The organism is Limisphaera ngatamarikiensis (genome assembly GCF_011044775.1).
Lineage (GTDB): Bacteria > Verrucomicrobiota > Verrucomicrobiia > Limisphaerales > Limisphaeraceae > Limisphaera > Limisphaera ngatamarikiensis.
This window is the reverse complement of the sequence record NZ_JAAKYA010000051.1, coordinates 1-44,226: the sequence shown is the minus strand read 5'-3', so window position 1 is coordinate 44,226 and position 44,226 is coordinate 1. Positions and strand designations below refer to the sequence as shown.

40 protein-coding genes are annotated in these 44,226 nt (G+C 64.0%); 17 read left to right on the top strand and 23 right to left on the bottom strand.

The genetic code is table 11. The annotated features are described in order from the left end of the window. The 7 genes from G4L39_RS07405 to G4L39_RS07375 all read left to right on the top strand — a co-directional run. On the top strand, positions 1–1,028 hold a 1,028-nt coding region (locus tag G4L39_RS07405), incomplete at its 5' end, for an RHS repeat domain-containing protein (RefSeq protein WP_165107109.1). Between the two features lie 29 nt (positions 1,029–1,057). Continuing rightward, positions 1,058–1,576: a hypothetical protein gene (locus G4L39_RS07400; protein ID WP_165107107.1), complete on the top strand. Its 519-nt coding sequence runs from the start codon at positions 1,058–1,060 to the stop codon at positions 1,574–1,576. Positions 1,577–1,876: 300 nt separating this feature from the next. Then, positions 1,877–2,275, top strand: a complete 399-nt coding sequence (locus tag G4L39_RS07395; RefSeq protein ID WP_165107106.1) for a hypothetical protein — start codon at positions 1,877–1,879, stop codon at positions 2,273–2,275. Between the two features lie 793 nt (positions 2,276–3,068). Next, complete coding sequence (locus tag G4L39_RS07390; RefSeq protein WP_205880853.1) at positions 3,069–3,476, top strand: RHS repeat-associated core domain-containing protein; 408 nt, start codon at positions 3,069–3,071, stop codon at positions 3,474–3,476. Between the two features lie 27 nt (positions 3,477–3,503). Further along, the gene (locus G4L39_RS14635) at positions 3,504–3,803 is read left to right on the top strand and encodes a hypothetical protein (protein ID WP_205880852.1); all 300 of its coding nucleotides are present in this window, start codon (positions 3,504–3,506) and stop codon (positions 3,801–3,803) included. Between the two features lie 471 nt (positions 3,804–4,274). Further along, entirely contained in the window at positions 4,275–4,994 is a 720-nt protein-coding gene (locus G4L39_RS15910; RefSeq protein ID WP_165107105.1) for an RHS repeat-associated core domain-containing protein, read from the top strand. A 1,601-nt stretch (positions 4,995–6,595) separates the two neighbouring features. Then, complete coding sequence (locus G4L39_RS07375) at positions 6,596–8,116, top strand: sialate O-acetylesterase (protein WP_165107102.1); 1,521 nt, start codon at positions 6,596–6,598, stop codon at positions 8,114–8,116. Between the two features lie 124 nt (positions 8,117–8,240). Here G4L39_RS07375 and G4L39_RS07370 read toward each other — a convergent pair whose 3' ends face one another. The 10 genes from G4L39_RS07370 to G4L39_RS07325 form a co-directional block, all read right to left on the bottom strand. Beyond that, positions 8,241–8,765 carry an acyloxyacyl hydrolase gene (locus G4L39_RS07370; RefSeq protein WP_165107100.1) on the bottom strand — a complete coding sequence of 175 codons (525 nt, stop codon included), beginning with the start codon at positions 8,763–8,765 and terminating at the stop codon, positions 8,241–8,243. Between the two features lie 211 nt (positions 8,766–8,976). After that, positions 8,977–9,969, bottom strand: a complete 993-nt coding sequence (locus tag G4L39_RS07365) for a helix-turn-helix transcriptional regulator (RefSeq protein WP_165107099.1) — start codon at positions 9,967–9,969, stop codon at positions 8,977–8,979. Next, positions 9,966–10,466: a hypothetical protein gene (locus tag G4L39_RS07360; protein ID WP_165107097.1), complete on the bottom strand. Its 501-nt coding sequence runs from the start codon at positions 10,464–10,466 to the stop codon at positions 9,966–9,968. The genes G4L39_RS07365 and G4L39_RS07360 overlap by 4 nt, the downstream gene beginning before the upstream one ends. A gap of 81 nt (positions 10,467–10,547) precedes the next feature. Beyond that, on the bottom strand, positions 10,548–13,244 hold the full coding sequence (locus tag G4L39_RS07355; protein WP_165107096.1) for an MMPL family transporter: 2,697 nt from the start codon (positions 13,242–13,244) through the stop codon (positions 10,548–10,550). Positions 13,245–13,359: 115 nt separating this feature from the next. After that, on the bottom strand, positions 13,360–14,088 hold the full coding sequence (locus G4L39_RS07350; RefSeq protein WP_165107095.1) for a YebC/PmpR family DNA-binding transcriptional regulator: 729 nt from the start codon (positions 14,086–14,088) through the stop codon (positions 13,360–13,362). Positions 14,089–14,172: 84 nt separating this feature from the next. Beyond that, the gene (locus G4L39_RS07345) at positions 14,173–14,514 is read right to left on the bottom strand and encodes a YbjQ family protein (RefSeq protein ID WP_165107093.1); all 342 of its coding nucleotides are present in this window, start codon (positions 14,512–14,514) and stop codon (positions 14,173–14,175) included. A 164-nt stretch (positions 14,515–14,678) separates the two neighbouring features. Then, entirely contained in the window at positions 14,679–15,827 is a 1,149-nt protein-coding gene (locus G4L39_RS07340; protein WP_165107092.1) for a 1-deoxy-D-xylulose-5-phosphate reductoisomerase, read from the bottom strand. Further along, positions 15,824–16,684, bottom strand: a complete 861-nt coding sequence (locus G4L39_RS07335) for a phosphatidate cytidylyltransferase (protein WP_165107090.1) — start codon at positions 16,682–16,684, stop codon at positions 15,824–15,826. Before G4L39_RS07335 ends, G4L39_RS07340 begins: the two co-directional genes overlap by 4 nt. A 179-nt stretch (positions 16,685–16,863) precedes the next feature. Then, on the bottom strand, positions 16,864–20,271 hold the full coding sequence (locus G4L39_RS07330; protein ID WP_165107089.1) for a S41 family peptidase: 3,408 nt from the start codon (positions 20,269–20,271) through the stop codon (positions 16,864–16,866). Between the two features lie 150 nt (positions 20,272–20,421). Continuing rightward, on the bottom strand, positions 20,422–21,759 hold the full coding sequence (locus tag G4L39_RS07325) for a hypothetical protein (RefSeq protein ID WP_165107088.1): 1,338 nt from the start codon (positions 21,757–21,759) through the stop codon (positions 20,422–20,424). Positions 21,760–21,992: 233 nt separating this feature from the next. Between G4L39_RS07325 and G4L39_RS07320 the strand changes: the two genes are divergently transcribed. Further along, a complete protein-coding gene (locus G4L39_RS07320) occupies positions 21,993–22,307 on the top strand; it encodes a hypothetical protein (RefSeq protein ID WP_165107086.1) in 315 nt (104 codons plus the stop codon). Next, complete coding sequence (locus G4L39_RS07315) at positions 22,304–22,927, top strand: YceI family protein (protein ID WP_165107084.1); 624 nt, start codon at positions 22,304–22,306, stop codon at positions 22,925–22,927. Before G4L39_RS07320 ends, G4L39_RS07315 begins: the two co-directional genes overlap by 4 nt. Positions 22,928–23,062: 135 nt before the next feature. Here the strand turns inward: G4L39_RS07315 and G4L39_RS07310 are convergent, their stop codons facing one another. The 5 genes from G4L39_RS07310 to G4L39_RS07290 all read right to left on the bottom strand — a co-directional run bounded on the left by G4L39_RS07310 (position 23,063) and on the right by G4L39_RS07290 (position 26,811). Next, complete coding sequence (locus G4L39_RS07310; protein WP_205880851.1) at positions 23,063–24,349, bottom strand: aminopeptidase P family protein; 1,287 nt, start codon at positions 24,347–24,349, stop codon at positions 23,063–23,065. Between the two features lie 489 nt (positions 24,350–24,838). Continuing rightward, on the bottom strand, positions 24,839–25,249 hold the full coding sequence (locus G4L39_RS07305) for a phage holin family protein (protein ID WP_165107082.1): 411 nt from the start codon (positions 25,247–25,249) through the stop codon (positions 24,839–24,841). A gap of 6 nt (positions 25,250–25,255) precedes the next feature. Beyond that, a complete protein-coding gene (locus G4L39_RS07300; RefSeq protein ID WP_165107081.1) occupies positions 25,256–25,591 on the bottom strand; it encodes an ElaB/YgaM/YqjD family protein in 336 nt (111 codons plus the stop codon). A gap of 226 nt (positions 25,592–25,817) precedes the next feature. Beyond that, complete coding sequence (locus G4L39_RS07295; protein WP_165107079.1) at positions 25,818–26,321, bottom strand: acyl-CoA thioesterase; 504 nt, start codon at positions 26,319–26,321, stop codon at positions 25,818–25,820. A 151-nt stretch (positions 26,322–26,472) separates the two neighbouring features. Beyond that, on the bottom strand, positions 26,473–26,811 hold the full coding sequence (locus tag G4L39_RS07290) for a P-II family nitrogen regulator (protein ID WP_165107077.1): 339 nt from the start codon (positions 26,809–26,811) through the stop codon (positions 26,473–26,475). A gap of 286 nt (positions 26,812–27,097) precedes the next feature. On the opposite strand from G4L39_RS07290, the gene G4L39_RS07285 reads away from it, so the two are divergent. The 6 genes from G4L39_RS07285 (at position 27,098) to G4L39_RS07260 (ending at position 32,082) form a co-directional block, all read left to right on the top strand. Next, entirely contained in the window at positions 27,098–27,499 is a 402-nt protein-coding gene (locus G4L39_RS07285; RefSeq protein WP_165107075.1) for a VOC family protein, read from the top strand. Positions 27,500–27,594: 95 nt separating this feature from the next. Next, positions 27,595–28,428 carry a dihydropteroate synthase gene (folP, locus tag G4L39_RS07280; RefSeq protein ID WP_165107113.1) on the top strand — a complete coding sequence of 278 codons (834 nt, stop codon included), beginning with the start codon at positions 27,595–27,597 and terminating at the stop codon, positions 28,426–28,428. After that, on the top strand, positions 28,425–29,297 hold the full coding sequence (gene cdaA / locus G4L39_RS07275) for a diadenylate cyclase CdaA (protein ID WP_165107074.1): 873 nt from the start codon (positions 28,425–28,427) through the stop codon (positions 29,295–29,297). Before folP ends, cdaA begins: the two co-directional genes overlap by 4 nt. After that, positions 29,297–29,707 (top strand): YbbR-like domain-containing protein, encoded by a 411-nt coding sequence (locus tag G4L39_RS07270; RefSeq protein ID WP_165107072.1) that lies wholly within the window; start codon positions 29,297–29,299, stop codon positions 29,705–29,707. Before cdaA ends, G4L39_RS07270 begins: the two co-directional genes overlap by 1 nt. Positions 29,708–29,718: 11 nt before the next feature. Continuing rightward, positions 29,719–31,101, top strand: a complete 1,383-nt coding sequence (gene glmM, locus G4L39_RS07265; RefSeq protein ID WP_165107071.1) for a phosphoglucosamine mutase — start codon at positions 29,719–29,721, stop codon at positions 31,099–31,101. Between the two features lie 48 nt (positions 31,102–31,149). After that, positions 31,150–32,082, top strand: coding sequence for an L-lactate dehydrogenase (locus G4L39_RS07260; protein ID WP_165107069.1), 933 nt, complete (start codon positions 31,150–31,152; stop codon positions 32,080–32,082). A 46-nt stretch (positions 32,083–32,128) separates the two neighbouring features. On the opposite strand, the gene tgt is transcribed toward G4L39_RS07260, so the two are convergent. After that, on the bottom strand, positions 32,129–33,274 hold the full coding sequence (gene tgt, locus G4L39_RS07255; protein ID WP_165107067.1) for a tRNA guanosine(34) transglycosylase Tgt: 1,146 nt from the start codon (positions 33,272–33,274) through the stop codon (positions 32,129–32,131). 401 nt (positions 33,275–33,675) lie between these two features. On the opposite strand from tgt, the gene G4L39_RS07250 reads away from it, so the two are divergent. After that, positions 33,676–34,899 (top strand): glycosyltransferase family protein, encoded by a 1,224-nt coding sequence (locus tag G4L39_RS07250; RefSeq protein WP_165107066.1) that lies wholly within the window; start codon positions 33,676–33,678, stop codon positions 34,897–34,899. A gap of 214 nt (positions 34,900–35,113) precedes the next feature. Further along, a complete protein-coding gene (locus G4L39_RS07245) occupies positions 35,114–36,562 on the top strand; it encodes a mechanosensitive ion channel family protein (protein WP_165107064.1) in 1,449 nt (482 codons plus the stop codon). Here G4L39_RS07245 and G4L39_RS07240 read toward each other — a convergent pair. From G4L39_RS07240 to G4L39_RS07210, 7 genes are all read right to left on the bottom strand, one after another. Further along, positions 36,525–36,890 carry a sulfite exporter TauE/SafE family protein gene (locus G4L39_RS07240; protein WP_165107063.1) on the bottom strand — a complete coding sequence of 122 codons (366 nt, stop codon included), beginning with the start codon at positions 36,888–36,890 and terminating at the stop codon, positions 36,525–36,527. The genes G4L39_RS07245 and G4L39_RS07240 overlap by 38 nt on opposite strands. Positions 36,891–37,090: 200 nt before the next feature. Next, positions 37,091–37,657 carry an orotate phosphoribosyltransferase gene (gene pyrE / locus G4L39_RS07235; protein WP_165107061.1) on the bottom strand — a complete coding sequence of 189 codons (567 nt, stop codon included), beginning with the start codon at positions 37,655–37,657 and terminating at the stop codon, positions 37,091–37,093. An 844-nt stretch (positions 37,658–38,501) separates the two neighbouring features. Further along, a complete protein-coding gene (locus G4L39_RS07230) occupies positions 38,502–39,248 on the bottom strand; it encodes a type II secretion system protein (RefSeq protein ID WP_165107060.1) in 747 nt (248 codons plus the stop codon). 206 nt (positions 39,249–39,454) lie between these two features. Next, positions 39,455–40,648, bottom strand: coding sequence for a PA0069 family radical SAM protein (locus G4L39_RS07225; protein WP_343203317.1), 1,194 nt, complete (start codon positions 40,646–40,648; stop codon positions 39,455–39,457). Beyond that, positions 40,645–41,985: an ABC transporter permease gene (locus tag G4L39_RS07220; RefSeq protein WP_343203316.1), complete on the bottom strand. Its 1,341-nt coding sequence runs from the start codon at positions 41,983–41,985 to the stop codon at positions 40,645–40,647. Before G4L39_RS07220 ends, G4L39_RS07225 begins: the two co-directional genes overlap by 4 nt. A gap of 130 nt (positions 41,986–42,115) precedes the next feature. Continuing rightward, positions 42,116–42,841: an ABC transporter ATP-binding protein gene (locus G4L39_RS07215; protein WP_165107058.1), complete on the bottom strand. Its 726-nt coding sequence runs from the start codon at positions 42,839–42,841 to the stop codon at positions 42,116–42,118. An 11-nt stretch (positions 42,842–42,852) separates the two neighbouring features. After that, positions 42,853–44,106, bottom strand: coding sequence for an efflux RND transporter periplasmic adaptor subunit (locus G4L39_RS07210; protein WP_205880850.1), 1,254 nt, complete (start codon positions 44,104–44,106; stop codon positions 42,853–42,855). Between the last annotated feature and the right edge of the window lie 120 nt (positions 44,107–44,226).

The following is a 44,226-nucleotide window of genomic DNA, read 5'->3' as shown; positions in this document are numbered from 1 at the left end:
GGCAGGTGCGGTACGTCTGGACCAACAGCACGTGGCAGGTGGTGGAGGATCTGAAGCTGGTGAGTGATCCGGGGCTGTTTGGTCGTCACATTGTGGAGCTGAACGGGACGAACGGTGCGGTGGTGCGGTCGTACGTGTGGGGATTGGATCTTTCGGAAAGCCTGGACGGAGCGGGTGGAGTGGGCGGGTTGTTGTGGGTGCGGTTGAGCGGTGGACCTGGTGCGGGGGTGCACTTTGTGACCTACGACGGCAACGGGAACGTGTGGACCCTGGTCTCGGCGAGCACCGGTACCGAAACTGCCCGGTACGAGTATGGCCCGTTTGGGGAGCCTTTGCGGCTGACGGGCGCTGTGGCGGGGTTGAATCCGTTTCGGTTCAGAACGAAGCGTACGGAGGACGGCACGGGCCTGGTGCTGTACGAATACCGTGCCTACAGTCCCGCCCTCGGAAGGTGGTTGAGCCGGGATCCAATCAATGAACCGGGACACCGTATCCTTACACACAAGGGGCACTTCCGGCTGAAGCTTAGCGAGGAGCACAACTTGTATTGCGCGCTCAAGAATAGCGTGATGAATCTTTACGACGCTGACGGGCGCTCAATTGTCCCAGTGCTCGTGGTCGGCGGGGTGTCGATAGCTGCGGCGTTGTGTATCAGAAGCCAATACGAGGTAGCCCACGCTCGCTTTGGAGATGGATCTGCTGATCCTGCAGGGGATTCCTTCTTACATTGCTGGACATCCTGTCGGATTTCTAAGGTGTGTGGAGGTATACTGGCACAACTTGCAGGATTAGGAAAGGAAGGGCTGGATGCCTTCAGGAGGGCATGGCAGGAAATATTTGGAGGTGAAGATGAGACCGGGCACGGTTTGTGGCTCGATAGCCTCGATGATTGGATTGCGAACCAACAGTGCATCGGGTGGGAATCCTACCTGGGCCCGCTGCCCGGTTGGATTGGAGCGCTGTGCCGGAGAAGCTGCGAGCCCTGCTGTCGCGAGAAGGTCGGGTACCATGCCAACGGGCACGACTGAGATGGTAATTCCGGAGTATGATTGCCCGTATGACAGTGCGAATCCTGCTTGGGATCTGTGGCCTACTTGCACTTCTTGTTCTATGGGGAGCGCTGTCGGCGCGCGAGGCGAGCAAGCTCAGGCCGCCAGCAAGTGTCCGGACCTTTAACGACTTTCTCCGGGAAATGCCACCGCCCGTAAAGGTGCGGACATTTCTCTTTGAAGGCACAAACTACTTTGAGGTGTGGGGCCAGATGGGAGGGTTCATCATGCTTCCCTCCGGCTCATCATCCTACATCTTTGATCCCGGCGGTCGTCTTGTTGACTGGGTGGCCGACCGCGGGGATGCCGGAAACTACCATCGAAAATGGGGCTACTTCAAGGATGCGCGATTCATTTCCGTCGAGGAAATGCTGCAGATCTTGGCCTGCACCAATTCCCCCGCACCGCGAACGAACCGCTCCGTGGGGCGCCCACCACAGCGTGAGAACTGGTCGGAGTGTTCTTGGAGGTGGCCAAGAGATTCAGGTCTGGCGCTCGAAGAAGGGTTATGGCGGATCGGCGGCTAAGAAGAGCCGCGTCCTTTGTGGACATGGAGAAGAATCGTAGCCATAAAGCCTTGCGCTACATTCAGGTCGAGGAGTACGAGCCCACGATTAATGAAGGATACAAGGTCAACAAGAACAACTGCGCCACACTGGCGTGGAGCGAGTGGGAACGGGTTTAGAGTGAAAGCCTAAGGAAGGCGAGTCTTTCCGGATCGGGCAGGTGTGGTCACCCGAGCGTTTTTGAAGACAGCATCAACAAGGCAAACGCCGGTAAGAAGAGCGAACATTGTTGTGGTGAGGCAACCAACTGAGGAAGGAACAATGAAGGTCACGATAGCCCTTTTAGTGGGTGCGCTAGCATTGCTTGTCGTGGTGTCGGTCGTAATCTTGTGGTTGGCAGCACCTCAACCTTGGCCAGTCCCTCCGGGAACGCTCACGGTGAAAAAGGTAGCCTTCGACGGCCAGAGTTACGTCAAGATTGAAGGCGAGCCAATGAACGCACTTGGACAGGTTCAATCCATCAATGTAGAAGTCGATGACGACGCTCAAAGGATTGTCGTGAGTCGCTGCATCGTGCGCTGGAGTCCCTTCTCTAGAGTGACCGTCAACAATCAATGGCCCGTGTTCTATCCACTAGATTCTCTAAAGCCGGGAAGATATTCTGTAGTATACTTGACGAAGGACGGCGAAGGCACCGCTGGATACGTTGATGTACCATGAGGCCTATCAGCTAATCAGGATAAACAGTAAGGTGACGGCTTTACCGTTGCGTCTCGTACCGACCGCAGACAGCCAGGTCCGGGCAGGTCGGCTGGGAAGAAAGACACACATCCTGGATCGTGGTGGGTCGAACGCTGAAGAGGACGAAAAGCCCGTTGGCGCTTGGGATAGGGCGATGATAGTGTTTTACGCTCTGTCCGGTGGGAGCGCGCAGGTGGGGCATGGCCCCGTGGCTTTAGCACCGGCGCGGTCGGCAATAGCATGTAGTTCTGGACTTGCGCTGGCGTTCGGAGTGGGCATATTGAGCTAATAATGTGAAGCCCTAGGGTCCACGCAGCCTCGGCACGGCGGTGTGGGCATTGGTTAGGGCACGGGCGGAGAGTCCGCTCCCGACACCGAGATGGACGCGAGCGGCGGTGAGCGATTGCTGAAGGGATGGGACGGATACAGTTGACGATTAGCCATCGAAGCAACAGCAGGAATTGTGCCAGCTGCCAAGAAACATGAAGAATCTCAGCGGCTTTGCTGCGAGGGTGGGGACGCGGTTGGTGGGCGGGACGAGAAGGTTTGTGTTTGCGCAACTTAACGAACCTTAGCGACAGGAACTGTCGACGACGTGTGGCTGTGCTTGTGGGGCGAAGCAGTCGACGTGTGACGGTGACATGCGGCTTGGGCTTGAAAGAGACGGGGCGTGGTAGTGCTTGTGTGGGGGGCTCTTTTAATGGCGATGCATAGGCGATGAGTATCGACGGGTTTTCTGGATTACGACGGTAACGGGAACGTCTGGAACCCGGTGTCCGGTGGCACCGGTACCGAGACTGCGCGGTACGAGTATGGCCCGTTTGGGGAGCCTTTGCGGCTGACGGGCGCTGCGGCGGGTTCGAATCCGTTCCGGTTCAGCACGAAGCGGACGGGGGACGCGACGGGCCTGGTGCTGTACGAATACCGCGCCTACAGTCCCGCCCTGGGAAGGTGGTTGAGCTGGGATGCGATTGAGGAGCATGGTGCAGCGAACCTGATTGCTTTCTGCGCGAATAAACTCATTAGAGCCAGCGGTTATTTGGGAATGCAGATCACGCCGCCGGGATGGCCCTGGCCTTCTCCCGGATCTCCTCCGGTTCCAGGACCGGGTTTAGCAGTGGAGCACCATCCTAATCCGCCTCACCTTGTGATGCGGGGCGACTGCAAGGATGTTGTGTGAAACGCACTTGCGCATGCTAACGGCGCCATGAAGAAGGGTAAATGCAAGCAGTGGTTCATTGACCGTCGGGCAAGGGGTGAAGACTACGCAGTGCGTTGGTATGGGAAATGTAAACTGGTATGCCTTTTGGGTGGGACTGCGTGGGCATATGCGGCGACGCGCAGGATTGGTGTTTGTGAGGATAATGTTGGTGGTTTGTCAGAAGTAGAAATTGCATCGATTCTGATCCACGAGGTTGGGGATCACTATTGTCCGGTAATTGGTGGGGAAGACTGTGCCAAGTCGGCCATGGAGGCCTGTGAGAATGCGCTACTGGGCGGAGAGTAAATCCTATGCGAGTAACGCGGGCAGCTCGACGTGAAGTGCTAGCCATCGGGATTGCAGTGCAGGCTCTAGCCCTTGCATTGTTCCTAATGGCGACCGAAATCGGGTGGGTTGCTCGAAATCTGGCGCTGATGTTTGTTGCGGCCGACGTGTTGTGTTATGCTTTTTTCACAAAGCTCAGGCTCTCAAGCAGTTCTCTCCTCAGGATGTGCTTTTATGCACTTCCGTTATGGCTGACCGTGGTCTACGGGGTCGTAGTGAATATCGTGGGCGTACGGCATTAATACCAAGTTTCCGTTCTACCCCATTCGTGGCATAGCGTCTCAGGGTGTCGCTCGGCAAACGGGAGGACCGCACTCTGCATGGATCAGTGGAGACCTGACTACCACATGGTTATGATCTCTCGGGGGACACAGGCAGCAGCTTCGGCTCATGGACGGCGGCTGAAGGAAGGCCGTCTGCGTTATCAGTCCAATGGCGGTAAACAATTTCATCCGGTTCAGCACGAAGCGGACGGAGGACGGGACGGGCCTGGTGCTGTACGAATACCGGGCCTACAGTCCCGCCCTGGGAAGGTGGTGGAGCAGGGATCCAATCAATGAACCGGGACACCGTATCCTTACGCACAAGGGGCACTTCCGGCTGAAGCTTAGCGAGGAGCACAACTTGTATTGCGCGCTTAGGAATAGCGTGATGAATCTTAACGACGCTGACGGGCGTGGGATTGTTCTAGTGATCGTGTGTAGCATCGTGGGCGGCGCTGCCGTTGCCATCGGTGTTGGCATCGGTTACTGCACGGATGTTCTCGGGTGTTGGCTTCGGGTGCTGTTAGCACTGTTCGACGGCGAACAGGAAGCCGATCGGGTAGCCCCGGACGACACCACTCACCGCGGACCAAACGCTGCTGAGGGAGGCGATGCTGACGCGCTAAGGCACTGCATTGCAGCGTGCAATCTGGCCAGAAATTGGTACCCCTGCCTCGGACCTGACGGCGCTTTGGAACGGCTCCAGGCCAGGGAAACGAGCAGATCTCCTGGCTCCCAAATGGACGGACTGAATAACGAGGTTGGGATTGGCATCGGATATGGACTTGAGTGTGGCAAAAGCTGCACTGACGCTTGTCTGGATGCGCTACGGAAGGGCCTGCTCTACGAGATACGAAACGGTCAGATTGTTCCGAGCCCTGATGAATGATGGACGCTGGTGCAATGAAACGTCGGTGGTTATGGATCGGAATTGGGGCGCTTGCGGTTCTGTACTGTATGAATTGGCTTTTCACGCCAGAGATTGTAGGCATTGTAAAGCTGGAGGAATTCTATCGACCCAAAGGCAGGCTGAAGTGTGATCCCGAAAAGTGGCGTGCGCCGTCGTATTTCGGGCAGCGATATGAAATGGTTGACGACCTGCTCGAGAGATGGTTGCCCCTTGGGTTGAGCCGTGAAGAGGTCGAGAGTCTGCTGGGGCCTCCGCATTTGGTCCAGCTTTTAGGGGAGGATACACTGGTGTGGTATGAGCTGGGATGGCGAAGGGATTATCCCTCCCGAAGCATCTTCTTTCCTGGTACGCTTATTAACGTTGAGACATGGTTATTGGAGCTTCGCTTTAGAGATGGACGGCTGTATGCGGCAAGGGTTACCGAGAGCTAACGAGTTGTTGGGAGATTCTTGAGCAGGGTGTGAACAGACGGGCCATAGGCACCGGCTATGGGGAAACTAGCGTGGGCATTCGCACCGAATGATGTAGGAGTGAAGTTTGGGCGGCCAGCCTCACGCGTGACTGGAGTGCATCACGATCCTGGACCTCAACGGTAGGAAGGGCCCAAGAACTGGTGCGGGCGCCGTGTGTTCAGCGGGCTCGGTTCTCTGCTGAACCCGAGGGACGCGGGGGCACAGGGAGTACGTGCAGGGGGCTTGCGATGCATGGAGCCGTGGGGCGTGCAGGGAAGCACCGGGGGCGCGGTTGGTTTTCAGCCGAAGAGCGGTCAGAACGCCATGGGGTGGGCAAGGACGGTGACGGTCCTGCCGTGGGTGCGGCGGCGCAGATAAGGTGCGGACCGTGTCCCCACGGTCCGTAAAAAGATGCGGGCACAGAGGACTGTGCCCCTCCCACAAGGTCGCATGGGAGGGACGGCGTCCCCGCTGTCCGCATGAATATCGGGCGCAGAGGACTGCGCCCCTCCCGGTGGGCGTTTGCCGGCCCAATATTTTCAGTCGCCGGGGACGGCGACTCTCCGTGGCGGCCTGAGCTGCAGCATGGGCGGGCACGGAGGACAGTGCCTCTCCCAGGGCGCTGCCACGTTGGACGGCGCCTGGGAAGCTCGACAGGCCGGGGGGAAGCGGGTTCTGGCGGTGCGCAGGAGCGGTCGAGCCCCCGGGAGGGTTACACGAGGGGGCTGGAGGGCCAGAACACTGGCGAACAGCAACAACGTGAGGACAGTCGACCATGCCGGGGTGGTGAAGTGCGGGTTACCAGTGCGCTCGACACCGTGCGGACGGACGTGGGAATGAACCATGGCTGGTTGAGGGCTCGCTTGGAACGGATGCCCCGGGAGGCGGGGTTTGGCGGGTTCTGCGATGGATCGAGTGTGCCCCGGCCGGGGCTGGATTGCTGTCGATTTGGCGTCCGTGTGCGGTCGGCTGCCATGGGTGGAGACGAGATGCCGTGCGGTAACCGTTTTGCGAAGCCGTTTTGGCACGCAGCGCCGACGGCGGTTTTTTGGGATCGCCGTTGGAACGGCTTGGGAGGATGCGGGTTTTCGGTTGACACTTGAGGTGGGGCGGGATGGATTAGCGGTCATGACTGCGCGACGGAGTCTTCTGTGGAGTTTGGTGGGCTGTGCGGGGTTGTGGCCTGCCGTGGTATTGCGGGCGGATTTCCAGGTTGCGCCCGTGTTCAGCGACAACATGGTGTTGCAACAGGGTCAACCGGTTCCGGTTTGGGGTTGGGGCGATGATGGGGAGAGAATCACGGTGCAGGTGGGTTCGCGTCGGGCCACCACCGAGGTGCACAACGGCCGGTGGGAGGTGCGGTTGCGGCCGATGAAGGCGGGCGGACCGTGGACGATGGAGGTGCGGTCGGCCACGCGAGTGGTGACGTTCACGAACGTGTTGGTGGGGGAGGTGTGGGTTTGCAGCGGGCAGTCGAACATGGAATGGCCGCTCGAGCGGAGCCATCAGCCGGAGGCGGACATTGCGTCGGCCACGAATGCGATGATCCGGTTTTTGGACGTGCCCAATGTGAAGGCGGAGGCGCCCACGATACGGCTGAATGCGCGATGGGAGGTTTGTTCACCGGAGCGGGCCCGGACGTTTTCGGCAGTGGCGTACTATTTCGGCCGGGCGTTGCACCAGGCACGGGGTGTGCCGATTGGTTTGATTCGATCGGACTGGGGTGGGTCTCCGGCGGAGGCGTGGATGAGCCGGGAAGCGCTGGAGATGCGGCCGCGCTATGTACGGGAGATTTTGGATCCGTTTCCGGAGCAATGGCGGCGGTATCAGGAGAGCCTGGAGGAGTGGCGGCGGGCGCGGGAGGAGGCGCAGCGCGAGGGGCGTGAGTTCAAGCGGAACGCGCCCTGGCCGCCCTGGCGTCCGTCGGAGTTGTATCATGGGATGATTGCGCCGTTGATTCCGTATGCGATCAAGGGGGTGATCTGGTATCAGGGGGAATCCAACGCGGGCCGGGCGGAACAATATCGCACTTTGTTTCAAGATCTGATCCGGAACTGGCGGCACGACTGGGGTCAGGGTGATTTTCCCTTTCTGGCGGTGCAGTTGGCGCCGTTTATGGCCATCAAGGATGAGCCCGGTGAGAGTGCGTGGGCGGAGCTGCGGGAGGCGCAGATGTTGGCCATGCGGCAGTTGCCGAAGGTGGGGGTGGTGGTGACCACGGATGTTGGGGATCCGAACGACATTCATCCGGTGTGGAAGAAGCCGGTGGGTGAGAGGTTGGCCCTGGCTGCACGTGCGATTGCGTACGGGGAGAAGATCACCTGGTCGGGGCCGGTCTATCGCAGTGTGCGGTTTGAGGGTTCGAAGGCGATTATATCGTTTGATCATGTGGGGAGCGGTTTGGAGGCGCGTGGCGGGCCATTGAAGGGGTTTGCCATTTGCGGGGAGGATCGGAGGTGGGTGTGGGCGGAGGCGCGGATTGTGGGGCGGGAGGTTGAGGTTTGGAGTCCGCAGGTGCCGCGGCCGGTGGCGGTTCGGTATGGCTGGGCGGATTGTCCGGTGGTGAACTTGTGGAATCGGGAGGGTTTGCCCGCATCGCCGTTTCGCACGGACGATTTCCCTTTGATCACGGCGCCGCGGGAGCCGTGAGGGTGGGGCCTTCCGGGGGGTGAGGCGGCTGCGGACCGCAACCGGTCCGCGGCAGGTTGCTTCACGTGGTCGAGCCGGTGTGCCTGCAGGTTGACGGCTCTCGGGCCGGGGGCGTGAGCCCGGTTCAGAATCGGTAGTAGATGGTGAAGGTGTGGCTGTTAAGGCCCGGATTGTGGGAGCTGAGGCTGGCGTTGGACATGTGTTCGAAGCGGTAACCCAGGCCGAGGTGGCGTGTGACGTCCCAGTTCATGCCGGCGTAGCTGGTGAACTGGAAATTGATGCCCAGGTTGAGGCCGCCGAAGGTGTGGCGGGTGAGCAAGGTTGGGCTGATCCCGAGTTCGATCCAGAAGGGTGACTCGGGAGGGCGAACGGAGAATGCGGGGCCGAGTCGGAAGGTGCCTGCGGTTTCTCCTCGGCCCCCCAGCCAGCCCAATCCGGCGGCCAGATGGGGTTCGATTGCCCAGCCCGAGGGGCGTGTCCATGTCCAGGGCAGGCGCCACCAGGCGAAAGCCTCACCGGCACCCATGTCACGGCCGCGTTGGTTGATGGCCAGGGAAGCGTGCCAGCCGGCGAGGGTGGGTTGGAGGTTCCAGGGCTCGTCGGGCCCGGCAAGGGCGGGCATGGCACAGCCAAGCAACAGACCGAGCACGGCCCCTGTGTGGACCCGTGCCGGGTGGGGTGGCAACGGGCGCTGTGTGCCCTGGCACTGCCGGGCTGAACGGGGGGTGTCCGGTGTTTGGACCGGAGTTGACGCACGGTTACTGGCATCCGCTTGCATGGCCTCCACGATAGGATGCCGTCTCGACGGCTGCAACGGGCGGCCGGGGCAGGGCGGTGGCGGCCCGGGGCCACTCGGGAGATCAGGTTTTGTGGGCTTCCACCAGGCGGGTGGCGGCCTGTTGGACTCTTTCGATCAATTCCCGCGGCCGCAGGACGCGGGCCTGACCGCCCCAGCTCAGGACCCAGCGGGTGATTTCCTCCAGTTCGGACAGTTGCAGGTGCAGTTCGAGGGTGCCGTTGCGCCGTTCGCGGAGGGTTTGGGTCGGGTGCCACTTTTTCTCCCGGATGTAATCGGCTGCGGGTGGGTGGAACAGGAGGGTGACGTGATAATGACCGCTGCCGGAGCGGACGCCGAAGCTTCCGCGGAGCAGGTCATCCGGGGAGAAGCGGGTTGGGGGCCGGAATGTTTGGCCGGTGGGCCTGACCTCCAGCATGCGAGCGGGCACGAAGGTGCGGATGGAGCCGCGGAGGTGGTCGTGGGCGAAGAGGTACCATTCGCCGTTGATGTTGGCGAGGTGGTAGGGGTCGATGCGGCGACGTTCCGGCCGGGATTGACCGGGTTTGCGGTAGAGGATTTCGAGTTGCTCGCAGTGTGTGACGGCGCGGGTGAGTGTATCGAAGACGGCCAGGTCCAGCCGCGGTTCGGCTCGCTGTCGAAAGGAGAACGCCCTGGCCACGCCGGCGAGGTTGACCGAGATGGTTTCCGGGAGGCTTTGTTCCATTTTGTGGATGGCGCTGAGCAGGGGGCGCTCGAAGGGGGTGCCGCGGTATTGTTGCAGGGCTTTTTCGGCGAGTACCAGGGCCACCAGTTCGCCCTCGGTGAGCTGGAGGCTGGGGAACGATTCGACCGGTTCGGTGTAGTAGTAACCGAAGCGCCGGGGGTGGTATTCGAGGGGAAGGCCCAACCGATCGCGCATGAATTCCAGGTCCCGCTGGATGGTTTTGGGGCTGACCTCCAGGAGTTGGGCCAGGGTGGAGGCGTTGGGGAAACGGCCCGCCTGTACCTCTTGGTGGATGCGGAGCATCCGTTCCAAGGGCGGTCGCGAAGTGCCGCGGCGGCCGGTGGCTTTCATGGACCCTTCGACACCATGTGGGTCGAAGGCTTGTGTGGCGTCAAGTGCGTGTCGCTGAGGATGATCAGTCCGTCAATTTTCTGGGCACCGTTGCCCCGGAGGCAGACACAACGTTCGAAGCCGTTTTCGGAGAGGAGGGCCTCCCACTCGCGGACGAGGCGGGTTTGTTCTTCGGGGGAATAGTTCACGCCCACGACCACGACGGCGAGGGTGCGCCCGGTGCGAAGGCGCTGTAAATGCGGGGTAAAGGTGGTGCGGCTGACCGGCACCAGAAAACCGTTCTCCCGGTACTCCGGACGCAGGACGTGGAACAGGTCCCAGCTGTAGAACTGGACGACGAGGTCGGCGCGATGACTTTCGTGGAACCTGGGCAGGTGCGCCGTTTGGGGGTCGAGAGAGCTGCACCCTGTGCAGACGGCTGCGCAGAGGAACGCCGTCAGCCAGGGGCCCATCCATTGGGGGACGCCGGGGTTCGAGGCAGCAAGATCGGTTTTCATGCTCTGCCGGATTGGAGAGCAGGCGGTGCGCCAATTCAGGGATGTGCGGGTGGTGTTGGGCCCGGTGCGTGGGAGATCGGATCAGAGCGGGCGGTGTCGTGCCTGGTGCAGGACGACGAGGAGGGCCGGCAGGACGGTCAGGGCTGCCACCATGCAGGTGGTGACGCCTGCGCTCATGACGAAGCCGAGGCTGGCGATGCCCTGATGATCTGCGAGCATGAGGCTGCCGAAACCGGCGACGGTGGTGAGTCCGGAGACGAGGACCGCCTTGCCCGTACTGCGGGCCAGGAGACCCGGCTGCTGTTCCTCGGCGTAGCGGGTCAGGATGTGGATGCCGTTGGTGACACCGATGCCGATGACCAGGGGAAGGGTCATGATGTTGGCGGGGTTGAAGGAAACGTCGCGCCAGATCATCCAGCCCATGAGCCAGACCATGCCCAAGCCCACCGGCAACAGGGAGAGGGCCACCGCAACGGGGTTGCGGAAGTGCCATCCGACCAGCAGGATGATGGCGGCCAGGGCGTACCAGGCGGCCTGTTCATAACTTTCTTTCAGCAGGGTGGTGTATTCGTAGAGCTGGACGGGGGTTCCGGTGGCGTCGGGGTCCACCGTGCGGAGTTGCCGCACGAATTCCTCCTGGGGCTTGCGTTGCCAGACGTCCTCCCTGGGAAAGACCTGCAACAGCAGCTTGCCGTGAACGCCCACGAAGCGTTCGCGCAGTGCGGCGGGAAGGTCTTGCAGCTGCACGGGCACCTCGGGGTCCTGTTGTTGCAGGGCTTGGAGGGTTTCGCGGAGGTCCTGGAAGAAGGCGCGCTGGTAGGCGGCGAGTTTTTCGGCGCGTTGGGTATCGGTGCCCAGGGTTTCATCGAGCATGCTGCGGCGGAGGCTTGTGACGGTTTCGCGCAGGCGTTCCAGGGTGGAACGGAGCTCCTGCTGATCGGGGGTGAGGGATTCGAGTGCCAGGCCGAGGTACCCGCCGAGGGCCCAGAGGGTGCGGCTCAGGTCCTGCAGGGCCACCGGTGCCGGATCGGGCTCCGGCAGGGGCAGTTGTCGGGTCAGGTCGCGGGTTTGTCGAATGATTTCGCTTTTGCGACCCGGCTCGGGGGTGAGGAGGGGCACGAGGCTTTCCACGGATGCCACGGCGGGAAGTGCTTCCAGGCGGGTTTGGAGTTGGCGCGCTTCCGGCAGGGAATCGGCGATGACCACGCCATACAACAGGGAACGTCCGGCAGATAGAATCAATTTTTTGCTGAAGACGACGGCGGGCAGGCTCTGGCTTTGGAGATTGAGCAGGTTGTAATCGAAGCGCATGCGGAGTGCCAGGGTACCGGTGAGGAGCGTCAGGGCGACGGCCAGGGCCAGCACCCAGCGGGGCCGGCGCAGCCAGAGTTGCTCGATTCGGGCCCGCACGGGTATTTGCACGGAGGTTTCGTCGTACAGGTTCTGGCGGCCGGCCAGGAGGAGGGCGGGCAGGAAGGTGAGGGTGGTGATGAGGCAGATGACCATGCCGCCGCCGCAGATCCAGCCCATTTCTTGAATGCCCTTGAAGTTGGTGAGGGTCATGGCCCAGAAACCGCCGGCGGTGGTGAGTGCCCCGGTCAGGATGCCCTGGCCGGTGTGGGTCATGGCCCGTTCCAGTGCAGGGACGCGGCCGTGGCCGGCGCGCAATTCCTCTTCGTAGCGGGTGACCAGGTGGATGCCGAAGTCGATGGCCAGGCCGACGAGGATGGGGACGAAGGTGATGGTCAGGATGTTGAGGTGGCCGACGGTGGCGGTGGCGAAGCCGAGGGTGTGGGCCACGCCGACCAGGAGGGTTGCCATGGCTTTGAGGGGCCGGCCGGTTTCGCGGTAGCCCGCGATGAACAGGGCGGCGCACAGGACGAGGGCAAGTACGCTGGCGCGCAGGGTGTCGTGTTGGGACTGCTGCATTTCGTCCCACTCCAGTACCGGTTCACCGGTGATGCCGACGTTGACGCCGGGCACTTCACGGCGGGTTTCCTCGACCTTTTCGCGCAGGCGGGCGATGGCTGCCCGCTCCCGGTCCACCGAGGGCGGGTAGGTGGTGACCAGGAACATGCGCCCGTGGTTGTAGGCGAGGTATTGGGCGTGCAGGGCTTCCTCGCTACTGTTGAAGAGGGCGGTGACGCCGGGCGAGGGGGGCAACCCGGGCCGATGGAGACTGGCCTCGGCCTGGGCGAGGATTCGTTCCAGGGCCGGCAGGGCTTCGAGCAGGGCCTGTTGTCGTTCCGGGGGTGCGTTGCGGGCGGTCCGGAACCAGGTGTTGATCTGGTCGAAGAGGGACAGGAGGTTGGTGGTGTTGCCGAGGGCGGCCAGGAAGGGTTGGTAACGGGTTAATTGATCGTGCAGTTGTTGGAGCCGGGCCTCGGACAGGAGGTGGAGTGCTTTGTTGCCCAGCAACTTGAGGTCGCCCTTGTAGAAAACGCGGTGGAACAGTTCGGGTTCGGCCTCCAACCGTGCGGCCAGGCGTTCGACGAACTGGCGGTTGGCTTCGGGATCCTCGCTTTCGACGACGACGACCAGGTCATCCGGTTTGGGGAACTCGGCGCGGAATTTCAGGAAGTTGCGGTGGTAGCGGAGGTTCTCACCGACCAGGTTGCCTCGGCGGGTGTCGAATTGAAGGTTGTGGAGGGTGTAGAGGACCGCGCCGGTGGCCAGCAGGAGGTGGGCGGAGACGAACCAAAGGGGTTTGCGGGCCACGGCGCGGGCCAGTGCGGCCAGCAGGGCAGGCACCCATGGATGGGCCCCGAACAGGTTCATGGGCCGCATTGGGGAGGGGGGAGATGCCGAGGGTTCCTCCCGGGGGTCGGCCGGCCGGATGAAGGGGCGGATGGGGCCGTGGGGAGCCAGGGCATGGTCGGCGTATGGGGCGGGATCAGTTCAGGAACTCGGCGTTGGAGTAGACCTCCTTGACGTCGTCGTGGTCCTCGAGGGCTTCGATCAACCGGTTTACGGCGGCGACGGCCTCCGGGTCCTGGAGGGGCACGGTGGTGATGGGAAGTTCGGTTACCTCGGCCACCTCGCATTTGATGCCGCGTTGTTCGAGGGCCCGGTGGACGGCTTCGAACTTCGAGGGTTCGGTGATGATTTCGTAGCCCTGTTCATCGGCGCGGAAATCCTCGGCCCCGGCTTCCAGTGCGATTTCCATCAACACATCTTCCTGGGCATTTTCGCGCGCCACGATGATCTGGCCCTTGCGCTGGAACAGGTGACTGACCGCGCCCGTGGTGGCCATGGATCCGCCGTTGCGGGTGACGATGCTGCGGATTTCGGCGGCAGTGCGGTTCCGGTTGTCGGTGCTGACGGGCACGAGCAACGCCACACCGTGCGGGGCATAGATTTCGTAGGTAATTTCCTCGTAGTTGCCGGCGTCGCCGGCGCCGGTGGCCCGCGCGATGGCCCGTTCGATGTTCTCCTTGGGCATGTTGGCCGCCCGGCACTTGAGCAGGACCATGCGGAGCCGCGGGTTCATTTCGGGGTCACCACCGCCCTGTTTGGCGGCGATCATGATTTCGCGTGCCAGTTTGGAGAACAACTTGCCCTTCTTGGCGTCGAGCGCGCCTTTGAAGTGCTTGACTTTTGCCCACTTGCTATGACCTGCCATAAACCTGGTTGTGTTTGAGGTTGGTGCTCCCGGAGTCGTTTGGGTGCCCCGTTTGGAGCGGTCCGGGATGCACTCTTCGTTCGTTCAAGAACCCATCGGCTCCACACGCACCGCCGTGCCGTAGCACAGGACCTCGGTGACGCCCGAGGCGATCTCGGTGGCGTCGTATCGCACGCCGATGACGGCGTTGGCGCCCAATTGCCCGGCGTGGGCCAGCATCTGGTCGAACGCCTCCTGTCGGGCCTGCTCGCAGAGTGCCGTATAGAGGGTGATGTTGCCTCCGAACAGCATTTGCAAGCCGGCTCCGATGTTGCCCAGGAGCGATCGAGAACGTACCACAATCCCGCGCACCACGCCATAGTTCTGGACGACCCGGTAGCCGGGCAATTCGAATGCTGTTGTGGTCAAGGGATGCGTGTGACTCATCGAGCCTCATTCAACAAAAGGCGGCCGGCGGCGAAAAGCCCATTTCAGTTCGGTTGCCGGCGCCTGTCGGCCTGCGGGACGGGTGGAGGGCGCCTTTTTGGGGGGCCGTGGCCGGCGCGGCGCGGGCGTGGCCGGGGCGGCGGCGGTGGTTTTGGCGGGCCAGGTCAGATTTCCAGTGCTACGCGACGGGCCCAGGCGTCCGCTTCCAGGATCTGGTCCAGTGTGGGGTCCTGGACGGGTTGGTGGGCGTCCATGGTTCGGCGGACGCGTTCGGGGATTTCAGCGAACGAGAGACGTCCTTCCACGAAAGCCGCGACGGCGACTTCGTTGGCTGCGTTGAGGACGGTGGGCATGGTGCCACCGATCTGCCCGGCGCGGCGTGCCAGGTCCAGCGCCGGGAATCGCTCCCGGTCGGGCGCTTCGAAGGTCAGGCTGCCCAGCTTGACGAAGTCGGTTTGAACGCGGTTGTTGGGCACCCGTTCGGGGTAGGTGAGGGCGTATTGGATGGGCAGGCACATGTCCGGTGTGGAGAGTTGTGCCAGCCAGGAACCGTCCACGAATTCCACCATGGAATGGATGACGCTCTGCGGGTGGATGAGGACTTCGACGCGTTCGATGGGAATGTCGAACAGCCATCGGGCTTCGATCATTTCCAGGCCCTTGTTGAAGAGGGTGGCGGAATCGATGGTGATTTTGCGGCCCATGACCCAGCTGGGATGGCGGAGGGCGTCCTGCAACCGGATCTCGGAGAATCGATGTTTGGGCCATTGGTTGGGGTCCCGGAACGGTCCGCCGGAAGCGGTTAACCAGAGTTTGCGGACCGATTCGATGGGCCGGCCGTCCAGGCATTGGAAAATGGCCGAGTGCTCGCTGTCGACGGCCAGGATGCGCACGCCGCGGGCCCGGGCTTCGCGCATGACGATGGAACCGGCCATAACCAGGACTTCCTTTGAGGCCAGGGCCAGGTCCTTACCGGCCCGGATGGCCGCCAGGGCCGGGCGGAGACCTGCGGTGCCGACGATGGCCAACAGGACGATGTCGGCTTCCGGCAGCGTGGCCAGTCGGATCAGGCCTTCCTCACCGCTGCAGACTTTGCAGGGCAGGTCCGGGGCGGCGGCCAGGCGGGCTGCTGCGGCCGGATCCCGGAGGCAGACCAGCCGGGGCCGGTGGCGTCGGGCCTGTTCGTATAACAGGCTGGCGTTGGTTCCGGCGGCCAGGCCGACCACGCGGAGTCGGTCCGGCAGATCTTCCACGACTTTCAAGGCGCTGGTTCCGATGGAACCGGTGCTGCCGAGAATGACGACGTTCTTCATGGACGGGTCAGTACGTGGCGCAGATAGAGGTACATCAGGGGCGCGTTGAAGAGGAGGCTGTCCAAGAGGTCCAGCAGGCCGCCGATGCCCGGGAACCAACGGCCGGAGTCCTTGACGGCTGCCTCGCGTTTCCAGAGCGACTCGATAAGATCGCCCACCACCGCGCCGGCGCCCAGGATCAGGCCCAGGATCAGGGCGTGGTCCGTGCGCATGCCGGGCAGGTGCGACCCCAACAGCGCGGCCAGGGCAAGGCTGGCGCCCGTGGAGAAGAGAAGGGCGCCGGCGAAACCTTCCCAAGTTTTGCCCGGGCTGATTCGAGGGGCCATTTTGTGGCGGCCGCACAAGGAACCGACGATGTACGCGCCGGTGTCGCTCAATTTGGTGACGACCAGGAAATAGAGGACGTAGTAGCGGCCCAGCCCTTCGATACCCGGGAAAAAGTGGATTTTTTGGATGAAATTGAGCAGCCAGGGCACGTAGAGGAGTCCCAGCAGGCTCACGGCCATGGCGGGCAGGCCCTGACCCGTGGGACCGGAGACCAGCAGCCGCACCGCCAAGCCGAGGACAAAGAGGATGAGGAAGCTGGTTTCGAAGTCGTTGACCCGGGCCGGGCTGCCATGGATGCCGAGTCTGCCGGTGCAATGGAGAAAGGTGCCGACCATGAGCAGGGTGCCGCCCAACAGGCCGCAGATTCGGAAGGCCGGCAAACCCCGTTGTGCCGCCAGACCGTAAAACTCCATCAGACCGGCGGCGGCCAGGACCACCATGATACCGAGGAAGACCCAGGTGGCGACCGCCGGATGATCGGAGAACAGGGCCAGGAGGACGGCGGTCCAGAGGAGGATGGAGGAGGCCAACCGACGCAGAAAGGTTCGCGCCCGTTGGCCGGGTGATGCGGATGTGGAACCGGTCGGGGGCGGCTGTCCTTGGGGGGGCATGTCGGCCGGGTTGGTCCCAAGGTTTGGGCGGGCTGAAGCCGGCGGGTTTGAGTCAGGGATGTCGTGCGGGACGGGATCCATGGCACGGGCAGGCGGTGTCAGGAGGCCCGGTTCGGGTAGGGTGGTTTTTGGACCCGTGGCGGTGGATTTTCTTTGAGCATGCGCAGGACCTCGTGGACGGCCCGTTCGAGCTGTGGGTCACGGCCACGGGCCATTTCGCCGGGGTCATCGACCACTTCGATGTCCGGGTCGACCCCGTATCCTTCGATGATCCATTCCCCGGTTTTGCTGTAGATGCCGAAGGTGGGCACGGTGACGGTGCCGCCGTCGATGAGCCTGGGGGCACCGGTCATGCCGATGAGGCCGCCCCAGGTGCGCTGGCCGATGAGGGGTCCGAGGCCGGACTGTTTGAAGTAGTAGGGGAAACAATCGCCGCCGGAGCCGCTCCAGCCGTTGATGAGCATGGCCTTGGGGCCGAAGTGGGCGACGGGTGGCCAGGCCCAGTCGCGGCCGTCGCGGACGCCCCAGAAATTGCGGAGTGGCCGGTTGAGCAGTTCGACGAAGCGGTCGGGGATCTGTCCGCCGCTGTTGAATCGTTCGTCGATGATGAGGCCGTCCTTGGTGATCTGGCCGCGCCATTGTCGGACCAGTTCATTCTGGCCGTGGCGGCCGGTATCGGGGACGTACACGTACCCGATGCGGCCCTGGCTGAGCTGATCCACGCGGCGGCGGTTTTCTTCGATCCATGCCAGGTTGCGGAGCCGCATTTCGCCGGCCAGGTCGAGGGTTTGGACCAGCACCTGACGGGCGCCTTCGAGGGTGGGTTTGTCGTTGACGGTCAGCAGGACGGGCTGTCGGGCCAGGCCCTGGAAGGCCGCCCAGGGATCTTTACGGGTGTTGAGTGGCTCTCCGTTGACGGCCAGGAGGTAGTCGCCCTCCTGGACGTTGGTGATGCCGGGCTCGCGCAGCGGGGATCGGACCTCCACGTCCCAGGGCGCGGGTTCCAGGATGCGGGCGATCTGATAGGCGCCGTTGGTGAGGACGAAATCGCAGCCGAGGTAGCCCACGCCGCGTTCGGGCGGGCGTTCGACGTCGCCGCCGCTGCGGTAGGTGTGGGATGCGTTGAGTTCGGCGATCATTTCGCCGATGATGTAATTGACGTCCCAGCGGGTTACGGCCTCGGCCAGGAGACGTTCGTAGCGTTCGCGCATGGCGGTCCAATCCACACCGTGGAGGTTCGGGTCGTAGAAGTAATCGCGTTGGAGCCGCCAGGCATCGGTGAAGATCTGGCGCCATTCGGCCCGGGGATCAATGCTGGCTTCGAGGCGATCGGTGGCCAGTCGTTTGTCCATGCGCTGGCCTTCCTTGGGTTCGATGAAGGCGTATTGGTTGCCCTTGCGGACGAGGAGTTTTGAACGGTCGGCGGTGAGTTGGAAGTCGTCGGCGTCGTCCAGTACGCGTTTGGTTTCCCGTTTTTCCAGGTCGTAAAACTCGATGGGGCTGGCGGTGGCGTCGCTGCCGAGGCGGGGCAACCAACGGTACAACAGCTTGCCGGAAACGGCGGCCAGATGGTCGTACCGCCCGGCCTTGGTGGGCAGCAGGACCACCCGCTGTTCGAAACCTTCGAGGTCGATCTCGACCGGGGCGGGGCCTTTTCCTTCGGATTTGGCCTCCTTTTTCCTGGTTTCGGAGTCCGTGGTAGCGGTGGCCGGTTCGGAGCCCTGGTCAGCGGCGGCCGGTTGGGTGTCGTCGGGGTTGGTACCGACGAGGGTTGGCCCGGTGGGGGCGTCGGAGGGTTTGTCTTTGCTGTCCCTGGTCTCCCTGGGTTTTTCCTCGTCGTTTCGGGGCGCCAGGGGTGAGGGCACGGTCTTGCGGAGCGGCACCGCTGCCAGGCGCTGTCCGTTGGCGTAGATCCAGGTGTTGTCGAGCTCGCTGTAGAGGGGGTTGAAGTCGCGGATGGTGCGGAAATAGAGGTATTTACCGTCCGGGTCGAAGACGGGTTGGTCGTCGTTGTAGAAGCCGCTGGTGACCTGGTAACGTCGGTGGTTTTGGTAGTCGTAGAGGATGATGGCGGTCTGGCGGTTTTCGCAGTCACCGGCGTAGGCGATCCAGCGGCTGTCCGGGGACCAACTGACCCTGAACCGGCTCAAATCGCCGTGGTACATCCACATTTGACGGTCGATGCAGCGGTTGGTTTGTGTGTCCAGGTCGTGGACCCAGATTTGCATGGCCTGATCGATCCAGAGGATTTTTTTGGAATCGGGCGACCATTGGGGTGGGTAGCGGAAACCGGGACCGAGTCGGGTGAGGGTGCGTGGTTCGGCGGGGCCGGGGGTGGCGGGGTCGGCCGGAATCAGGGTCAGCTCATACTCGCCGGTACGATCGCTGAAGCAGGCGATCCACCGGCCGTCCGGCGACCACGCGGGGAACCGTTCGGCCGAGCCCGGTGAGCGGGTCAGGTTCAGGGTGATGCCGTGCTCGGCCGGCACGGAAAAGATTTCGCCGCGGGCCTCGAACAGGGCTCGTTTGCCCGTGGGCGAGGGGGCGGCGTGGTAGATCAGGTCCGAGACGTTTTGCACGCGGGGTTTGAGGGTGAGGCGGTCGGTTCGGACGGTCACCTGGACCTCGCGGACCTGCTCGGTCCTGAGTTCCAGCAGGTAGAGTCGGCCGGCGTTTTCGAAGACGATGTCCTCGGGCCCGATGCTCGGGAACCGTACGTCGTAGTCCTTGAAGAAGGTGACCTGGCGGAACCGGTCGCGCCTGAAATCGTAGGCCCAGATGTTGAAACGCTTTTCGGGGCCGCGGTCGGACAGGAAGTAGAGGGTTTGGCCGTGCCACATGGGGATGGACTCGGAGGCGTCTGATCGGGTGAGGTTGCGGGCTTTGTAGGTGACGAGATCAAACAACCACAGGTCCGGGTTCATACCGCCCCGGTATCGTTTCCAGGTGCGGAAATCCACGCTGATGGGTTGGTAGGCCAAGGTTCGGCCGTCGGGTGAGATGGCGCCGAACTCGCCGTAGGGGACGGGCAGTTTTTCTGGAAGACCGCCTTCGGCCGGCACCTTGTAGAGCTGGTTAAACCGGTCCTTGTAGCTGGTCATGGTGGTGGCGTAGAGGAGGTGTTTGCCGTCCGGGTACCAGTCCACCAGGCGGTCCGGCGCTCCGTGATGGGTCACGCGGTGGGGCAGTCCGCCGGTGACCGGGATTACGTAGAGGTCGACGTTACCGTCGTAGTTGCCGCTGAAGGCGATTCGTGAGCCGTCGGGTGAGAACTTGGGAAAGGTTTCCTCGCCCGGCGGCGAGCTCAATCGGACGGCTTCACCCCCGGTTTTGGGGACAATCCAGATATTCCCGGCGTAGACGAACACGATGTGGGTGGCGGAGACGTCCGGCTGACGGATCATCCGGGCGCTCAGGGGGCGGGGTGGTTCGTCCGCTCCTTGAGCAAGGGCGGATCCAAGAGCCGAGGCGCCGAGGCCGGCGAGGACAAGGATCAAGCGCAGCATAAGCAACGGGAGGGAATTTGAGGACAAAGGCCGTGGAAACCAAGCCCGGAATATGGCGCACGCGGCAGGAGGGCGGGGAAAGGACCGGGTTGTGGCCGGGCAGTGCGTTGGGTTTTTGGCAGCGGTGGCTGTGGGGACAGGCCCGGGTTTTCAAGCGGTTTGTTGGTAGTGGAGGTCCACGAAGGTGAAGTACACCTCGCGGGTGACTTCCCAGGGTTGGCTTTGGCCGGCGGCGTAGTAGGCGCCGACCTGGGTCCAGCATGGCACCTTGTGGCCGATGGAGAGCAGTTCGGAATTCCAGTTCGGGTCGGTGGCCAGGCGCCGCAGCAGGTCGCGCAAAGGGCCGCTCGCGAAGCGGGTGGGGGAGACCCGGACATCGGCCGAGTGCACCGTGTAACCGAACGACCGGGCCATTTCCTCGCGCAACGAGCTGGTGTCGGTGAAGGACTGCAGGGTGCGGAGCAGGAGCTGGGGCGACCGGTTCATGGGGCAGCGCCCGGCGCGGAAGGGGATGGAACCGTCCAGGAAACACTCATGGACGCCGAGCAACAGGCGCCAGACATCGCCATCCGTGGGACCCACACCGGCGCAGGTGTCCGCCACCACACCCCGCAATTCGGCCACCACGGCCCGACGCAGGAGGATCAACGGCACGCCATCCATGAAGCGGCCGAGCCATGCACTTTCGGTTCCCCAATCCACCGTTTCACCGGTTTCGAGCAGCACTTGTGAGGCGAGCTCGAGGAAACCGGTTTGACCGGTCTGAAGACGCACCAGACTGGCGCAATCCAGCAGCAGGCGCGCTCCGGGCCGGAATGAAATGGTTTCCCCGCGGTCCGAGATCAGGTGGCCGGCGCGCAGGGCCCGCACTTCACGGCCACGGGCGCTGCGCATTTCGCAATCAGCGTCCAGTCTGCCCGATCGTCCTTCCCAGCAGAGCCGGCTGCCGGCGGCCAGGACCAACGGTGTTTCGGGCGGCAACGGTTGTTCGGCTCCGTCGGCCAGTTTGACATGCATCTGCCAGGTCAGCTGGCCGCGTGTGATCTGCAGCACCGGTTTGAGGCACCGCACGTGCCCGCCGGCGTACAACAGGTCATAATCCACACTCTCGAGCGGATGCAGGCCGTCCATGGGGGCCACCTGGAGGGCGCGGCCCACGCTGCCGGCCAGGTTCTCGCGCGAAAGGCTGATTCGGAACCGGGGTGGACCCAGCAGGCGGGTGTGCATGCCATCCACCAGCAGGATCTGGTGCTCCAGTTCGAGCGGGCGCAACCCCTGTTTGACGGTTTCCACCGCCACCTCGCAGGCCCGCTTGAGGTCGCCGAGGGTGGTGACGACGGGCTGGCTGCCGCGCAACTCCACCAGACCGTCCGGCAGACGCAATGTGCCGGCCCGGAGCAACGCGCGCAGCCATTCCTCGATTTGCTGGGCCCCGCCCTTGACGGGGGCGCCCAGCGCCCTGAGTTGATCAGCCTGCAGGCGAATCATCCGTTCAGTGGGGAAGTTTGGGGAGGATCGTCATGGTTGACGAGTCCGGACCGGGGCGTTTCGTGTCCGGGGCCAACTGGCAAGCTGCCCGTTGGATTTGCTGTCAGGCGTGTTCGCGGTGACCGGGCGGTTTGCGTTGTGGATGCCCGGGCCGGTCGCGTCAGGGGCGTCCGGTTGGAAAAGCTGCCGCATCCCCTTGCGCCGGCTGGCTCTTATGCTAACGATGCGCCCGCATGATGCTCCGATGGAGCTGGCGTCGTGTGTTTCGCCTGGTGGCCCTGGTCGTGGCGCTGGCCGGAGTGGCCTTCTGGCTGGCGGGAGGGGCGCACCGGGGATGGACCCGGACCAGCGTGGCGGTGCGCACGCAGGACGAGGTGACGGGCCTCGAAGCCATCCGGTATGAGCGGCGGTTTGTGCCGGGGGTGGACTTCCTGGCAGCCGTGCTGGGAGCGGCCGGTTTGGTTGCCGGAGTATCGTGTCTGTTTCGAAAGGACGCCGAGATGGCGTCTTCCAATAAAATCCACGAACGATCAGCAGAGGAGTTATGAAAACGAGTGCATTGGTATGGGTGTTGGGGTTGTGGTTGGGTGCTTCCGCGGCTGTGTGGGCGGGCCCGCAGGAGTTCGATTTTCAGGATCCCAAAGGGGTCAACAACGTGGTATTCCACCTGGATGCGCCGCTGGAATCCATCAGCGGCAGTGCGACGGGGATTTCAGGGAAGGTGACGTTTGATCCTGAGAACCCGGCTGCCACCCGGGGCCGGTTGGTGGTGACGGCCGAATCCCTGCACGTGCCGAATCCGCTCATGAAACAGCACTTGCACGGGCCTCAGTGGATGGACGTGAAGCGGTTTCCCGAGATTGTGTTTGAAGCTGTCGGTTTGGAGGATGTGACACGGGAGGGGTCGGAGGTGACGGCCAGGGTGCGGGGTCGGTTGACCATTCGGGATGTGACTCGGGAGATGGTGGTTCCCGTGCGTTTGACCTATCTGAAGGGCAAGCTGGCCGACCGGACCAATGGTCAAATGCAGGGCGATCTTCTGGTGATCCGGTCGCGATTCGTGATTCGGCGGAGCGATTTCGGGATCAACCCTGGTGCACCGCAGGACAAGGTGGCGGACGAGATCGAGTTGACCTTGAGCCTGGCGGGCGCAGCGCCGCGGTCGTGACTTCCGGATCCGCAGGGTGGGAGATGTGGGTCATTGGAGCGGCGGGGCCGGTTGCGCCGGCCCGGGGAAATTGTGAGCCGGTGCCGGCCGGTTCGAATTGGGGCGGGTGTTTGTGTCCGTTGGGCAGCGGTGGTTCTACCGGCGCATGAGTTCCTCGATTTCGTCCGGTTCAATGGGGATATCGCCCATCAGGTCGACCGGCCCCTGGTCGGTGATCAAGAAGGTGTTTTCGAGTCGGATGCCCAGGCCTTCCTCACGGATGTAGATGGCGGGTTCGCAGGTCAGGACCCAGCCTGCGGCGATGGGCTGGCCGGGATGGAGCACGTCGTGGACGTCCAGGCCGATGGGGTGCGAGACCCCATGCATGAAGTAACGCCGGACCGGTGGTGAATCGCCCCCGGTTTGACGGCTGCGTTTGGGCAACAAGCCCAGCGAACGGCATTCTTCGGCAATGAGGGCTTCGGCTTCCTTGCGGAGGTCGGCCAATGTTTTCCCGGGGAGCAGGGCGCGGGTCATTTGGCGGAAGACGCGCAGGACGGCGTCGTAGACCTGGCGTTGACGGCGGCTGAACCGGCCGTTGACCGGTACCGTGCGGGTCATGTCGGCGTTGTAGCTGCCGTAGCTGGCGGCGACGTCCAGGAGCAGGACCTCACCGCTGCGGCAGGTGCGGTCGTTCCGGGTGTAGTGCAGCACGCAGGAGTTGGGACCGGAGGCAATGATGGGCGGATAGGCAAATCGGGCGCGCTGGCGGATGAACTCGCGGGCGAACTCGGCCTCGACTTCGGCCTCGTTGATGCCCGGCCGGATCCGGCGCAGCACCTTGCGAAATGCGCGCCCGGTCAACTGACAGGCATGGTGGATGAGGTCCACTTCGATGGGGGATTTGACGGTGCGCAACTGGTGCATCAGGGGCGCGAGCCGACGGTATTGGTGGAGGGGGTACTGGCGCTGGCATTCGCGGATGAAGCGGGCGTCCCGGGTTTCCACCTCGGGCATGGCGCGGTAATGCTCGTTGCTGTTGAGGTAGACCAACTCCATCTCGCACATGAGCTGGCGAAAGACCACCGGGAACTCATCCAGCCAGCGGACCTGTTCGATGCCGGAGATTTTGCGGGCCTCTTCCCGGGAGAGCTTGGGGCCTTCCCAGATCAGCGTTTGTTCGTCGGGGCGTCGAAGGAAAAGGATTTCCCGGTGGGCGGGGTCGCTTGCGTCCGGGGCCAACACCAGGATGGTTTGTTCCTGCAGGATACCGGTGAGGTAGAAAAGGTCGGCGTTTTGGATGAAGCCCAGGGTGCCATCCGCATTGGCGGGCATGACATCGTTGGCATTGAGGACGACCAGGGAACGGGGCGGCAGAAGCTGTCGGAGCCGGTCCCGGTTTTCCCGGAAGAGCCGGGCAGGGATCGTTACCGGTTTGATCATGCGCGGGAACTTACGAGACCCGGTCCGAAAGGGTCAATGCCGGGTTCGGCACCATCCGACTCCGGCCCGGAGAATGGTTGCAAACGGGCGTCTGGGTCGTGAGGGCGTGGCAAAGTCGAAGCGGGCCGGTCTGCAACGAGCAGGGCCGGCGTCCGAGTGGGCGGGTTTCTTCCAAATCCCGGCTGATGGTTTGCGGGCGTTACGATTTATGGGCGTTTTGTCTTAGAAGTGGCGCGGCATGACGGCGCCACCAGCGCCAGAGCCCGTACAGTGCGGGTAACCAGGCCACCCGGGAACGTCGTCCCCGAACAAGCCACCAGCCGGCCAGGGCGCTGGCGGCGGCCCAAGCCGTGGGCCTGCTGCGCAACCGGTCGAGCCATCGGTGGGCGGCGTTGACCGAAGCGAGCCCGTCCCACGCGCTCCGCACCCCTGCCCATTCGGTGCTGAGCACGGCGCGGTGCAACTCGGCTTCTGCGACGAGCAATTGCTTTATTCGCTGCCGGTCCTGGTCGGATGGTTTCCGCTCAGCCATGCACTGTCCTTCCTGAACTCGGCCACGGTTTGGGCAAAGGGTCGCGGCCCCGCGCGCACCTCACGGATCAGACTCCGGAGGCCCCAAAACGCCACACCCAGACAGGCAACACCCAGCGCCAGCAACCCCCAGATGCCCAGGACCCGATGCACCACCCACGCCGCAACGCCCAACAGGAGCAAAAGGCCCACCGAGCCCACGAGCAAAAAACAGGTCAACCGGACGGCAAACCGCAGGAGCCGTTCTTTTTCTTCCTCCCATTCCAGGGCGAACAGCTCCAGCCGATTGCGCAGAAGTCCCGTGAGGGCGGCCGCCATGCGCCGGAGGCGCAGGCGCCAGCCCTCTTGGTGCGGTGGAGCTTCCGTCATGCCGCTTTACCTGCGCCCCAGGAGGACCCCGATGAGCAACCCCACGGCAAACGACAGGCCAATGGACTCGTAGGGATGCTGGCGGATGACGCTGTCCGCCTTGCGGGCGGCCTCCCTGGCCCGAACCACCATGCCCTCTTCCAATTCGGCGCAGGTGGCCTTGGCCCGCTCCAGTGCCTGGGCAAGCCGTTCCCGGGCCTCGCGGGCCTTGTCCGAGACGTCATGAGCCGTGGCTTGAAGCAGGGCCTCGGCGTCGCGAGCCAGTTGCCGCAAGTCTTCCACGACGCGTTCCTTGGCCAGTGCCGCACGGGCTCCCTCCAGGTTGGCAAAATGCGTTTCCATAAGCTCCTCCTGCTGATTCCGCTGTTATGTTCAGGTTTGTTGTTCAGGGCCCGGTCCCGCGTGGGATCCGGATCCACTTCGTCCGGCATGCTCACCATGCTTCATTTTCTGCCGACTCGCAAGTCAAAGGGGCAGTTTGAGTTGCTGAGTGTTGGGTGGACTCCGTGGAAGACGGCGATGGGCGGATTTCTCCCGAGAGCGACGTTTTAGGGCTGGTGGGGCGGGTTTAGCCTTCTCCGGGGAGTTGGTCGCAGTTGGACCCGGGCCGGGACTGTTCGGGCCCTGTGACCCGTGTCAGGTCCGAGGGTGTGGGGGCTGGCAGGGGCTGTTCCAACAGGGCAAGGAACCAGGACGGGGGCCGAATGGCCCTGCCTTGTGCGTCGACGAAGGCGTGGACGGTATAGCCCGTCACCACCAGGTGACCTGAATCCGCCTGTCGGACTTCCATGTCAAACCGGAGCCGGGCCCGACCGTGGCGATGGAGTGTGGCTTGGATGGTGAGGAGATCGTCGTACCGCGCGCGGCCCACCAGGTGCAGGTAGGCCTCCACCACCGGGAGGAAGACGCCCCTGGCTTCCACTTCTGCGTAAGACAGGCCGAGCCGGGTCCGGATGAATTCGGACCGGGTGCATTCGAACCAGTCCAGCGCCCGGGCGTGGTAGAAGGTACCCATCTGGTCCGTTTCCGAATACCGGACCCGCAAGGTGTGGCGATGGGTCAACGGCTGCATGGGACCTGTCCGGGGCGGCGACCGGCGCGAGGGCCCGATGGGATTCCCGTGGGGGCAGGGCGCCGTGCCGAGGGATTGCGGCGGTGGTGTTCCTTCAACCTTTCGGATGGCCCGCGGGCGGAGTGGCGAGCTTGCGATGTACCCCGTAAGATCACACCGCCGCGTCGCCGGTCTCCTCGGTTCGGATGCGCACGGCTGTTTCCACGGGCAGGACAAACACCTTGCCGTCACCGATCTTGCCGGTGCGTGCGGCCTTGACGATGGCCTCCACGGCGGGTTGAACGAGGTTGTCCGGCAGGACGACTTCCACCTTGATCTTGGGCAGAAAATCCACGGTGTACTCGCTGCCGCGGTAGATTTCGGTGTGGCCTTTTTGCCGGCCGAAGCCCTTGACCTCGGTTACGGTCATGCCCTGCACCCCCAGCACGGACAGGGCCTCCTTGACGTCCTCCAGTTTGAAAGGCTTGATGATGGCCTCGATTTTCTTCATAAGCGCAGAATCCGTTCGAGGTTCCATGCTATTCGGTGTCGCCCCCCTGTAAACGCCAATTCGCGCATGGCTCGGTGGACACCTCTGCGGGCCGGGGCGGAGGGGCGAGGAACAGGAACAACTGCGGGATCGCCGGGGCCGGTTCTCTCAGAGGTGCCCCCCGGTGCTGCGGAGGGAGGGCCCGCCTTCACGACGGGCCGCCCGGGCGGTCCGGGGGAAACGGCTGGGGGAAGGGCGGCGGTGGAAGATTGTAGCGTCGGCCCGACTGAGGCCGTATGCTGCGGGCATGGCAAAGGTACGAAAGCTGTTGCACACGCGGTATCGGGTGAATGACCTGGAGAAGACGGTCCGGTTCTACCGGGAGGTTCTCGGGTTGGAGGAGGTGCGGAGGCACAAATCGCCCCGCGGTTCCGAGCTGGTGTTCTTGAAGGCGCCGGAGAGCGAGGAGTTGATTGAGATTTGCTATTATCCGGGCAGTGGTCCGGTGCAGGTTCAACCTGATTTGACGCATCTGGCGTTCGAGGTGGACAGTTTGGAGGCGTTTCGGGAGCATCTGAAGAAGTTCGGGCTGGATTACTCCGAGCCGCCGCACATTCGGGAGGACGGCAGTGGTTTCGCCTTCATTGACGCGCCCGAGGGTTACGAAATTGAGCTGATCCAGCGGGGTCGGAGCGGCAGCGGCTATTGAGCGGCGTTGCTCCGGCGGAGGCGCATGCCGGGTGTGACGGGGAGAGTGGGAGGATGACCGGAGTGGCGGGCGGGTTGACGCGTGAGGGGCCGGTGATGGTGTGGCGGGCCGGGTCGCATCAGTGGGAGTTGCCCGGCCGCACGCTGGTGATGGGGATTGTGAACGTCACGCCGGATTCGTTTGCGGACGGGGGACGGTACTTCGACCCGGAACGGGCGGTGGCGCATGGGCTGGAGCTGGTGGCGCAGGGGGCGGACATCCTGGACGTGGGCGGGGAATCCACGCGACCGGGGGCCGAACCGGTTCCGCTGGAGGAGGAACTCCGTCGGGTGCTGCCGGTGATCCGGTCCTTGGCGCGTCAGGTGGAGGTGGCGATCTCGGTGGACACGGTGAAACCCGAGGTGGCGGCGGAGGCGCTTTCGGCCGGGGCGAGCATTGTGAACGACGTGGCGGCGAATCGGTCGGACCCGGCCATGTGGCGGGTGGTGGCGGAGGCCGGAGCGGGTTACGTATGCATGCACATGCAGGGCACACCCCGGACCATGCAGGAGAGGCCGTTTTATCGGGACGTGGTGGCGGAGGTATCGGAGTTTTTCGGGGAGCGGCTTGTGCGGTTGGGGGCGTGCGGGGTGCGGAGGGAGCAGGTGGTGTTGGATGTGGGCATCGGGTTTGGGAAGACCTGCGAGCACAATTTGCAATTGCTTCGGGCGTTGGCGACTTTTAGAAGGTGGGGACGGCCCCTGCTGTTGGGCGTCTCGCGCAAATCGTTTCTCGGGTTGTTGACGGGTGCGCCCGTGACCGGGCGGCTGCCGGGGTCGCTGGCGTGTGCGGTGTGGGCGGTGACGCAGGGGGTGTCCATCCTGCGCGTGCACGATGTGGCCGAAACGGTGCAGGCGGTGCGGGTGATCGAAGCGGTGTTGAAGGCATGAACGTGTGGGACCTGTCAGCTTTGAAGGCGCTGGGACGACCGGCCCTGGAGATCGCCATTTTGACGCTGGTGATCTACCAGGCGCTGCGGTTTGTGCGCGGGACGCGGGGCTGGCCGGTGGTGTTGGGGTTCATTCTCAGTCTGCTGACGCTCGGGCTGATTATTTACGTGTTGGACCTGCAGGTGTTGCGGTGGTTGTTGGGGACGTTTTCCGCGTTCATGGCCGTGGCGGTCCTGGTGATTTTTCAGCCCGAGTTGCGGCGGATGCTGGCGGAGGTGGGGAAGTTGCCGCTATTTGCCACGCCGCAGGAGCAGCGTGAGATCATCGAAGTGATCGTCAGGGCGTGCGAACGGTTGTCCGAGTGCAGAATCGGCGGGCTGATCGCCATTGAGCAGTCCATCCGGCTGGAGGACGTGGTGGAATCGGGCATTCCCGTGGACTGCGAGGCCACGCCGGAGATGCTGGAGTGCATTTTTTTTCCGAACAATGCGATCCACGACGGCGGGGTTTTAATCAAGGGGGACCGGATCTCGCATGCGGCGTGTATTTTTCCGCTGTCGCGGCGGCAGGATCTGGATCCGACGCTGGGCACGCGGCATCGGGCGGCGCTGGGTCTCAGTGAGGAGACGGATGCGGTGGTGGTGGTGGTATCCGAGGAGACGGGCGCCATTTCCTATGCCTACCGGGGTCAGTTGGTGCGCGGGGTGACGGTTGAGGCGTTGCGGGATTTCCTCACGGCGACGCTGATCCGGCCGGTGCGCGCCCGTGGGTGGGTTGCCTGGTTGCGGCAGCGGTTTGAACGGCCGCGGCCGGCCCCGGCGGTGTTGAGCCGGCAATCCACGGTTTCGGGTCCGACGCAATCGGGTTGATGGGGCGGATTTCCTTGCATTGGCTGACGGAGAACTGGGGGCTGAAGCTGTTTGCCCTGGCGCTGGCGGTGTTGATTTGGACCACCGTGCACGACATGATACAGGGCGGCAGTGCAGGGGCTGGCTTCGGCCGCACCCGGACGCTGACGGGTGTGCCGGTGTGGGTGCTGGTTCGGGCCGGGGAACGTCAGGGGTTTCGTGCGGATCCGGAAACGGTGGAGGTGACCGTGCGCGGGCCGAGGGAGCTGGTGGAGAGTCTGGTTGCGGACGACCTGCGGGTGGTGGTTCGGGAGGATCCGGAATTGCGGGCGTCGGGCCAGCTCCTGCCGGTGGAGGTGGAGGCCCCGGAGGGGATTGTGGTGGTGCGGGTGCAACCTCCGCGCATCCGACTCTGGAGTCCGCCGGATTGAATCCAAAAGCCATGAGCGGAAAGAATCGTATTTTCGGGACGGACGGCGTCCGTGGGACGGCCAACCTGGAGCCGGTGACGGCGGAGACGGCGTTGAAGCTGGGCCGGGCTGCGGCGCATGTGTTCAAACACCTGGAGGCGCAACCGCGCGGACGAGGGCGGCACAAGATCGTGATCGGCAAGGACACCCGTCTGTCGGGCTACATGCTGGAAAATGCCCTGTCAGCCGGGATTCTCTCGATGGGCGTGGATGTGTTGTTCATCGGGCCGCTGCCCACCCCGGGGGTTGCCTACGTGACACGGAGTTTGCGTGCCGATGCCGGCATTGTCATCACCGCGTCGCACAATCCATATACGGACAACGGGATCAAGTTTTTCCGGGCAGACGGCTACAAGCTGGACGACGCCGTGGAGGCCGAGATTGAACGGCTGGTGTTCAGCGGCGAGATTGAAAACATCCGGCCCAGCGCCGAGCACATTGGAAAGGCGGTGCGGATTGACGATGCGCTCGGTCGTTACATCGAGTTTGCCAAGGCCAGCTTCCCGCGTCACCTGACGTTGGAGGGGTACCGGATCGTCGTGGATTGCGCGCATGGCGCGGCCTACAAGTCCACCCCCTGCGTGTTGCGGGAGCTGGGGGCGGAGGTGCTGGTGTTTGGGAACCAGCCGGACGGCACGAACATCAACCGCGACTGCGGTTCCATGCATCCGGAGCATCTCTGCCGGCTGGTGCTGGAGTACCGGGCGGATGTGGGGATCGCCCATGATGGCGATGCCGACCGGGTGCTGATGTGCGACGAGAAGGGGCAATTGGTCGACGGGGACGACATCATGGCCATTGCCGCGCTGGAGATGCTGGCGCACGGGACCCTGGCCGAGCGCACCCTGGTAACCACGGTGATGAGTAATGCGGGCCTGGAGCGCGCCATTGAGGCGGCGGGGGGACGGGTGATCCGCACCCAGGTGGGCGACAAGTACGTGATCGATGAGATGATGAAGAACGGGTACAACCTGGGGGGCGAACAGAGCGGCCACCTGATTTTCCGCGACCACACGACCACGGGCGACGGCCTGGTGGCGGCCCTGCAGGTGCTCCGGATCATGCGCACCACCGGCAAGCCGTTGAGCGAGTTGACCCGCTGCTGGGAACGTTTTCCACAGCGGCAGTTCAACATCAAGGTGCGCGCCAAACCGCCGTTTGAGGAACTCCGGGAAGTGTGCGAACTGACGGCCCGGGCGGAGGCTGCATTGCGGGAACAGGGCGGCCGGCTGCTGTTGCGGTATTCCGGGACCGAACCCAAGGCACGGCTGTTGTTGGAAGGGCCTGACCCGGCGTTGCTGGAGCACTGGGGGACCCGGATCGCGACCGCCATCAAGGCGCAGATCGGGGCCTGAACAGGCGGCCGTGTCCTTTCCCTGAAAGATCTTTCAGGTGCATCCGGCATGAAGGTTGGCATCATCGGCACCGGTTTTGTTGGGAGCAGTGCCGCCTACGCGATTGTGTTGCGGGGCGTCGCCAGCGAGCTGGTGCTGGTGGACGCGCGGCCCGAGCTGGCCCGGGCCCAGGCTGAGGACATTCTGCATGCTGTGCCGTTCGGTTCGCCGGTGCGAGTGATGGCCGGGGATTATGCGGATCTGGCCGGTGCGCGCGTGGTGGTGCTTGCCTGTGGGGTGAACCAGCAACCGGGCGAGACCCGGCTGCAGCTGCTGGAACGGAATGCTGCGGTGTTTCAGGACGTGATGGGTCGGCTGCGACCGCATGCACCCGGGGCGATTCTGGTGGTGGCGTCGAATCCGGTGGATTTAATGACGCAGATTGTGTTGCGCCTGTCGGGGCTGCCGCCGGATCGGGTGGTGGGTTCGGGGACGATCCTTGACACGGCCCGGTTTCGCACGTTGCTGGGTGAACATCTCGGGATTGCGCCCCAGTCCGTTCACGCCTACGTGTTGGGCGAACATGGCGATTCGGAGGTGTTGGTGTGGTCAAGTGCCCGGGCCGGGGGTGTTCCTTTGGAGACGTTTGCCCGGCAGACGGGCCGGGCATTGACGCCGGAGGTGAAAGCCCGGGTGGATGACGGTGTGCGGCGGGCGGCCTATCGAATCATTGAGGGCAAGCGGGCCTCGTATTATGGGATTGGGGCGGGCCTGGCGCGGATTGTGAAGGCGATCCGGGACGATGAACGGGTGGTGCTGACGCTGAGCGGGTTTGACGGGAATTTGAGCGGGTTTGCTCCGGTGTGTTTTTCCCTGCCGCGGGTGCTGGGCGCGGACGGCATTCGCACGACGCTGGTGCCGCCGCTGGATCGGTCGGAAAAGTCCGCGTTGCGGCGCAGCGCGGAGATTCTGTACGAGGCGGCGCGGTCGCTGTCGCTTTGAACGGTGGTTCGGGGCGCGGGCCGTTGGGAATGTCGGGCAGGGGGGCTCAACGTTCCAGACCGGCGGCGGCGCGGGCGGATAGGACGCGCCGGCTGGGGACGTAACCGGCCACGAACTCGCGGCGGAACTCTTCGAAGCAGCCGGCGCGGATGGCGGCGCGGATGTCGGCCATGAGTTTGAGGTAGAGGTGGGTGTTGTGGACGCTGACCATGCGCAGGCCGAGGATTTCATTTACGTTGAGGAGGTGGCGGAGATAGGCGCGGGTGAAGTGCCGGCAGGCGAAACAGTCGCAACCCTCCTCGATGGGGCGGAAATCGGCCTTGTAGGCGCCGCCCTTGAGCGGGAAAGCGCCGCGACGGGTGAAGGCGGTGCCGTTGCGGGCGACGCGGGTGGGCAGTACGCAATCGAACATGTCCACGCCCCGGGCCACCAGTTCGACGATCTGGGCGGGGGTGCCCAGTCCCATGGCGTAGCGGGGTTTTTCGACCGGCAGGTGGGGGACGGTCATGTCCACGGCGCGGAACATTTCCGGTTCGGGTTCGCCCACGCTGACGCCGCCGATGGCGTAGCCGTCGAAGTCCATGGCCACCAGCTCGCGGGCGCAGTACTGGCGGAGCTCGGCGTTGGTGCCGCCCTGGACGATGCCGAAGACCTGCTGACCTTCGGCCCGGGGCTGTTCGCGGCATTCGCGGGCCCAACGCAGGGTACGTTCGACGGCGAGGCGTTGTTCGCGGGGCGGGGCGTCGTAGGGGGGACATTCGTCGAAGACCATGGCGATGTCGGAACCCAGCACGCGCTGAATGGCCATGGCCTCGCGGGGTCCGAGGAACAGTCGGGCGCCGTCCACGTGGGACCGGAACTCGACGCCGTGGGGATGGATTTTACGGATTTGAGCAAGGCTGAAGACCTGGTACCCGCCGCTGTCGGTGAGGATCGGTTTGTGCCAGTTCATGAAGCGGTGAAGGCCGCCGGCGGCCTGCAGGATTTCCAGACCCGGGCGAATGTAGAGGTGGTAGGTGTTGCCCAGGATGATCTGGGTGCCCATTTCTTCCAGCTCGCGCGGGTCGAGTGCCTTGACGGTGGCCTGGGTGCCGACGGGCATGAACACGGGCGTCTCCACCACGCCGTGTGGGGTGGTGAGGCGTCCCAGGCGGGCGGCCGTCTGCGTGTCGGTCTGTAACAGCTCGAACATGCGGGCGGGGTTTTACCCGAGGAAACGGCCGGTCGCCAAGTGTGGTTTGGGAGGGTTGTGCTGCCGGACCGGGCTGCCGCACTGCCGTTGGCGGGGCAAACTTTGCGCCGTCGGGAGATTGATTCTTGACCCGGACGACGACCGTATGAGAGGAATCAATTGGCCGGCCAAGGGCTCGCGGCTCCGGGCGGTTCGAGTCGGAGGAGAGGTGGCCGGATTCCGGGACCTTTGGGCTGCGGCGATTTGCGGGGCGGGCGGCGGGCCGGGCAGGGGCCGGGTCGGTCGGTTTGGAAAAGGGACCACAGCGGTGGAAGGCCGGCTTCCGATGGGGGCAGGCTGGTTGGCGGGTCTGACACCGCGGCAAGGGAAACATCAACCAGAACGAACAGGGGAATCTGCGCATGGCCGACTTCTTTCAGACGGGTGCCATTGCGACGCTGCACCGGCTGGGGACGCCGGATGTCCGCCGGCTGGAGCGTGAGCTTTTGGATTTTGTGCAGGAGACACCGATCGGGTTGGTGCTGCCGTGTCACGTGCGCGAGCTGGGCACGCGGGCGCTGCGGCTGATCGTGCGGGAGCTGCGGGAGGTCCCGTATGTGCGGCAGATTGTGGTGGGCCTGGACGGGGCCACCCGGAGTCGGGACTTCCAGCGCGCGCGGCGGGTGTTTGGGGTGCTGCCGCAAAAGCCGGTGATTGTGTGGAACGACGGGCCGCGGCTTTCGGCGTTGTATCGCAAGCTGGAGGAAAACGATTTGTATCCGGGACCGAGCGGCAAGGGACGGAACGTGTGGATGTGCTTTGGTTACGTGCTGGCCAGCGAAAGGGTTCGCATGGTGGCCATGCACGACTGTGACATCCTCACGTACAACCGCGAGCTATTGGCGCGGTTGTGTTATCCGGTGGCTCATCCCAGCCTGGGATTTGACTTCTGCAAGGGCTATTACGCGCGGGTGACCGACCGGCTCAACGGGCGGGTGATGCGCCTGTTGATGACGCCGCTGGTGCGTGCCCTCAAGAGCATTCTAGGCGTGCATCCGTTTCTCGTGTATCTGGACACGTTCCGTTATCCCCTGGCGGGCGAGGTGTCGCTGGACGTGGACCTGGTACGGCGGCTGCGCATTCCGCACGATTGGGCCCTGGAGATCGGAATGCTGGCCGAGGTCTACCGGAACTGCTCGCCGCGGGCCATCTGTCAGTCCGAACTCTGCGAGAATTACGACCACAAACACCGGGAATTGTCGCCGCGGGATCCGGAGAAGGGACTGAACCGGATGGCGGTGGACATTGTGAAGAGCCTCCTGTATCGGATGGCGGCGGAAGGGATCAAACTGGATGCCGGTCTGTTTGACACATTGCTGGCTTCGTACAGCCGTCAGGCGGAGGACACGCTCCGGTTTTATGCCGCTGATGCGGCGATCAATGGCCTGTATTATGCCCGGCACGAGGAGGAGAGCGCCGTGGCGACCTTTGTGCGCAGCATTCGTGCCGCCTGCCGGGCCTACCAGGACGATCCACTCTCGTCGCCGCTGATTCCCAACTGGAACCGTGTGGAGAGCGCGCTGCCGGAGTTTTTGGATGAACTCCGCCGCGCCGTCCACGCGGACAACCAACTGGAGGAGGCTTGACCGGGGCCCGGAACCGTTCCCGGTCATTGCAGGAGGGCGGAGGGGGACCGGGCAGAAGGCCCCGCCGGGCCTGCCCGGACGGCGGGCCGGATCTTCAAGGGCTCACCATTGCGTGCATCCGGCTGTGCACGGGTGGCTTGCGTTTCCTCCGCGGGGACTGGTTGGCCCCTGGCCGGATCCGGCATGTGACGGTGGGCGGAGCGGTCACGGAAGCATGAAAACCGGTTCCATCCTGCATGTGAGGGCGCAGAAGGGTCTGACCGGTGAGACCCGGGTCAGTCAGGCTTGCTGGGGATTGGGCAGGCCGGTACCTTCCGGCGCCATGCGTTTGGAGAAAGGGTGGTTGACGAGTCTTCGCTGTGTGCTTGCGGTGTGGGCCGCTGGCGCCCTTGTGGCATGGGCCGGCGCGGCGGAACCGGGGGTTGCCGGTGCCGGGTCCGCTTCAGGGTCGGCGGGGTCCCGGGAGGTTACCGGGGTTGCGTCCACAACGGCGGGGACCAACGCCTGGGTGACCCTCGGCCTGGACAAGGTGGAGTGGCTTCAGGTCGAGTTCCTCGGGATGCAGCTTTGGCAGTATTTGGCCTCGCTGGTCTATCTGTTCCTGGCGATCTACGGGTCGCGGTTCCTGGATTACGTTCTGACGACGCGCTTGCGCCGCTGGGCCGAGCGCACGTCCACGCGGTTCGACGACCTGTTGATCGAGATGTTGCACGGGCCGATCCGGATGGTGACGCTGGTGATCTTCCTGCACATCGGGCTGGCCGTGTTGAACTGGCCGGAAGAGGTCCGGCGCTGGATTTCCGCCGGTTTGGTCTGCCTGGTGGCGGTTTCCCTTACGTATCTGGTGATCAAGGTGGTGGATCTGGGGCTGGGGGTCTGGCAGCTCCGGATGGAGGGCACGGAAGACAAGATCTTGCGGGAGACATTGCTTCCGGCCCTCCGCAAGACGATCCGGGTGATCATCATCGTGGGCGCGGCTTTGCTGACGGCGGACAACCTGGGGATTGAGATCAAGACCATCCTGGCCGGTTTGTCCGTGGGCGGCCTGGCGCTCGGTCTGGCGGGTCAGGAAACCGTGGCGAATCTGATCGGCGCGATTGTGATTTTCCTGGACAAACCCTTTAAGATCGGGGACCGCATCGTGCTCGATGGGGTGGACGGTGTGGTGGAATCCATCGGTTTGCGCAGCACGCGGATACGGAACCTGGACGGGCATTTGGTGACCGTTCCGAACAAGACGCTGACCAACGCCACGATCACCAACATTACCATGCGCCCCAACATCCGGACGCTGATCAACATCGGGATCACATTCGACACCCCGGCCCACCGGGTACAGCGGGCGGTTGACATTCTCAACGAGATTTATCGCAGCCATCCGATGACCCAGGATGTCTGGATCAGCTTCAACAAGTTCAACGACGCGTCGTTGAACATTTTTGTGGTGCACTGGTGGAAGGGGACCGATTTCAAGGCCTACCTGGCCGGGATGCAGGAACTGAACCTTCAAATCAAGGCGCGGTTCGACGCGGAAGGGATCGAGTTTGCCTTCCCGACGCAGACGCTCTACGTAAAGCAGGGATCGGACTGGCGGCTCCATGGCGGTTCCGACCCTCTGCCGCCGGTCAGCGCCCCAACAGGAGTTTCAGGCTCACCAGCATGAGAAACCCGCCGAAGAGCCGTTTCAGGTCGTCGGCCGGGATCCGCGTGGTCAGCCAGGCGCCGAGATAACCTCCCACGAGGGCCATGGGAAACAGGGCCAGGGCGGTGCGCCACTCCACATTACCCTGCGTCCAATGTTTGCCGGCGCCGACCAGGGCCGTCGGGATGATGACCAGCAGGGAGGTGCCCACCGCCTGTTTGATGTCGCGAATGGGCGGGCTTAGTAGCAGCGTCATGGCCGGTACCATGACGATCCCGCCGCCCACACCGAACAGACCGCTCGCCAGCCCGCTCACCAGTCCGATCCCTGCAGCCAGGAGATAATGCATAGGGCCTTGTAGTGGCCGGATTGCGGCGGTCGGGCAATGATTTTTTGCGGCGGTGGATTGGCGGAAGAGAGGGGCGGTTTGGCAATGGCATGCGGCCGCGCCCGGGCGCGGGGGAAGGTGGGGCTGCGGCGATCGGCCCGGCGATACGCCCCGGGGATCGCAACGGACCTGGCCGGTCCGGCCGGAGGGACTCCGGCGGTTTATCGGCTGCCGGGTTTGACAGCCGGTAGGGCGGCCAGGTCCGGGGGAAGTTGGTCCGGCGGAAAAGCCTCCACCTGGAGACGGAGCAGACTGTAGAAGGGGACGCCGAAATCCACCGTGCCGTTGGATCGGTCCACCAACACCGCCACGGCCAGGACCACGCCGCCGGCGTTGCGGACGATGTCCATGGTTTCGCGGACCCGCCCGCCCTGTGTGACGACGTCCTCGACCACGGCCAGGCGTTCGCCGGGCGCGATGCGGAAGCCCCGGCGCAGGGTCAGACGGCCCTCCTCCTTTTCAGCGAAGATAAAGCGGCAGCGGAGCTGCCGGGCCACCTCCTGGCCGATGACCAATCCGCCCATCGCGGGGGCGATGATGGTGGCGGGTGCCAGGGGCCGTAATGGTTCGGCCAGGGCGGCACCGAGTCGTTCGACCACCGGCATTTGTTGGAGGGCCAGGGCGCACTGGAAATATTGCCTGCTGTGCAGGCCGCTGCGCAGGATGAAGTGTCCTTCCAACAGGGCGCCGGTTTCCCTGAAAATTCGCATCAATTCCTCGGACGTCATGGCCCGGCAGTGTTCGGGTGTTTCACGAGAGGAATCAAGTCGGATGATGCGGTTGCGGTCTGGTGCCCGGAGGAGCCGGGCGGCGGGCGCTTGTGGAGCGGGCTGCGCGATGCACCGGGTGCCCGACCTTTGCAGGTTGGCGAGGGTGAGGAACCGGGGCCGCAGGTGGTCCGGGCGGATTCGAAGCCCGTGGGCGTGGCTGGGACAAATCCATTGGGATAAGCGGATCCGAGGCCGATTGGAGTCGGCGGTCGTGGCAAAGGGAGGGCTTCGGAGGTGGGAACGTCATTGGATCGCGCGAGAAGGCCCTGGAAGGTGCAGAGGGGTTGGCTTCACGGACGGTTTGACCGGGCGGGTTGGGTGCCGCTTGGCCAGCGCAAGAAGTCTCTGGAGCTTGTGGAGGACAATCCCGGCTGCCTTTGGGATGGGACGTGGGCGGGACTCGTGTGCCGGAGCTGGGGGACGAGCATGTTTGATCGGGGGTGGGTGCCATGGCTTGGGCGAGGTTGGAACGACGGGTGGACATTAGTTCGGCCGTTTTCGTGAGGATCGCGGACGGTGTCTTTCCGGGTGGCACGATTGGCAAAGCGGTTTCGGCACCGGGTGTTGTTGGTTGAGCTGGTGTATTGTCCCTTGGTGGCGAAAAGGCAACCGCGGGTCGGGCTGCCGCCAGGGACCGATTGTGCGGCCGTGTTCAGGGGCGGCCTTTTGCAGAGGTGCTTTTTCCTCGGCGTACTGCCAGGGGCGGACGGTGGGCGCCGTGGGCCTCCAGCGGTTTGGCGGAAACAAGAAAAGGGCCGTCCGGATGCCGGACGGCCCCCAAGAACCACCGATACGGTGCGGATTATGGGAACAGCAGCACGTTCCCGGGGTTGGAAACGTCACCCGTCTGCCGTGCAGCCTCACGCAGCCTGCTGGTGCTCCACTGCTGCACGCTGCCATCGGCGAGCAGGATGTTGCCCTGCCGCTGGTGCATCTTGTCCGTCCAACCCACGTTGTTCAGCGTGGCGGCATTGGTCGTCAGAGCGACTCTGGCGCCGGGAGAGGGGGGCTGGGGAGGCTGAGGCGAGTTGCCGTAACCGTTATTGGACGTGGGTTGCGTTTGCGGGCCGTAAATGTTGCGGTCCCCGGACAGGAACATGGACGGCATGGTTTCGTCAGCGTCCTGACCAATGAAGAAAGACACGGCCATGTTGTCCCGGAAGTCCGCCATCGGAGCGGGCGGCACCAGGAAGTTCGTGCGGGCATTGCGCTCATCCGACGGGCACACGACCACTTTGGGCGTGCTCAACTCGTTGGAGAGCACCGCAAAGTGCGTGTAGATGAGCGTGTTATTGGCAAGGTTGTTGGCCGTACCACCTTCGGTGTTCGGCACGCGCATGGGGAAGCGGTCCCCGTTGTCGCTGGCCCAGATACGGAAGGCGAGGCCGACCTGCTTGAGGTTGTTGACGCAGTTGATCCGTTGAGCCTTGGCCTTGGCCTTGGCCAACGCCGGCAAAAGCATACCAGCCAGGATTGCAATGATCGCAATCACGACCAGCAGCTCGATGAGCGTGAAGGCGGTGAGTTTGAAGCGACGCGTCTGTTTCATGGTTCGTTCGGTTTGTTGTGTTCGTCTGAACTTGGGCAGGAACAATGCCAACTTCCCCCGGCCGTGTAAAGCTTCAATTTCCAACAGGCAACAGTTTTTTGGAGGTCCTGTCCCGGTGCCACTTTCACGCGGGGCGCGTGAAAATCACGCCGGGGGTGAATCTGACGGATCGGACGGATCCGACGGATCCGACGGATCCGGACCCTCTAAAGGAGGGGCAGTTCCAATTGGTTGGGGCGGTCAGGTGCAGCAGGGACGTGGAAGGCCGCCGTGGACAGCGCGGGGAAGGGCTCGGTTAACCCGGCCCGGCGACAGGCCACTTCGAACATCCGGGCCAGCCGGGCGGCGGCGGGTCCGGTGCCGGTCAGGCGGGTACCGAAGCGGGCGTCGGTCAGTTTACCCTCGCGCAGTTCCTGCAATCGGTGGATGACCTTGTCCCGCTGGAGTGGTGCGTTCCGGTTCAACCAGTCAAGGAACAGGTCCTTGACCGCGTGGGGCAGGCGCAGGACGGAATAACAGGCGAACCGTGCGCCGGCGGCGGCCGCGGCCTGAGTGAGTCGGAACATTTCGGGATCGGTCAGACCCGGAATTACCGGGGCCATCAGGACCCCGACGGGGATGCCGGCCCGCGCGAGGGTCTCGATGGCCTTGAGCCGGAATTCGGGCAGGGAGGCGCGGGGTTCCAGCCGCCGGGCCAGGTCCGGATCCAGCGTGCTGATGGACACGCAGACCGCTGCAGCCCGGTGGACGGCCAGGCGGGCGAGCAGGTCCACGTCGCGCGTGACCAGATGGTTCTTGGTGACGACGCAGACCGGGTTGCGAAACTCCGCCAGGACGGCCAGGCATTGCCGGGTGAGTTGCAGGCGGCGTTCCACCGGCTGGTAACAATCGGTTACACCGCTGAGGGCGATGGGGCGGGGTTGCCACGCGGAGGATGCGAGCTCGCGGCGCAGGAGCTCGGGTGCATCGGGCTTGATCACGATCACGGATTCGAAATCCAGCCCGGCCGAGAGCCCGAGGTACTCGTGGGTGGGTCTTGCATAACAGTAGGCGCAGCCGTGTTCGCATCCTCGATACGGGTTGAGGCTGACCTCGAAGCCGAGGTCGGGACTGTCGTTGAAGCTGAGGATTCGGACCGACCGGTCCAGCACGAACCGGGTCTGGGGCGATGGTTGATCTTCCGGTACGAGGTCCGGGTCCGGCTCGTAGTGCCACGGTTCGAACCGGTTGGGCGGGTTCGAGCCGGCGCCCCGGCCGTGCGCGGCCGACCTGGATGGGGCGGGGTCATGTCTCATGCGCTGCGCCATGGAATGTAATGCGGCGTCGTTGCCGCGCCAGGGGGCGTGGGTGGTGGCTGCGAGGACGTCGTCCCGCCGAATCCGGTCGGTGGCGCTGCTCACTCATGCCGAAGGGCCTCCACAGGATCCATTTGGGCGGCCCGAAGGGCCGGGTAGAGCCCGAACACGACCCCCACCAGGGCGGAAATGCTGAAGGCCAGCAGGGGCGACCACCAGGTGATGATGGTTTCCATGCCGGCCAACCGGCTCACGGCAAACGGGATGGCGGCTCCCAGGAGCACGCCCAACAGTCCGCCGGACGCACTCAACAGCACGGTTTCCACCAGGAACTGCAGGACAATGTCCCGGCGACGCGCGCCCAGGGCGCGCCGGATGCCGATTTCGCGGGTCCGTTCCGTGACACTGGCGAGCATGATGTTCATGATGCCGATGCCGCCCACCAACAGCGAAATGGCCGCAATGGAACCCAGGACGATGTTGAAGACCTGCTTGGTGCGCTCGGCGCGGCGCAGCAGTTCCAGGGGCACCACGATTTCGTAATCGTTCCTGGCGTGGCCGTATTCGAGCAGGTGGCGGATCGCCTCCGCGACCGACCGGACCTCCTCCAGGCGGTGGACCTGGACGATGACCTCGTGGAGGGCCACCCGTTCGGCTTCGATGGTGCCGGAACGGCGCCGGATCAGGGTTTCTCCGTATCGCATCCGCGCCGTCTCGAGCGGGATGTAAATCGCGGGCGTTTCGGTTCGGCCGGGGCCGGCCGTTTCGCCCGGGGCCGGCGGTTGGGTTCCGGTCCGGACTTCCGTGCGCGGGGCCATGACCCCGATGACACGGTAAACGTGGCTGCCGACCCGGAGTTGACGCCCCAGGGGAGATTCCAAGGGAAACAGCAGCGGCACCAGTTCGGCGCCGATGACGCAAACGCTGGCCCGGGCCTCCATGTCCAGGTCGGTAAAGAACCGGCCGGCGGCCACCCGATGGTTTCGCATTTCGGGGTACCATGGGACGGTGCCGACCACCTCGCAATCCACCCTTCGGGAGCGGTTCCATGCGTATTCCCGGATGACGCGGGCCGGGACCACGATGGTTACGCCGGGGATGGTCGCGCGGATCCGCCGGAGGTCCGTGTAGTTGAGTCCATACTCGAGGACGAAACTCTGGTTGGCTTGTTCGGTGACCTTGCGGTCTTCCGGAGGTTTGACGCTTCGCAGGATGATGTTCTGGCTGCCGAGGTTTTTGATCTGCTGCTGGGCTTCGTAACTGGCGCCCTCGCCAATGGCCAGCATGGCGATGACGGAGCAGACGCCGAACACGATGCCCAGGACGGTCAGGAGGGACCGCAACCGGTGCAGCCAGAGGCTGCGCAGGCCGAGACGCAGGATCCGGCGCAGCCGCTGCCAGGCGGCTTGAGCGCGGGGGATGGATGGGGGTTGCGGGTTCACGATCGGCCTGCAGGGGCGATGCGGGTTGGCTGGGAAGGATCCGGGTGCACCACGGTCCGGGGTTGGCTTGGCCGGCCGGGTCGGGCGACGTGTTCAGAATGCGGGTGGGTTTGGGAGGGCGGGGTTGGATTCATGTTGCCGGGGTGATGGATGGGGTGTGCGGGGCCGGGCGACGTTGTTCGTCCGATTCCACCTGGCCGTCGCGCATTCGAAGGATGCGGCCGGCGCGCTCGGCCACGGTGGGATCGTGGGTGACCAGGATCAAGGTTTTACCCTGGGCATGCAGTTGATCGAACAGGTCCAGCACCTCCCGGCCGGACACGGAGTCCAGGTTGCCGGTGGGCTCGTCGGCCAGGATGACCAGCGGGTCGTTGACCAGGGCCCGGGCGATGGCGACCCGTTGCTGTTGGCCGCCCGAAAGTTCGAAGGGCCGATGGTTCAGCCGGTGGCCCAGGCCGACCCGCTCGGCCATTTGGCGGGCTTGCTGCCGGCTCAGTTCCTCGGGCCAGCCCTGGTAGAAGAGAGGGATCTCGATGTTCTCCACGACGGTGAGTTGCGGGATGAGGTTGTACGATTGGAAAACAAAGCCGAGCCGGGTGCCGCGGATGACGGACAGGGCGTCGTCATCAAGTTGGGACACGTCCCGGCCGCCAAGCAGATAGCGGCCGGAGGTTGGGCGGTCCAGGCAGCCGAGCACGTTTAAGAGCGTGGATTTGCCGCATCCGGAGGGCCCCATGATGCTGAGGTATTCACCGGGTTGCAGGGTGAAGCTGACACCGCGCAGGGCTTCGACCACCACGGCGCCCATGCGGTAGTGTTTGTGGACCTTTTCGAGCTGGACGATGGGTTCTGCCATGACCGGGCGGCTCAATCGTGCGGGGCGGCCTGGCGGGCGGTTTGAGCGCCGGAAGCCGGGGCCTCGGATTCTTCCGTGGGGGTGACGTCGGGCGGCGGCAACGGACGGGCAGGCGGGCGGAGCAGGACAAGGTCGCCCTCCCGGAGGCCCGACCGGATTTCGATGAATTCGTCATTGAACTGGCCGAGTTGGACCGGTCGTTCCTCGGCTTTGCGCCCTTTGAGGACGTAGCATACATGGCCTTTGCCGGTGGGGACCACCGCTTGGACGGGGACGCAGAGCACGTCCTCGAGACGGTCCACCAGGATTTCCACTTTGGCGCTCATGCCGGGTTTGAGCCAGTCGTGCACGCCCTCGATGGTGACGGTGGTCTTGTAGACCTTCATTTCCGGGTTGAGCCACCGGTTTTGGGAATCCGGCAGGACGGCCACGCGGGAGACCTCGCCCGTGAGGACCTTGTCCGGAAAGGCGTCCACGGTGATGCGTGCCTTTTGGCCCCTGCGGACCTTCTGGATGTAGGTTTCGTGGATGCGAACGTTTACGGCCATGCGGGTCATGTCCGGGATGGTGATGATGGTTTGGCGTTCGCGCACCGTGGCGCCCTCGCGAATGGCCTCTTCACCGCGGAAGAACTCTTCGCGCCCGCTGCCGTAGACGACCAGGCCCGGGCGTTGGGCGCGGATGATGCATTTGCGGAGCTGACCCTGCAGATCTTCCAGTTGACGGCGCTGGACTTCGTACTGGGCCTGGGCGGATCGCAATCGTGCCTCGGCCTGGGCCAGCCGCGCCAGTGCCTGGCGCCGGGTCTTGTCGAGGTCGCGGATGGCGTCGAGGTATTTGGAGAGGGTTTCCTCGGCGGTTCGGGGGAACTCGTATTTCAGGTAGAGGGCACGGGCGGTTTCGGCGGTTTGCACTTTCAGGCGGCTGTTTTCGTGGGCGATTTCGTCGCGTTGGAGGTCCGTTTTGGTGACGAAGCCCTTCTCGAAGAGGCGGCGGGTGCCTTCGAGGGTGGCGGTGGCCTGTTCAAGTTCTTTTTTGGCGACCTGGAGGTTGTCTTCGAGCTGGCGGAGTCGTTGTTTGGCTTCGCCGTCGCCCAGGGCGTCGAGGCTGGCGTAGCGGGAGAAGTTCACATTGCCCGGGGCGGGTAGTTTGAGGCTGGCTTCGGTGGGGAGGGCGGGTACCTGGGCGGTTCGGGGTTGGGTGGAGGCAGGCGTTTGCGGGGGGCCTGCGTCGTGGCCGGCAGCTGCCAGTGGTTCGGGTGGCATGTCCATGCGGGCAGTCGTGGTCGGAGTGGCGGCCGTCGTGGGATCTGCGGCGGCTTCGGAGGGGGAGGCGGCCGTGGGGCCGGGTGGGGCTGCTGCGGGCCCGGGCGCGGAGGGCGGGGC

Bases quoted from the DNA above. Each gene is read 5' to 3' on its own strand.
- G4L39_RS07400 (WP_165107107.1), top strand. From the start codon at position 1,058: ATGACAGTGCGAATCCTGCTTGGGATCTGTGGCCTACTTGCACTTCTT.
- G4L39_RS07395 (WP_165107106.1), top strand. From the start codon at position 1,877: ATGAAGGTCACGATAGCCCTTTTAGTGGGTGCGCTAGCATTGCTTGTC.
- G4L39_RS14635 (WP_205880852.1), top strand. From the start codon at position 3,504: ATGAAGAAGGGTAAATGCAAGCAGTGGTTCATTGACCGTCGGGCAAGG.
- G4L39_RS15910 (WP_165107105.1), top strand. From the start codon at position 4,275: ATGGCGGTAAACAATTTCATCCGGTTCAGCACGAAGCGGACGGAGGAC.
- G4L39_RS07375 (WP_165107102.1), top strand. From the start codon at position 6,596: ATGACTGCGCGACGGAGTCTTCTGTGGAGTTTGGTGGGCTGTGCGGGG.
- G4L39_RS07365 (WP_165107099.1), bottom strand. From the start codon at position 9,969: ATGAAAGCCACCGGCCGCCGCGGCACTTCGCGACCGCCCTTGGAACGG.
- G4L39_RS07360 (WP_165107097.1), bottom strand. From the start codon at position 10,466: ATGAAAACCGATCTTGCTGCCTCGAACCCCGGCGTCCCCCAATGGATG.
- G4L39_RS07355 (WP_165107096.1), bottom strand. From the start codon at position 13,244: ATGAACCTGTTCGGGGCCCATCCATGGGTGCCTGCCCTGCTGGCCGCA.
- G4L39_RS07350 (WP_165107095.1), bottom strand. From the start codon at position 14,088: ATGGCAGGTCATAGCAAGTGGGCAAAAGTCAAGCACTTCAAAGGCGCG.
- G4L39_RS07345 (WP_165107093.1), bottom strand. From the start codon at position 14,514: ATGAGTCACACGCATCCCTTGACCACAACAGCATTCGAATTGCCCGGC.
- G4L39_RS07340 (WP_165107092.1), bottom strand. From the start codon at position 15,827: ATGAAGAACGTCGTCATTCTCGGCAGCACCGGTTCCATCGGAACCAGC.
- G4L39_RS07330 (WP_165107089.1), bottom strand. From the start codon at position 20,271: ATGCTGCGCTTGATCCTTGTCCTCGCCGGCCTCGGCGCCTCGGCTCTT.
- G4L39_RS07325 (WP_165107088.1), bottom strand. From the start codon at position 21,759: ATGATTCGCCTGCAGGCTGATCAACTCAGGGCGCTGGGCGCCCCCGTC.
- G4L39_RS07320 (WP_165107086.1), top strand. From the start codon at position 21,993: ATGATGCTCCGATGGAGCTGGCGTCGTGTGTTTCGCCTGGTGGCCCTG.
- G4L39_RS07315 (WP_165107084.1), top strand. From the start codon at position 22,304: ATGAAAACGAGTGCATTGGTATGGGTGTTGGGGTTGTGGTTGGGTGCT.
- G4L39_RS07310 (WP_205880851.1), bottom strand. From the start codon at position 24,349: ATGATCAAACCGGTAACGATCCCTGCCCGGCTCTTCCGGGAAAACCGG.
- G4L39_RS07305 (WP_165107082.1), bottom strand. From the start codon at position 25,249: ATGACGGAAGCTCCACCGCACCAAGAGGGCTGGCGCCTGCGCCTCCGG.
- G4L39_RS07300 (WP_165107081.1), bottom strand. From the start codon at position 25,591: ATGGAAACGCATTTTGCCAACCTGGAGGGAGCCCGTGCGGCACTGGCC.
- G4L39_RS07295 (WP_165107079.1), bottom strand. From the start codon at position 26,321: ATGCAGCCGTTGACCCATCGCCACACCTTGCGGGTCCGGTATTCGGAA.
- G4L39_RS07290 (WP_165107077.1), bottom strand. From the start codon at position 26,811: ATGAAGAAAATCGAGGCCATCATCAAGCCTTTCAAACTGGAGGACGTC.
- G4L39_RS07285 (WP_165107075.1), top strand. From the start codon at position 27,098: ATGGCAAAGGTACGAAAGCTGTTGCACACGCGGTATCGGGTGAATGAC.
- folP (WP_165107113.1), top strand. From the start codon at position 27,595: ATGGTGTGGCGGGCCGGGTCGCATCAGTGGGAGTTGCCCGGCCGCACG.
- cdaA (WP_165107074.1), top strand. From the start codon at position 28,425: ATGAACGTGTGGGACCTGTCAGCTTTGAAGGCGCTGGGACGACCGGCC.
- G4L39_RS07270 (WP_165107072.1), top strand. From the start codon at position 29,297: ATGGGGCGGATTTCCTTGCATTGGCTGACGGAGAACTGGGGGCTGAAG.
- glmM (WP_165107071.1), top strand. From the start codon at position 29,719: ATGAGCGGAAAGAATCGTATTTTCGGGACGGACGGCGTCCGTGGGACG.
- G4L39_RS07260 (WP_165107069.1), top strand. From the start codon at position 31,150: ATGAAGGTTGGCATCATCGGCACCGGTTTTGTTGGGAGCAGTGCCGCC.
- tgt (WP_165107067.1), bottom strand. From the start codon at position 33,274: ATGTTCGAGCTGTTACAGACCGACACGCAGACGGCCGCCCGCCTGGGA.
- G4L39_RS07250 (WP_165107066.1), top strand. From the start codon at position 33,676: ATGGCCGACTTCTTTCAGACGGGTGCCATTGCGACGCTGCACCGGCTG.
- G4L39_RS07245 (WP_165107064.1), top strand. From the start codon at position 35,114: ATGAAAACCGGTTCCATCCTGCATGTGAGGGCGCAGAAGGGTCTGACC.
- G4L39_RS07240 (WP_165107063.1), bottom strand. From the start codon at position 36,890: ATGCATTATCTCCTGGCTGCAGGGATCGGACTGGTGAGCGGGCTGGCG.
- pyrE (WP_165107061.1), bottom strand. From the start codon at position 37,657: ATGACGTCCGAGGAATTGATGCGAATTTTCAGGGAAACCGGCGCCCTG.
- G4L39_RS07230 (WP_165107060.1), bottom strand. From the start codon at position 39,248: ATGAAACAGACGCGTCGCTTCAAACTCACCGCCTTCACGCTCATCGAG.
- G4L39_RS07215 (WP_165107058.1), bottom strand. From the start codon at position 42,841: ATGGCAGAACCCATCGTCCAGCTCGAAAAGGTCCACAAACACTACCGC.
- G4L39_RS07210 (WP_205880850.1), bottom strand. From the start codon at position 44,106: ATGCCACCCGAACCACTGGCAGCTGCCGGCCACGACGCAGGCCCCCCG.